Raw genomic sequence first — 57,671 nt, 5'->3', positions numbered from 1 at the left:
GCCCCTGCCAACCCGGCAGGACTTGGTTGACGCGGCCCTGGAACTCCAGCGGCTGGGAGCCAGAAACGTTTTGATTTCCCTGGGAGCTGGCGGTGCCCTCCTGGTGGATGCACAGGGCGTGGTGCATACCAGCGCCGCTCCCGCCGGCACTCCCGTAAACACCGTGGGGGCCGGGGACAGCATGGTAGCTGGTTTTTTGGCTGGCTACCAGAAGACCCAAGATTACACCTATGCCCTGCGCCTGGGGATTTGTGCAGGCTCGGCTACGGCTTTTGCCATGGGCCTTGCCACAGGCGACGCCATTGAACAACTGATGCAGGAATTGCAGTAACGAAAGGAAACCAGCATGCAAATTACTGATTTACTGAAACGGGAAAGTGTAGAATTAAACGGAAGCGCCGCTTCCAAAAAAGACGTATTGGAACAAGTGATCGCCCTAATGGTGAAACAGGGAAATATTGCCGACCCTGCCGAATACACCCGCAAGGTGTTCGCCCGGGAAGAAGAAGGAAGCACCGGCGTAGGGGAAGGGGTAGCCATTCCCCATGCCAAGACCCCGGCAGTGACCCGGCCCGGCCTGGCCTTCCTGCGCTGTCTGGACGGAGTGGAATTTGACTCTCTGGACGGCCAGCCGGCCAAACTGTTTTTCCTGATTGCTGCTCCGGATACCGAAGACAATGTGCATCTGGAAGTGCTGAGCCGGCTGTCCACCCTTTTAATGGACCCGGATTTTATTGACGCCCTGCTGGCAGTGCAGGATGTGGACGCGCTCTACGCCCTGATTGCCAAGGCAGAAGCTGAGAAATTCCCGGAAGAAAAGGCAGAGCCGGAAGCCCCTGCTGCCAGTCCTGAAGCTGCTCCAGACGAAAGCCCAGCCCCAGAAACCCCGGCACTCCAGATTCTGGCAGTGACTGCCTGTCCCACCGGCATTGCCCATACCTACATGGCTGCCGAAAGCCTGGAACAGCACGCCAAAAAACGGGGCATTTCCATTAAAGTAGAAACCAACGGCCAAAGCGGCGTCAAGCACGCCCTGACCGCCGAGGAAATTGCCGCTGCCCAGGGCATCATCGTAGCAGCGGACAAATACGTGCCCATGAACCGCTTCAAGGGCAAACGGGTGGTCATCGTGAAAGTAGCCGACGGCATCAACAAGGCTGACGAGCTGTTGGACCGGGCCCTGTCCGGCACTGCCCCTGTTTTTGAAGGGGAGACCGGCGGTCCCGAGGCCGAAGGCACCCAGGAAGAAAGCGGCGCCAGACGGGTGTACAAGCACCTGATGAACGGTGTTTCCCATATGCTGCCCTTCGTCATTGGCGGCGGCATCTTGATTGCCCTGGCTTTCTTGTTTGATATGGGCGCCGCAGGTACGGCCCAATTCGGCAGCAGCACGCCCCTGGCAGCCTTCTTCAAGCAAGTGGGCGGCCTGGCCTTCAGCTTTATGATGCCCATGCTGGCCGGTTTCATTGCCGCCAGTATTGCTGACCGTCCCGGCCTTTTGGTAGGCTTTGTGGCTGGCGCCATGGCTTCTACCGGGGGCAGCGGCTTCTTTGGCGCCCTGGCTGGCGGTTTCGTGGCCGGCTATCTGATTCTGGCCCTGAAAAAATGCCAGGGTTTCCTGCCGGAATCCCTGGAAAATATCAAACCCATTCTGCTGTACCCGGTGCTGGGCCTGATTATCATGGGCGGTCTTATGGTGCTGGCCATCAATCCTGTCATGGGTCTGGTAAACACCTGGGTCAACGGTACCCTAAGCGCCATGAGCGGCTCCAGCAAGATTCTTATGGGGCTGATTCTGGGCGGCATGATGTCCATCGACTTTGGCGGTCCCCTGAACAAGGCGGCCTACGTTTTTGGTACGGCTTCCCTGGCGGGTGCCAACGGCGCGGCTGTGTCTTCTCCCTTTATGGCTTCCGTCATGGTAGGGGGCATGGTGCCTCCTTTGGCCATTGCCGTGGCCTGCCTGCTGTTCCCTAAGAAATTTACAGAGAAGGAACGGAGCGGTGCTGTGTCGAACTTTATCATGGGACTTTCCTTCATTACCGAAGGGGCCATTCCCTTTGCTGCCGAAGACCCGGTGCGGGTAATTCCTGCCTGCGCCATCGGAGCAGCCCTGGCAGGTGCCCTGTCCATGTTCTTTGGCTGCACCCTGCCTGCACCCCACGGCGGCATTTTCGTTCTGGGGGTTGTACAGAACTGGCCCATGTACCTGGTTTCCCTGGCTGCTGGTACGGCAGCGGGCGCCGTTCTGTTAGGTTTCCTGAAGAAAAACGTCTAGTAATGGTATAATAGCAATAACAGAGAACGCAAAAGCTAATAATTATTTCCGGCCCAGCCGGAGCAAGGAGTGGAGATTATGGTTCAATTTACGTATACGATTCAAGATCCTCAGGGGATTCATGCAAGACCGGCAGGTCTTCTTGTGAAGGAAGCTGCTAAATTCCAGTCTAAGAGCACCATGACCGGCAACGGCAAAACCGGTGACCTGAAACGGATTTTCGCCGTTATGGGCCTTGGCATCAAAGCCGGCATGGAAGTGACCATCGCTGTGGAAGGTCCGGACGAAAAGGAAGCCGCCCACGCACTGGAAACCTGCATTCGTGCCAATCTCTAAGGGGGTGCAGCCCATGTTCTTAATCGAGGGAAAAGGCGCTTCGGAAGGTATTGCCGTAGGTCCTCTGCTGGTAAAACCCGCCAAGGCCCAAAGCTCCGCTTCTCCTATCAGCACCCTGGCGCCGGAGCAGGAAGTGGCCCGGTTTCAGGCCGCCCGGCAGCAGGTTCTGACCAATCTGGAAAAGCTGCGGGTGAAAGCCCAGGCGGAAGCCGGGGAAGAAGAAGCCGCCATTTTTGAAGTGCACCAACTGATGCTCCAGGATCCGGACCTGAACGATGCCTGCGAAGCCCTGATGGTCCAGGACCATCTGACTGCCGAAGCAGCCGCCCGGGAAGCCACGGCCCAATTTGCGGCCATGCTGGAATCCATGGACGACGAATATATGCAGGGACGGGCTGCGGACGTGCGGGATATCGGCGGCCAACTGGACGAACTGCTGACCAGTGGCAAGGATTGGACCAGCCTGCTGACCCGGCCGTCCATCATCTACGCCGATGACCTGACCCCCAGCGAAGGCAGCAGCAATTCCCATACCTCCATTTTGGCTCGGACTATGAAGATTCCGGCCATTGCCCACACCGGGCAGAACCTGACGGAGGAGCAGAATGGAATTTTGGCCGCCATGGACGGGGGCAGTGGCGCCCTGTTCCTGGAGCCTGACGAAGGCATTCTGAAAACCTTTAAGGAAAAGGCGGAAATCCTTTCCGGCAAGGCCCACGAGCTGGATCAGTTCCGGGGCCGGCCCACCATGACCGCCAGCGGCAAGGGCATCGCCCTGTACGCCAACGTAGGGGGACCGGAAGATATGCCCCTGGTCCGGGAAAACGATGCCGAAGGCGTTGGCCTGTTCCGCAGCGAATTCCTGTACCTGGGCCGGGATACCTTCCCCACGGAGGAAGAACTGTTCACTGCCTACCGGGATGCGGCGGTGGCCATGGAAGGCCGCCGGCTGATTATCCGTACCCTGGATATCGGCGCTGACAAGAAGGCGGGCTATTTTGACCTGCCGGAAGAAGCCAACCCTGCCCTGGGCTTCCGGGCCATCCGGATTTGCCTGAAACGGCCGGATATTTTCTACACCCAGCTGCGGGCCATTCTCCGGGCGTCTGCCTACGGCCAGGTAGCTGTCATGTTCCCCATGATTACCTCCGTGGACGAAGTCCAGGCCTCTAAGGAACTGCTGGAAGCAACGAAAATCAAACTGGCCCAGGAAGGGATTCCTTTTAACCCTGACCTGGAAGTGGGCGTCATGATTGGGCCCCCTGCTGCAGCCCTGATCAGTGAAGACCTGGCGCCCCTGGTGGATTTCTTCAGCATTGGCACCAACGACCTGGTGCAGTACACCCTGGCGGTGGACCGGCAGAACGCGGCCCTGGAAGACTTGGCCAATCCGGCCCATAAAGCCGTTTTAAAGCTGATCCAGGCCACCATCTACAACGGTCACAAAGCCGGCATCTGGGTGGGCATCTGCGGGGAAGCCGCAGCCAACCCCGACCTGATTCCGCTGTTTATCACCATGGGTGTGGACGAGCTGAGCATGGCTCCTGGCCGGATTCTTCCTGCCCGGAAACTGATCTGCTCCCTGACCGTTGAGTAGTGAGGCGCGGCATGATCAATCTGGATTTCAAGAAAGCCGTGGACCAGGCCATTGCCGCCCACAAGGATAAACGGGTGCTGTCCTTTTCTTATGAAGGACAGGACTACTTTATCAAACAAAAAATTTCCAACCACCGGAATGCCTTTGCCAAACAAAGTGTGGAAGGCGCCTTCTGGTGCGAGGTTTATAAAATTATGACGGTGAACCAGTATTTTCCCCTGGCACCGGAAATTGCCCTGCTGCAGGACGACTATTTCGTCATGAAGGCAGTGGGCAAGACCATGCAGGGCGTGGCCAAGGAAGCCCCCTGGCAGGACTGCCGGGACCGGGCCTACAAACTGGCCGGCATTTCCCTGGCAAAACTCCACGAAGTGGGGCTGCACCACGGCCGGCCGGCACTCCGGGACATTGCCTACAATAAAGAAACGGATACCATTACCTTTCTGGATTGGGAAAATGAAAAGCGCTTCATCGAAGCAGACCCCCGGGTGCTGGACCTGATTCTGTTCGTCCACAGCTGCCTGAGAGAACATTGGCCGGACAACCATTTGCTAGATGAAGCCCTCAAGGGCTATACGGCCAGTCCTACCGGCCGGGAAATGGTGCGGGGTGCCAAAGCCCTGATTAAAAGCCACCCCAAAGCTTTTTCCCTGTGCAAGAAACTCCGGGTCTTTGGCTGGCGGGACGTAACCAGCCTGGACGATACCCGGAAATACCTGGAAGAGATACCCCTGGCCTAGCCAGGAAAAGGAGAACCCTATGCATTTTGGTGCACGGCTGGAAACAGTCGCCCGCAATATCCCGCCCTGCAGCAGCTTTGCCGACATTGGTACGGATCATGCCTACCTGCCGGTGCTTCTGCTCCAGCAGTGCAAAATTGAAAAAGCCGTGGCCGGGGACGTGGTGCCCGGGCCCTGCGAGGCTGCCCGGAAAACCGTCCATAGCTTTGGCTTCACTGGCAAGCTTGACGTTCGCCTGGGCTCCGGCCTCACTGTGGTGCAGCCTGGGGAGTGCCAGGTGTTTGCCATCTGCGGCATGGGGGCGGGGACCATGGTCCAGATTTTGGACGAGTCCCCCCAGGTGTGGCAGCATCCCAGCTGCCAGGCTCTGGTACTCCAGCCCATGAGCGACAGCGCCCTTTTGCGGCACTGGTGCGAGCAGCATGGCTGGGCCATAGCGCACGAAGACCTGGCCCAGGAAGGGGAGCGTCTGTACGAGATTCTGGTACTGAAACCCCAGCCCGGCTGGAAGTATCCCGGCACCTGCTATCTGGTGGGTCAGGACCTGGTTGACCAGCACCATCCCCTGCTGGAGCCCTTTGTGACCCAGCTGCAGGACAAGTATCTCAAGCTGCTTGCCAGCATGGAAAAAAGCCCTCGGGCCATCCATACGCCCCAATACCGGGAATATCAAGAAACAGCAAAACAATTGGAGGAGATTTTACGTGGAAACAACGGTAACTGACATTTGTATTCTCATGAACGAATTGGCACCGGTCCATTATGCCGAAAGCTGGGATAACCCTGGCCTGCTCTTGGGTCACCTGCCTGCCCCTGTGCACAAGATTCTGGTTGCCCTGGACCTGATGCCCGAAGTGGCCGAACAAGCCATTGAAGAAGAAGTGGACCTGATTATCACCCACCATCCCTTCTACTTCCATCTGCCCAAAACCTTGGCGGTTACGGACACCAAAATGGAAGTACTGTACGAACTGATTAAACACGATATCGCTGTATACGCTGCCCATACCAACCTGGATGCAGCCAAAGGCGGGGTTAACGACGTGCTGGCTGCCAAGCTGGGCCTGGAAGATGTCCAGGAAATTCCCCGCAAGGACTGCCCCGAACAGGGCCTGGCCCGGATCGGCGTGCTGCCCCAGCCTATGGAACTGGCTGACTTTGTCGCCCTGGTGCGGGACAACCTGGGTGCCGAGCACCTGACCTTTGCCGGTGGGGACGAACCCGTCTTCAAGGTAGCCGTAGTAGGCGGCAGCGGCAGTGACTTCATGGAAGATGCCCTGGCAGCCGGCGCTGATACCCTGGTTACCGGCGATGTGAAGTACCACGTGGCCCAAAAGGCTGTAAACCTGGGCCTGAACATTGTCGACGGCACCCACCAGCTGACGGAAATGCCCGTAATCGATGCCCTGGAAGAACGGCTGAAAGCCTGGGGCGCTGAAAACGACCGCCATTTTGAAGTCATCCGGGCTCACGAAGACCGGCTGCTTCAGAACGTGTAAGGGGTGCGCCCATGATTAAGGATCTGCAATTGGGAAATGCCATGGAACAGCCTTGTCTGGTCCGCCTGCAAAAGATTGGCACTTCCTCCAATGGCAAGGCCTATGCCAAGGGCGTGCTGGAAGACAACAGCGGCTCTGTTCCCTTTATCTGTTTTGAAGCCGGTCCCATCAGCCGGCTGCGGAGTCTGACCGCTCCGTCCCCCTGCCAAATCTCAGGGAAGGTGGATATCAACAAATATTCCAACCAGATGGGTCTTCAGGTCATCGTCCACGAGGCAGCCTCCGTGAGCCCCGATATGGACCTGTCCGTGCTGCTGCCCAGCGGGAATATCGACCTGGACCAGCTCACCCTGGAGCTAAAGACCTGGATGCGACGGATTCAGCACCCGGGCCTGGAAAAACTGGTGCACACCATTCTTTCCGGGGATACCCTGACCCGTTTCCTGCGCAACCCAGCCGGTACCCGGCTGCACCACGCCTATGTGGGCGGTCTGCTGCACCACACGGTTTCCATGACCAAACTGGCTGCCGCCATGGGCAGCACCATTGGGGACGTGGATATGGACCTGATTATTGCCGGAGCCCTGCTCCACGACGTGGGCAAAATCCGGGAAATCTCTGGGGAAATTGGCTTCCCGTACACCACCGAAGGCCGCCTGATGGGGCACATCTCCATTGGCGCCATGGCCGTGGACCGGGCCGCCCGGAAGATTCCGGAAATCAGCCCGGAGCTGCGCCAGAAGCTGCTCCACATTCTGCTTTCCCACCATGGAGATCAGGAAAAAGGTTCCCCGGTGCCCTGCGCCACCAAGGAAGCCTTCATTGTTCACTACGCAGACGAAGTGGATTCTGTAATGAATCAATTTCACCAAAAAGAACGCCCGGACAGCTGGGAGTTCGACAAAATGTTACAGCGGTATCTGTACAAAGCTTGACGGAAATCGGTACCTATGGTACAGTGTTCTAATGTGAGTGTGAAAGATAATCGCGGCAGCGTAACAGCTGATGAGGAAAGTCCGAGCTCCGCAGGGCAGAATGCTGGATAACGTCCAGTGGGGGCGACCCTAAGGAAAGTGCCACAGAAAACAAACCGCCGGCTTGCCGGTAAGGATGAAACGGTGCGGTAAGAGCGCACCAGCAGTCAAGTGATTGGCTGGCTTGGTAAACCCCATTCGGAGCAAGACCAAATAGGGAAGGGATGAAGCGGCCCGCTGATCCTTCCGGGTGTGTCGCTTGAGCCTGCAGGCAACTGCAGGACTAGATAAATGATTATCACATACAGAACTCGGCTTAGTGAGCACTCACATCCTATTTTAAGGAGGTTATAACCATGGAATTACTGCATATTGGTGATAAAGCTGGTTTTGATGTGCTGATCCAAAAAAGCGAGAAACCCGTGATGGTGGACTTTTGGGCTACCTGGTGCGGTCCTTGCCGGATGCTGGCTCCTGTAATCGAAGAATTGGCCAACGACTATCCTGAGGTCCAGGTTGCCAAACTGGACGTGGATCAGGTGCCGGAAGTGGCCCAGAAATTTGGCGTTTCCGCCATTCCTACCGTCATCGTCTTTAAAGGCGGCCAAACGGTGCAGCGCTTTGTTGGCGTACAGCCCAAGGAAGTCTTTGAACAGACCCTGAGAACTTTATAATTTGCAATAACGCGGCTGCCAACGGCAGCTGCACAAGGTATTCTAAAGGAGAAAGACAAGAATGAAGAAGGTTTCCTTTGTAGTTCCGGTCTTTAACGAACAAGAGAATATCGGGGAATTCTACAGGCGCATTACGAAAGTAATGGCGCCTTTTCCTTATGACTACGAGCTTTTGTTCATTGACGATGGTTCCTCAGACCGGAGCCCCATTTTGCTCCAGGAACTGGTGGACAAGGACTCCCATGTCCAAGCCTACCTGTTTGCCCGGAACTTTGGCCACCAGCTGGCTCTTACCTGCGGCCTGGACCATGCCTCCGGAGATGCGGTGATTTCTATGGACGGAGATCTGCAGCACCCGCCGGAAATGATTCCCCAGCTTCTGAAGCTATGGGAAGAAGGCTGGGAAATTGTCCAGACCGTACGCCTCACCACCGAAGACGCCAGCTTTTTTAAGCGGTTTACCTCTAAGATGTACTACAAACTCATCAATACCATGTCCGAAGTCCGTATTACCCCCGGCGGCTCCGACTTCCGCCTGATGGACAAAAAGGCCGTACAGGCCTTCCGGCTCTACCGGGAGAGGGCCCGTTTTATTCGGGGCATGGTCAATAACCTGGGCTTTAAGGTCACCACCATTGATTTTGTGGCACCGCCCCGGTTTGCAGGACATTCCAAATTTAATCTGCGAAAAATGCTCCGCTTTGCCCTAGATGGTATCACTGGTTTCTCCCGTGTCCCTCTACGGTGGGCACTATATGCGGGACTGATTTTTGGCCTGGGTTCGCTGTTACTTTTGTTACACGTATTGTACGTAAAATACATTATTCAAGACGCTGTCCCTGGATGGACCACACTGGCCGCTGCAGAGTTCTTTTTAGGTGGTACAGAGCTCCTGGGCATCGGCATTGTAGGGGAATACGTGGGACGCATTTTTGATGAAGTTAAACAAAGACCTCTATATATAGTTCGTGAACATCTAGTGAAAAATAAGGACAAAGAATAGACAGTCCACGGCAGAATTGCTATAATGGAGTTCGGTGAAAACAACAGAATATACAAAACGCCGAATCGTAGTGATACGAGCGGGGGAACCAAAGTGGGGTTAATTTCTTCGGAATAGGGTATCTCGACCCGCACCCGGCAGCTAACCTCGTAGGCGAATCGAGAGGATGTGTTTATCATTTTTAGGAGGATGATGCTGGGAGTGATGCTCGCAGCCACAACAATGGCCGTGGCATTACCGGCGCAAAGCGTTTTTGCCAGTTACAATGTGGGTACATCAGGACCTGATGTAGCCGAGATTCAGAACGAGCTTTCCGACCTGGGCTATTATAATGGTATTCCCGACGGGGTGTATGGGGCCGATACGGCAGCCGCCGTTAAAAAATACCAGGCCAGCATGGGTTTGGAAGCTGACGGGGTGGTAGGCGATTACACCTACTCCAAGCTGATGGGAAAACGGATGCCCTCCAGACGGTCTGACTACGGTGTCAGCCGGGGCTATGGTTATGGGTATGGTGCCAATACGGGCATGGTGCGGTCTTTGATTTCCACCGCCTATGATTACGTTGGCGTACCCTATGTATTCGGTGGTACGACCCCTTGGGGGTTTGACTGCTCCGGGTACACCCAGTACGTGTTCCGCCAAATCGGGGTGGATATCCCCAGAACGGCTGATGCACAGTACTACAGCTATCCGAAAGTTTCTGCCAGCAACCTGCAGCCGGGCGACCTGGTCTTCTTTGAGACCTACGAACCGGGGCCTTCCCACTGCGGCATTTATATTGGCAACGGACAAATGCTCCAAGCCGGAAGCAGTACGGGCGTGACAGTGTCCAATGTATTTTCCGGGTATTTCGGTGCCCGCTATATCGGAGCCTGCCGAGTCCTCTAAAAGAACACAAAGCAGTGTTTATTCATGAGATTGATCATAAATCCCTGAACAAACACTGCTTTTTCCTTTATTTTCCATTGTTTATAGAATGTTTATGAACGCAGGTTTGCGTCCCGTGGATAAATAGGCTATAATATTGGTAATGCATAGAAGATTATCTATGTGCAATTCTTGACAAGAAATTAGGTGAAACCATGGAAGTACATGAAGCAGCAGAAATGTATCTGGAAACCATCCTTGTACTGAAGAATCGCCTGGGATTGGTGCGCTCCATTGACGTGGCCAACGAAATGGGCTATTCCAAACCTACCATCAGCATTGCTATGAAAAAATTTCGTCAAGAAGGTCTGGTTACGGTGGATGAATCCGGCTTTATCAATTTGACGGAAGCTGGACGTGATATTGCCGAGAGAATTTACGAAAGGCATCAGGTCCTGACCCACATTCTGGTGTCCCTGGGGGTATCCCAGGACCACGCAGAAGAAGATGCCTGTAAAATCGAACATGATATCAGCGATGAAACCTTTGCAGCCCTGAAGAAGGAATATTTACGGCTGAGGCAGAAAAAATAGGCACAAGGAATGCGGGCATCAGATTGGCAGAGGTAAAGCAGCTCTGCTGATCTGATGCCTTTTTACTTTTTGCTTATTGGTCTCCTTAGTGGTTCGCCGCTCTCCAATCAGCTGCGCCCTACGGGCTTGCTTCTTGGGCTGCTATCACATGGGTCGCATGTTCCAAATATCCCTGGTCAACTTGTAAGGATATTTGGATGCGACCGCAAAGCGTTGCGGGGCTGACTGAGGAGGTTCAACCAACTTTTTTCCAGCTGTTGACTGACGGAGTTTCACAAGCAGTTTCCAAAGCTGAAAACTTTTTCCCATATCTTCACACAATTTTCATCTTTTTGCAGTATCCTATGCAAAATGTATTTTGTATAAAAAATCCTGCTCCAGCAGGAAAAGGAATCCCATCTATTAGCTCGAATAATTACTACGGGAGTGCTGTTTAGCACGCTGCCCATTCGCAAAGGAGAGACTTACCCATATGGAATTTAAAACCTATGCTTTCCTTCCTCCAGAGGCCAAGGCCCTGCGGGAAGCCGTTTTCGTCAAAGAACAGGGCTTTCAGGTGGAATTCGATGATGTAGACAAGACCTGCACCCATGGAGTGCTTTTTGACGGAGACCAGCCTGTGGCCTGCAGCCGCTTCTTTCCTGGAGACGCACCTCAGAAGTATATTCTGGGCCGCATCTGTGTGGACAAAAGCCGCCGGGGAACCGGATTAGGCTCTGTCGTAGTGGAAGAAAGCGAAAAGGCCGTTGCTGCCCTGGGCGGTCAGTCCGTGATTCTCCACGCCCAATGCCGGGCCCAGCATTTTTACCATACCCTGGGTTACCAGGAGTACGGGCCCGTTGAAGACGAGGAAGGCGTACCTCATCAGTGGATGCGCAAAAAAATCTAAAGTATTTTTCTAAAAAACACGTCCCTTTTTGCTAAAAACAGGTATAATAAGGGGAATGTTCCGCCCTGAGGTTTTCCTTTAGGGCCCTTGGACAGCCGTAAAAGGCGGCCCATCAATCCGGCAGTTTTCTGCCAGAACAGAGGGGTATTAACTATGGAAAGACAACAAACCGTATTGATTGCCGATGATGAGGCTCAGATTCGTGAGATTTTGAGCCTGTATTTCAAAAAAGAAGGCTTTAAAGTCATTGAAGCAGCAGATGGAGCAGAAGCTCTGGTGCAGGTACAGGCCGGTAAACCCGACATTATCCTGCTGGATATTATGATGCCCGTGCTGGACGGCCTGGAAGTATGCAAACAGGTCCGGAAGATTTCTGATGTGCCTATTATCATGCTCACCGCCAAAGATTCCGACGATGACCGCATCCTGGGTCTGGAAATTGGTGCGGACGATTACATCTCCAAACCCTTCAATACCCGTGAGGTGGTGGCTCGGGTCAAGGCTGTGCTGCGGCGTACCAGCCAGTCCATCTCCAGCTCCAACAAGCAGGTCCTGGAGTATCCCAACCTGATGATCAACTTGAGTGAATACAGAGTCGTTGCTTTCGGTCGGGAAATTACCTTCACCGCCAAGGAAATGGAACTGCTGTGGTGCCTGGCCTCCAACCCCGGCATCGTGTTCTCCCGGAACCAGCTCCTGGAAAAGATTTGGGGCTACACCTACTATGGCGATACCCGTACCGTAGACACCCATATCAAACGGGTGCGTCACAAACTGGATATTCCCCCGGATTCTAGCTGGGATATCATGACCGTTTGGGGCGTTGGCTACAAGTTCGAGGTCAAAAAGTGAAAAAGTCATTATCAACCAGGCTCATGTACAGTTACATGGGCCTTATTGTGGTTATTATCGTGGGCATTTCCATTGGCCTGTCTTATCTGATTACCGACTATTTCTTCAGGGCCAAGGAAGCCGAACTGAACGACAAGGGCAGCCAGGTGGCCATGATGGTCCGGTATTTCAATGCCATGGACATGGACAAGACCAACCTGCGCCAGTACCTGACCTCTATGGACCAGCTGATTGGTGCCCGGATCTGGTTGTTCAATACCCAGTACGAGCTCATTGGTGCCTCCGAATCTTCGTCCGAAGATGGCGAAGCAGCCTCTCCCTCCAACCTGGAGCGGGAAGCCAAGCGCCGGGAAAAATGGCAGAAGTCCATTACCGCCATCGACCAGCAGCTCCGGGACGGCGGGCCTCTAAGCGACCAGGTGAAGGACATCATCACCCAGGTATACCATGGTGACCGGGTGAACGCCCGGATTTTCCACCCCTATTATAAGGAACAGGTGCTGATGGTGGGTTTGCCCCTTACCGATTCCCACGGCCTTCAGACCGGCGCCATTCTCTTGGCCTCTTCCATTGGGGGCCTGAATAAGGTTCTAAAGGATATTTACCTGTACACCATTGGCGTGGGGATTATCGCCCTGATTATCAGCATGGTTATCGTCCGCAGCCTGACCAAACGCATGGTCCAGCCCCTGATTTCCATGAAAAACAGCGCCAAGGCCATAGCTTCTGGGGATTATTCCCTGAAGGTCATTGTAGACGGGGACGACGAAATTGCTGACCTGGGCCGCTCCCTGAACTCTCTGAGCCGGGACCTGGAACAGTTCGTACTGAAAACGAAAAAAATGGAAAAGATGCGCCGGGACTTTGTGGCTAACGTATCCCACGAGCTTCGGACTCCCATTACCATTATCCAAGGCTATAATGAAGCCATTTCTGACGGAACCATTACGGATCCCGAAGACATCAAAAAATACCGCAAGCTGATCAACGATGAAACCCTGCGCCTGGAGCGGCTGATTAACGAACTGCTGGATATCAGCCGGCTGCAGAAGGGAGAAGGGGAAGAAATGGAACCCATTCCCTTGGCCCAGGTAGTGGAAGCCGTGGTAAATATGCTGGAAGGCCGAGCCCATCAGCGGGACATCCGCCTGGACCGGTACCTGGACGACAGCCTGTACGTCTATGGCAACGGAGACCGGCTGTACCAGCTGGTGATGATCCTGGGGGACAACGCCATGAAGTACTCTCCGGACAGCTCGGTGATTACCTTCAAGGTCACCCAAAATCCGGACCAAAGCACCGAGCTCACTGTCAGCGATCAGGGCTATGGCATCCCCGAGGAGGACATTCCCTACATTTGGGAACGGTTCTACAAGGCGGACAAATCCCATTCCCGGCATATTCCGGGTACCGGCCTGGGCCTTGCCATCGGCCGGGAAATCATCCGGATCCACAAGGCCAAGGTCCAAGTCCAAAGCCAGGTGGGGAAGGGAACCAGCTTTGTCATTACTTTCCCGCCCTGTGACCAGCATGCGCCCCAGCCCGGCACCACCCGGGAGGCAGAAGTGGTGGAAAATGTTCACCCTCTGCCGGACGACGATACCATCGAGAAGTAAAGGAGGAATCTCCATGAAGCATACGAAACTCACTGCCCTGGCTGGGGCCCTGTGCCTTAGCCTGAGCCTTTCCTGCACCGCCCTGGCTGCCGTCTGGCAGCCGGAAGAACTGCCCCAGGATGAAGCCGCCCTGATTGGCTTCTACCGTTCAGGCGGGGAATCTCTGGCGGTACGGGAGCGGGACGGCCACCTGGAAATCCTGTATCGGTTCCAGCAGGGAGATAAGGACTTCACCCAAAGCAACGAATTTGCCCTGACCAAGAACCATTACGATTCCTATGCCCTGCGGGAAGTGGGGCCCAATACCGATGCGGAAAACGACATACGCTTTGACCGGGACTCCCGGGGGCAGGGCATCAGCCTGGTCATTGGCCAAAGAAGCTACACCCGGTACTTTGCCGGCGGTGAAAACGGCAAGCCCATCCGGATTACCCCAGCGGCCCCTATGGACCAGCTGCGGCAGGAAGCCCAAAAGGCTGCGCCGCCCAACCTGCCCTACGACAAGACCGCTGACCTGGTGGAGCTGAGCTCCGTAGTTCCCGGTCTGCAGTACGACCTGCGCTATACCACGGACAACAACCTGTTTGGTACGCCGCTGGTCACCAGCACCCATGCCTATTTGGACCGGAATGCAGCCCAGGCCCTGGGACGGGTGCAGACGGCCCTGAAACCCTACGGCTATGGCTTGGTTATCTGGGAAGCCTACCGCTCCTGGAGCGACTTTAAGACCGCCACCCTTGCTCTTGGCACCAAAAATGCCGCCATGCTGCCCAAGGCCGAAGAAGGCTATTCCCACAATTCCGGCCGTTCGGTGGACGTGAGCCTGTACGACCTGAGCTCTGGCGCGGAAGTACCGATGATTTCCGACTTTGACGAGCTCTCCCCGGCCCAATACGCCCAGTTCCCCGGCGGCACCCAAAAGCAGCGCTGGCTCCGGGATCTTTTGCGGCAGCAGATGACCCTGGCCGGCTTTACCGGCAGCGATATGGAATGGTGGCATTTTGACTACGATGCCGGCAGCCGCTATCAAATTCTCAATGTACAGGTGCAATAAAAATACAGACGTGCTATAATAATTTGGCTGTTTGTGCGGTGTATGGTACAATACAAACAGAATATCTACTATATATTAGGAGGAAGACCCTATGAACGTATATGATGAAATGAATAACCTTTGCAAAGCCATCAAAGAATCCCACGAGTACAAAATGATGCAGGACGTGAAAGCCAAACTGAAGGGTGACAGCAGTGCCGAACCCTTGGTAAAAGACTTTCTGAAACAAAAATCTGAAATTGAACTGCTCCAATACCAAGGCAAAGAACCCCCAAAAGAACAAATCGAAAAGATGCAGAAGCTGTACGGCGTGTTGCAGCTCAATCCTGTAGCCAGCGAATACATCCAAAACTACATCCGTTTTCAAATGATGATTGGCGATTTGTCCAAAACTCTGGGCGACACCATTAAGGAAGCTGTTGAATAATGGGAATGCAGCCTTTCCTTTCCTACTTGGAAAGAAATTTTCCGGGGAAGTATCAATTGAATGCTCCTATGGCCCGGCACACCTCCTTTCGGGTGGGCGGACCGGCGGACGTACTCATTACCCCCGATACCATTGATGGCCTGCCGGAGCTGCTGAAGGCCATCCAGGCCGAAGCCCTGCCCCTGGTAGTGATGGGCAACGGGTCCAACCTGCTGGTGCGGGATAAAGGCATTCGCGGCGTGGTCATTAAATTGGGCAATAGCCTTCGGGAACTGTCCCGGGTGGATTCTTCCAACACCATCCGCTGCCAGGCAGGGGTTTCTTTAAGCACCCTGGCTGCCCGAGCTGCAGAATATGGTCTCAGCGGTTTGGAATTTGCCATTGGCATTCCCGGCTCTCTGGGCGGTGCTGTGGTGATGAACGCAGGTGCCTACGGCGGAGAAATCGGGGAGCTGGTGAATTCTGCCACCGTTATTGATGCGGCTGGTAATCTGAAGACCCTGTCCCACGAAGAATTGGCCTTCAGCTATCGTCATACGGCCCTCCAGGACAGCGGCGATATGCTGTTGGAAGCCGAATTGGCGCTGAAGCCGGGCAATACCCCGGAAATCTGCGCCGCCATGGATACTTTTACCCAGAAGCGCCTGACCAAGCAGCCTCTGAACTTCCCCAGTGCGGGAAGCACCTTCAAGCGTCCTCCGGGCCACTTTGCCGCCGCCCTGATTGATCAGGCCGGTCTCCGGGGCTACCGGGTAGGGGACGCACAAGTGTCTGAAAAACATACTGGATTTGTGATCAACTGTGGTCACGCTACCGCTTCCGAAATTTTGGAGCTGATGGCCCAGATCCGGGAGAAAGTGTTTGCGGTCAGCGGCGTATGGCTGGAGCCCGAAGTCCGCATTCTTGGAGAAGAATAATCCCAGCCAATACAAATAGAGGGGAATCTAACAAGTGAATAAGGGATATTTTTTCGTATTGGTAACGGCCGTATTGTTTGGAACCATGGAAACGGTTCTGAAATTCTATGCCGGAGTATTCCATCCTGTGCAGATCACCTTCTTACGCTTCCTGATTGGCGGCTTGGTGCTTTTGCCCATGGCCCTGAAGGCCCTGAAAAAACGCAATGTGACCCTGAATAAGCAGGATATGGGCTTTTTCTGCTTTACCGGCTTCTTGGGTGTTGTGGTCAGCATGATCCTCTACCAATTGGCCGTGGTCTATGGCAAAGCTTCCGTTGCCGGCGTTATTTTCAGCTGCAACCCGGTATTTGTGGTGCTGTTTGCCTACTTTCTGCTGGGAGAGCCCATTGACAAGCTTACCGTGTTGTCCCTGATTGCCAGTTTTGCCGGGATTGTCTGCATTGCTGATCCTACCAACCTGGCAGGCAACGAACTGAGCATTATCCTGATTCTGCTTTCTGCCGTATTTTTTGCTTTGTATGGTATTGCCGGCCGGAAAAAGAGCCAGCGGTTTGGCGGCATTGCCATGACCAGCTTCAGTTTCCTGTGCGGCAGCCTGGAAATGTTTGTGCTGATTTACCTGACGGAATTGCCCGCAGTGCGGGATTTGCTGCTGGATACCGGCCTGAAGGTCTTTACCCACATTCCCATTATTGCAGGCCTGACCTGGGCCCATATTCCGCCCCTGGCCTATATTGCCGTGATGGTAACCGGTGTAGGCTACGCCAGCTATTTCCTGGCCATGGAATATACCAACCCGGCTACGGCCTCCCTGGCCTTCTACATTAAACCCATTCTGACCTCTTTTATGGCCTGGCTGTTCATCGGTGAACCCATCACCCTGAATATGCAGGTGGGCATCGGTCTGATTCTGTTGGGCTCCTGCTTCTCCCTGGCTTCCAAGCGGAAACAAAGCCTGGCCGCTAAAAAGGCAGCGATGAATACGGAAAATGAGGTGTAACATGAACTTTAAATTTGTGCATAACAATCTGAATGTGCTGGATTTGCAAAAGAGCCTGGCCTTCTATAAGGAAGCCCTGGGCCTGGAAGAAGCCCGGCGGATTGAAGCCCCGGATTTCACCATCGTTTATCTGGGTGACCATACTACCAGCCACCTGCTGGAACTCACCTGGCTCAAAGACCGGAAAGAGCCCTATAATCTGGGAGATAACGAATTCCACCTGGCTTTTGAAACCGATGATTTTGCCGCTGCCCATGCCAAGCATGAGAAAATGGGGTGCATCTGCTTCGAAAACCCGGCTATGGGAATTTATTTTATTACGGACCCGGACAATTACTGGCTGGAAATCCTGCCGCCTAAGAAATAACCATAGGCAAACCTGACCTCCCCAGCCGGATTTGTCCGGCGGGGAGGCCTTTTACTAACCTGAGGAATTTATACATAGCCCTTTTACACTTTTTGGTTTTCCAGGCTTGAGAACGGAAAAAATGTATAGTATAATAACAGGTAAATAACAGATATTAATTTGTTATAACTCCGTGAATTGCCATGGAAAATTGAGAAAGAAGGGATACAATGGGAGAATTTTTAAAAGAGTTTAAAGCATTTGCATTAAGAGGCAACGTAGTTGACATGGCAGTCGGCGTTATCATCGGCGGCGCTTTCGGTAAGATTGTGGCTTCTGCCGTTTCTGATATCATTATGCCTCCTTTGGGTATGTTGATTGGCGGGGTGGATTTCAGCAATCTTTTTATTAATCTGTCCAGCAAGAAAGTGGACACCTTGGCCGAAGCAACTGCAGCCAAACTGCCGGTTATCGCCTATGGCAAATTCCTGACCAACGTCATCGACTTTGTCATTATGGCTTTCGTTATTTTCTGCCTGATCTCTGTACTGAACAAATTCAAGAAAGAAACACCCAAGGCACCCGAAACCCTGTGTCCTTTCTGCAAGATGCCAGTGGATCCCGCAGCAACCCGCTGCCCGCACTGCACCTCTGAAATCCCTCCTCAGGGAAAATAATTACCAAGCGCAATTGGCGCGAAACAATAAGGAGGAAGTTTGGTGAGCGTTTTAGACGTATTGAAGGAACGGGGATATCTGAAACAGATGTCCCATGAAGATGAAATCCGGGAACTGCTGGAAAAGGAAAAAATCACATTCTATATTGGTTTTGACCCCACCGCAGATAGCCTGCACGTAGGTCATTTTATTGCCTTGATGGTAATGGCACATATGCAGCGGGCTGGCCATCGTCCCATCGTCCTGTTGGGCGGCGGTACCGGAATGGTAGGGGACCCCAGCGGCAAGAACGAAATGCGTAAGATGCTGACCCCCGAATTCATTCAGCACAACATTGAATGTTTCAAAAAGCAAATTGCCCGGTTTATTGACCTGTCCGACGGTAAAGCCATTGTGGCCAATAATGCCGACTGGCTGCTGAAGTTAAACTACGTGGATATGCTGCGTTCCGTGGGCGTCCATTTCTCCGTAAACCGTATGCTGGCAGCTGACTGCTACAAGAACAGACTGGCCAGCGACACCGGACTGTCCTTCTTTGAAATGAACTACATGATTATGCAGGCCTATGACTTCTATACCCTGCACAAGAAATATAACTGTGTCATGGAACTGGGCGGCGACGACCAATGGTCCAACATGATTGCCGGCGTGGAACTGATCCGCCGGAAGGACCGTCAGCCGGCCTACTGCATGACCAACACCCTGCTGACCAACAGCCAGGGCCAGAAAATGGGTAAGACCGTAGGCGGCGCCGTATGGTTGGATCCGGAGAAATTCTCCCCCTACGATTTCTACCAATACTGGAGAAACATCGACGACGCCGATGTAGAGAAGTGCCTGAGCCTGCTTACCTTCCTGCCCATGGACGAAGTACGCCGCCTGAGCCACCTGGAAGGCTCCGCCATTAACGAAGCCAAAGTGGTCCTGGCCTACGAAGTGACCAAACTGGTCCACGGTGAAGAAGAAGCCAAGAAAGCCAAGAGTGCTGCAGAAGCCCTGTTCAGCAACGGCGGCAATATGGACAACGTACCCACCATCACCGTTACCGATGACCTCCTGGGCACCAAACTCCTGGACCTTTTGGCAGAACGCAAAGTCATCGCCACCAAGAGTGAAGGCCGCCGGCTGATGCAGCAAAACGGTCTGAGCATTGACGACGTGAAAATTACCGACGTAGAAACCCAGGTTACCCCTGAGCTCTTTGCCGGCAAAGACAGCGTCCTCCTGCGCAAAGGCAAGAAAAAATACTACAGACTCCAAAGAGAGTAGGAGCCAGTATATAAAAAGCGAAACGGGAAGTGCCTGGTGCACTTCCCGTTAAATTTATGCAAAAAAGCGGCTGCTGCATCTCTGCCTGTGGGGCCAAAGAACGCAGCAGGGGCGAAGCCTGGCACCCGGCCAGCGTTTGCAGCTTGGTCCGGCATTATACGGTAAACTATTTTGACCGCTTCCATTCACGTACTATACCTAAATGTGAATTTAACAAATGCTTGTTAAATTCACGACAAAAAGCAAAAATTAACCTTCAGCCATATACAACGTATAAAATATCCATTCTATAGAAGTTTTATATTAATTTACAAAATTTCCAGTAAATAATCTTGTAATTACAAAAATTCGATAACTTAAATTGCTGGTTTGTTCCCCAATTTGTCCATTTTCATCTACATATCGATTTGCAATGACCTGCCTAAGTTTTTCTCAAAACCAGTTAATTCACATATTTGACACATATTAAATCCTTTGCTTTTTCACTTCGAGAGCCCTAAAAACACACCATTTGTTAACCCGTATACGGAAAATGTATACATAACTTTACAACAAATTTTGCATTCTTCTGTTCCCCTTACGCCTTCTGAGAAGCTTTTGGCACCACAGTCAAGACTCTCAAGCTGACGATAATAAAACAAGGGAGTGTGAAAAACGGCTTGCGAACTTGTTTGAGTTCGCAAGCCGTTCTTAACGTTGTTTGTGTAGTAATATTCGAACCTCGGAACTTCCTCAGTCAGCACTATAGGCTGACAGCTCCTTGTTTCACTTTCTTCCTGTGTACTTCCAGATAGAGCAGGGGAGAGTACATTTCTCAGCTGCCAATTTTGCTATCCATTCAGCGCATAACAAACATAAAAACCCATGGAACTCTGAGCGGTACACAAAAACACCTTTCCACAGCCCCAAATTTGCGTTTAGAGCGTTGTTTCACAGAGTTATGTAAATTCCTATTCGTCCCAACGAAAACGCTTCATATCCACGCAGCCGTTGCTTTTGAACTCCACGCCTTCTGCTTCCAGCCGCGAGCGCTGCTCGGTAAAATGGGGAGCCGTGCGTCCTGCTGCATTGACCACCCGGTGGCAGGGATAATGGCCGTAGTACTCTGCCCGGGATAGCACTTTGCCTACCAGCCGGGCATTTTTCTCCCGGCCAATCAGGGCCGCTATCTGTCCATAGGTAGCCACCCGTCCCTCCGGAATTTCTGACACCACCGACAGGATTTCATAGATCAAAGCTTCGTCCAAAACCCGGGACATGGTATCCTTCCCTCCCTTTAGATGATAAAATAGACCATACAGATTACGAACCTTTGAAAGGTCCAAATAGAAGTAACAGGTTAAAATTTTTTTATGTTTTTCCCAATTTGGAAAGAGGGTGAACCTATGGATAAACTGCAAAGGGCCGCCCAGGCCATCAAAAACGCCGACGGCGTATTGGTGGGCATCTCCAGCGGCTTTGCCGAAGCAGAAGGTCTGCACCTGTACGCTGCGGACAAAGAATTTCAGCACCATTTTGGCGATTTCCAGAAGAAGTATGGCATTGGGAACCTTTCCCAGGGTATGAACTATCCCTGGCCCAATGAGCAGGCCAAGTGGCAGTTCTGGTGCCGTTTGATTGACCTGTACTACAACCAGTACAGCCCCAGTACCCTGATGAAGGATCTGAAAGACCTGGTGGGCTACCAAGACCACTTTATTATGACCACCAATGGGGACGGACACCTGGAAAAAGCCGGCTTTTTCCCCAAGAATCTTGACGAAATAGAAGGGAACTGGCTGACCATGCAGTGCTCCCGGGCCTGTCATGAGGAATTATACCCCACGCCGCCCCTGGTGGACAAGCTGCTGGCCGCCAGTTCTCCGGATGGTACCCTGCCCCAGGAACTGCTGCCTCGGTGTCCCCGGTGCGGCGCTCCTATGCAGGTACATATGAATAGGGACGAATACTTTATTCCCAACACCAGCGGGTCCCTGGGCCTCAGCCGCTTTATCCACAATTTCAGCGGCACCCGGCTGGTCATCTTAGAGCTGGGTATCGGCTGGCAGGATCAGCTGCTGAAAGGTCCCCTGATGCAGCTGGCCCAAAACGAGGACAAAGCCGTTTACATAGCAATAAATCAGGGAGAAATCTTCCTGCCCCCTGCCTTGGCCGATAAGTCTATCGGTCTGGATGGCGCGCTGGGTGACATTTTGTCCCAGCTCTGTTTCGCCCTATAATTGCAGGTGGGGAAGAACTTCTCCCTGATTGGTACAGTTTATTTGGTTACGGTGGGGTCAGTCTCAGGAAATCATTTCCTTGGATTCAGAATTGGTAGCATACATACTGTAGCTGTCCAAAATATCCTGCAAGGAAATGTTTTTCATCTTGGCTTCAGCTGCGTTTTGCACTTCATCGTAAGCATCTTGGAGAGCCATCTGAATCTTGGTACCCACTTGGCATTCTGCATTGATGTCCTTGTTCAGGTGGAGCAGGGGCTTTTCGCCTTCCACTGCTTTGTAAATGTCATGCAGGGTAATGTCTTGGGGAGCACGGGTCAATCTGGGGTTGGCAACCCCTTGTTCACCCAGCAGCAGGCCGCCGTGTTTCAATTTCATCATCAATTGCCGTACGAAGGATGGGTTAGTGTGAATGCTTGCCGCAATGTCGCTGCTGGCAAGGCGCATACCCATGTTGCCAGGTAATTGTTCTCTGTGGATTACGATAAAGGCTAAAATGTGGATTGCATCACTTAGACGAGTAGAGTATTTCATGGTAAGAACCCTTCTTTCTTAGAACTTGTATTGATTCCAATTCCTTATGTGTATCTTAGCACCAATTTAACCTTTTGTGTAAATTTTATCTGAGATAATAACAAGTTTGGCATAGTAAAATCGCTGATACAAGCCCGGAGAAGGGGATTCAGTCATTAAACATATATTAATTTGTATGCAAAACTTGAAAGGTGCTAAAAGATTAGACACACCTAAATGTTAGTGCTAAGTTAACATAAAATGGTGAAATACAGAATATCTAGTGGTACTGCCCCCTAAGCTTGCACTAGAATATTCCCTGCGGTACAATAAAAAAGTGCATAGCACGCAGCGGCTATGGTAAAATTTTACCGGAAAGACCGTTGATTCAATAGAATTTGAATGAAGGTGGATTTTGCATGGATAGAAAATGGGTAAGAAATCTGAAAGACTGGCCCGCCATTGAGCCAGAATTTACGGTTTGGGAAAAATATATGTGGGATCATGTAGACTTTGCCCTGACCACCAGCGTTATACATACCAAAGAGCATGCCGAAAGGGTGCTTCTCTTTGCCCTGCTTATGGCCCACAAACTGGGCCTGGATAAAAAGGACCGGGAAGCCCTGTGCCATGCTGCTATTTTTCATGATACCCGGCGTCACGATGATTCCTACGACGTAGGCCACGGTGGACGGGCAGCAGTTCATTATAAAGAATTCTGCCAGGAACATCACCTGGACTACGACCCTAGGACAGCTCTCGTAATGGCCTATCATGACCATCCCGATGCAGAAGGCATTGCCCAGGCGAAAAAAAGCGGCCTGAAAAATGCCGTGCTGCTGTACCAAATTTTCAAAGATGCCGATGGCTTGGATCGGTACCGGCTGGCTCCCCACGGCTTGGATGTCAAGTACCTCCGGACCACCGTATCTCCCAGCTTGGTCCCCTTGGCCAAGCGCATGAATGGGCGGGTATGAAAATAAAGTATATATAGATTAAATTATATTACAAAAGTTTCAGTGTTATGTCAAGACAGGTGATTATAATGAAAACATGTACATTAAATAATGGCGTTGAAATGCCTCTGTTGGGCTTTGGCACTTATCAAACCGCTGGGGACGAATGTGCCCGTTCCGTAGAAACTGCTCTCCAGTGCGGCTATCGGCTCATCGATACCGCTACCCTTTACGAAAATGAAGACCAGGTGGGAGAGGCCATCCGCAAAAGCGGGGTGAATCGGCAGGAGATTTTCCTGGTGACCAAAATCAGTTTCAAAGACTACGAACACACCGTGGACTCCGTAGCTGCTTCCCTGAAGAAATTGGGCACCGATTACCTGGACCTGGTGCTGCTGCACTGGCCCTTTGCCAACTACTACAAAGCCTGGCAGGATCTGGAAAAACTGTATCAGGTTGGCGTAATCCGGGCCATTGGCGTTTCCAATTTTAACCCTGACCGACTGGTGGACCTGATTTCCTACAACAAGGTAGTCCCCGCCGTGAACCAGATTGAAACCCACCTGTACTGCCAGCGCCAGGAGCACCATAAATGGGAAGACCAGTACGGTGTAGCCCATATGGCCTACGCACCCCTGGGCCAGCAGCGGGCCAAGGAAATGTTCACCGAGCCTGCTGTTGCAGCCCTGGCCGCCAAATACCATAAAAGCCCCGCCCAGATTGCCCTCCGGTACCTGATCCAAAATGACGTCATTGTTATCCCCAAATCCACCCACGCAGAGCGCATCCGGGAGAACTTTGCCCTCTTTGACTTTGCCCTTACCCCGGAAGAAATGGAAAGCCTGAGAGCTCTGGACAAAAACCATCCCATGATCGGCACCCCCGATGACCCCAATAAAGTCCTGCATTCCTGTAAGACCTGGGTAGCACACTTCAGTGAATAACTGTAGAGTAGACTTTTCCATAGAAATGAAAAGCTGCTGTAGGCAAGGCAGAAACTGTAGTTGTTAATGGGAATTGATGACTTCCTACACTTTCTACGAAAGTGTAGAGGTGTTTTTAAGAATATATGGGCGGCCAAGCCGCCAAAAGAGTCACTCTGCAAACTGGAGTTAGTACTGCGAAAGGCACAAGTGCACCCTACACTTTCTGCGAAAGACAGCGAATAATTGGGCTGGGAGAATTTCTCTAGAAATGAAAAGCTGCTGTAGGCGGGGCAGAAACTGTAGGTGCTAATGAAATTTGAGGACGTCCTACACTTTCTGCGAAAATGTGCGGTGCTTTTTTAGAATATACGAACCCTTTGGGCGACTTGGCAGGTGCAGCGTGACTTGGCGATTGTGCTGGGAAAGTTTGTTTGCGGGGGTATGAAAAAAATGAAACTTCTATCGTCGCCTGCGGCGACACTTCCTACACGCTTTACGGTCGCATCCAAATGTCAATGCAGTTCCCCGAGGACATTTGGTATATGCGACCTATGTGATAGCCGTCCGTGAGCCGAACCCGCAGGGTGAAGGGGAACGGGGTACGGCGAACCACTCAGGAAGCATTCTATGCCTCTACTGGTCAAAGTGACAGAGAAGGGTAATGCTAGTCTTTACATACCGTGATTTCATCTCAAAACCCGTTTTGCACATGACCAGTATAGGCCTAAGACCGGCCCATCCAAGCGTGGAGGGGCTGTCAGTCCGCAGGACTGACTGAGGAAGTTTTGAGCCTTGGATACGGCCATAACAATCAAAAACGGCTTGCGAACTCTTTTGAGCTCGCAAGCCGTTTTTTTACAGTTCCGTTTTTTAATTCGTTTTTATTTCACGTATTGCAGCACCACACTGGTCCAAAAGGCCGAAATGGGCATTACCACTACCATTGCCGGAATCATATCCGCAATGGGGAACTGTTTTACGTTGATCATTCTAAAGCCTGTTGCCAGTAGCAGCACTCCGCCGCAGGCGGTAAAATCCCCAATCATGGTAGGTGTACAGTAGGGGAAAATGGCGTTGGCCATAAAGAACAGGCAAAGAAAAATCAAGCACTGGGGAATGGCGATAAAGCTGACGATAATTCCCAGTTCACAGGCAAACAGCATGGACGTGGGCAGGTCCATAATGGATTTGGCAATGAGAATGCTGTGGTCCCCGGTCATCCCGGATACCATGCTGCCGTAGATGCCCGTTCCGCTGGCACAAAACAGTACAATCATGGTAATCAGCATACTTTCATAATCGCTGCGGCTCAGGTCACTGTCGCTGTCCTGGGTCCGAGGTCCCGTAATTTTCGTAATCATCTTCTCCAGCTGCCGGGCTCCTGCCGTAATTTTTCCGTCCAGCCGGATATTCAGGCCAATAATGGTTCCGGCAATTACCGCCAGGATTACCACCGGCATATTCTGCATCTTCATCATGGAACCGATGCCCATGGTCATGGCACAGGCACCAAAAATCGTGGTCAGCTTTTCCTTGAACGTGTCGCTGAGCCGCTGGCCCGCCACATTGCCCAAAAGGCCCCCGATGACCACCGCCAGCGCATTGATAATAACTCCAATTGGCATAACAACATTTCCCCTCTACCGTAAAATATAGATAAATCAATGCCTGTTCCTGCCGCTTTTTTACGGATACCGACTTGAAAACAGACAATACTTAATTTTACCATATTTAAGTTTATTTATGAATACAAATTAGCATACAAATACAGCAGTTTAGATATTTTCAGAAAGCTTTCTGGCAAAAAGGCAGCCCCCCAGTGCAAATTCTCCACTGGGGGACTGCCTTTTCCAATTTCTTTGCTTAAAACAAACTGATTTCTGTATCCAGCCAGCTTTTCTGTTCCGCCTGGTGCACCCGGTCCCCTTCCTCCTTGTGACCAATCAGCAGGGCAGAGTAGGGGTCGTGCCGCTTCCAATTTCGCAGCACGCCTTCCCGGTCGTAATTGGCATAACAATAGATGCAGCAATGGGGGCAGGTGTTGTACGCCCCAATATCGGCACCCAAAAGACAATTGCACCCTTCCCGGGCCGGCTTGCCCTTGGGTACATTTAACCGGCAGCCCAGGGCTCGCTCCAGCACTGCCTGGGACAAACAGCCAGTGGTGTCCACATTGTCTCCAGCCAGGGCAGGGGACTCCAGACACAGGTACAGCTTCATTCCATTATCCTTGGCAATGGCCGCCAGGGCCCGGGTCAGCTCTTGCTGCTGGGCCGCAGGCACTGCCTGGACCTGGGGAAAGTTCCGCTTGGTCTTTTCATATAGGTCGATAAAACTGATTACCACCTGGTGGGTATACCCCTTGAAACGCTCTGCCATAAACTTGAACGCCTTCAGATGGAACTCTGGGGTGTAACGCCCCAAAAGGAAAATCGGATCATACCGCCAGCCAATGCAGTCCGGTCCTACCCGCTTGGACAATTCCCGGAAGCTCAGCATAATCTGCTTCTTGTCCGGCAGCCGAGGCTCTATTTCCCGGCCATAGGGAGTCAGCGTCACGTGCCAAAAGGTCTTGTACGCTTCTAGCTCCTTCCAGCGCTCAAACATGGGCCGAGGATTCTTGGTGCAGAACACAATACAGTCAATCAGCTCCGGCCGCAGTTCGTACCGGGTAATCTGGCTGGGATTGTAGGGATTTCGGGCCAGCACATAGCCTGCTTCCAGCCGGTTGTAGAACCAATTGCTGTAGAATGCTGGAATATCAGTCCGGCTGCCCGTATTGAGAATCATACCTCCTCCTTAGGGGCAGCTGCGGCAGGGGAGGGGGCTTTCTCGCCGGTTCCAGGTCCTTTGCCCGGATTTTCCTTGTGACCGGACACTGTTACCAGCTGCGCCTCCGGAGGATTTTTCCGGTATTGCAGGGGCGTGATGCCAAACTGCTTCTTGAATATATCAATATAGTAGCTGGTGGAACTGAAACCGCAGCCATAGGCAATATCGCTGATGGGTTCATCCGTATTCAGCAGTCGGGGAATGCTTTGTTCCAGCCGGAAATTGCGCAGGTAGGAGAAAATCGATTCTCCGGTGAAGCGCTTGAAAATCCGGCAGCACTCACTTTCCGTATAGGATGCATAATCCGACAGCTCCGCCAGTGTCACCTTTTCCCCGTAGTGGGCTGCCATGTAGCTGAGCATCTTCTGGATGGCCCCATTGGCGTGGGTGCGGCGCAGCCCATTCTGTCGTGCCGTCCGGTGTGCCAAAATCCCCGCCACCAGAACGTACAGCCGGGACAAAATCAGCAGCTCATAGGCTTCGGGCTTTTCCTCGCTGAGCTGATACACCTGCTCAATCTGGTCCAGCAGTTCCCGTTCCCAGGGCACCTGCCGCTGCAGCACCTGGTAAACCAGTGTGGGGTCGGCCAGCGCAGGCAGCAGGTATTTCTGCTCCATCACCGAGCCGGCAAAACCGCTGAGCAGCTGGGGCGCAATATCCAGGCAAATGTAGGAACTGTCCGGGTCCTTCACCGGCCGGGCCATGTGCAGATAGCCCGAGTTGATGAAAAGGCCTTCCCCCTTGCTCAGTACAAACCGTTCTTCATTGACAAAAAACAATACCTGACCCCGTACCACCAGACAGAACTGAAGTTCCTCGTTCCAGTGGAGAGGCGTGTAGCCAAGCACATTCTGGCTCAGCACCGAATAGTAGATGGCCAGGGGAAAATCCGGAGTACCCGGCCGCGTTATCTCCCGCTGCCCGGCATCCAAAGGGATATCATAAATCTGCATGGGATCACCTCCAAGGCATTGCAGACTGTATATTTTGATAATTTATGAACCATTGCGCAGTACTTTACAGCATTAATTCGCTGTCTGCTTGCTTTCAGTATAACAAACCATCGCCTGCCTGTACAGGGCATAACGCAAAATAGCGATATTTTTCGCTGAAATCCGGGTATCTCTAACCCCGCCGAAAACCTATAATAAAGGCAACAAACAAGCTTGCAGTACAAGGAGGAAAATACTATGAATATCAATGGCAAACGGCTTTTAGACACAATTTTCACCCTGGGCAAGATCGGCATCGATGCGGAAGGCAAGCGTACCCGCCTGGCAGCCTCGGACACCAACAAAGCAGGCAGGGACTATGTGGTTTCCCTGATGAAGGAACTGGACCTGAAAGTAGTGGTGGACCACATCGGGAACATCTTTGGTATTTGGGAAACCCCCGAAAACAAAACAGAGCAGCCCTTTATGGTAGGCTCCCATATTGATACCGTCATCAACGCCGGCCAATATGACGGCTGCCTGGGCGTACTCTCCGGCCTGGAAGCCATCCGTACCCTGAAAGAAAATAATGTAAAGACCAAACGCCCCCTGATTGTAGGCGTCTTCACCAACGAAGAAGGTGTCCGCTATACCCCGGATATGATGGGATCTTTGGTGTACGCCGGTGGCATGAGCGCCAAAGAAGCCCTGGCTGCCGTAGGCACTGACGGCACCATCCTGGGGGACGAACTGAAACGCATTGGCTATGCCGGCACCGTTGAACCCGGTTTCGTTACCCCCTGTGCTTTTGTGGAACTCCACATTGAACAAGGACCCATTCTGGACGTAGAAGGCATCAACATTGGCGCCGTAGAAAACCTTCAGGGTATCCATTGGCAGCAGGTCACCATTGAAGGTGCTGCCAACCATGCCGGTACTACACCTACCAAACTGCGGAAGGATGCAGGCCTGGCAGCCGCCAAAGTCAACGTCTTTGCCCGGCAGCTGGTAGAGAAATCCGGTGGTGTGTGCACTGTAGGCACCATTGCCTTCAGCCCCAACGCCGTAAACGTCATTCCCTCCAAGGCTGTTTTCACCGTTGACCTGCGCAACCCCGATAAAGCCAAACTGGATCAGGATGAAATCACCCTGGCTAACTATCTGAAAGAACTGGAACAAACTGACGGCGTGAAAATTACCACCCGCCGCATGACCTGCTTTGACCCGGTGCCCTTCGATAAAGAAATCTGCAATACCATCGAAGCCGCAGCCAAAAAACGCGGCCTTACCGTTAAACGCATGACCTCCGGCGCTGGCCAAGACGCCCAAATGATGGCCAGAATCTGTCCTACCGCCATGATTTTCGTCCCCAGCATCAATGGTATTAGTCATAACCCCAAAGAATATACGCCGGACCAGGACGTGGAAAACGGTGCCAACGTCTTCCTGGACGTCATCGAACAGTATACCAAATAACCTGTCCTCCCAAACGCTGGAAAACCAGCAGCAAAAACGGCTGTGAAAAAATGGCTTGCGAATTCAAACTAGTTCGTAAGCCATTTTTATTGTTCGGTATAGCTGTATCTATGTCTCAAAACTTCCTCAGTCAGCCCTACGTGCTGACAGCCCCTTAGTGGTTCGCATTGTGCCAATCAGCTTCGCTCCTTGAGCTCGCTTCTTGGAATGCTATCACATGGCTCACATGAACCAAGAGCATTTTGAACCACGGACATGCTCTTGGATGTGAGCGCAACGCTTTGAAGGGGTCGGTCATGTCCAAGCGGTTTCACTTCTCCCCAATACTAATGCTACAGATTAGTTAGTAGCTGACCAGTAGCGGTTCGAAAGCCTTCTGCAAGCGTGGTGTGCTCCCCGTCAAGTAGACAGTTCCTAATAATATAAACCTCTACGCCGCCATTTGGTAGCTATTATGTTTTTGCATAGGGGTCAAACGGCCCAAATTCCGCTGCAAACGGCCACTGTTGTAATACTCCATGTAGTTATTAATCATCGTTACCAAAGCTTTACGGCTGTCGAAGTCACGAGTATAGTACCGTTCTCTTTTCAGCATGCCCCAGAAGCCTTCCATCGGGCCATTATCAATGCATTTTCCTATCCGTGACATACTCTGCGTCATACCAGCATCTAGAATCATCTTGCGGAAATCCCTGCAGGTGTATTGGAATCCCCGGTCAGAGTGAAACAGGGGATGCGCGCCAGGGTTTTTCAACAATGCCTTATTGAAGGTATTGAATACCAAATTTTTATCGTTCCGGTTGCTTATCACATAGGAAACAATTCGTCTGTCATACAGGTCAATAATCGCGCTCAGATATACCTTATGCACAACTACCCCCTCATAGTAGTGAAATTCTGAGACGTCAGTACACCATTTCTGGTTAGGGGCATCGGCTTTAAATTCCCTATTCAAGATATTTTCTGCAATGTATGCAGGATCTATTGCACGCTGGGTGCAGCCCTTAGGGGCATATTTAATCGTAGACTTTATATTTATCACTCGACAAAGATGAAGAACGCGACCGTCACCAATTGCTATTGGTTTCGTGTCAGGATAGATCTTCTTATTTGGGGCTCGTAAGTCATCAGCTATTCGTCTGTACCCTTTAGCTGGGTCAGCCTTGTATATCTCTTCTATTCTTTTAGCAATTTCCTTGTCGTCAATTTCGCGTGCTGAAGGCTCTCTATGAAGCCATTTGTAGTAGCCGGCCCGGGACACTTTTCCCAATTTGCACAGGCCAAGAATAGGGTAATTCTTTTCAGCGTGCAGTTCTTTAATGGCTTCATAAATGGCTCCATATCTTATTTGTGTGAATCCCGCCTCCTTTCCACAATATCGAGTTTTTTTAGGAAATCAATCTCCATATCCTTGGCTTTGAGTTTTGCATTAGCCAGTTTGAGTTCAGCTTTCATACACTCATATTCTGTAGGGGCTTCTTCAGGGACTTCTACTGGCTTCCTGTGTCCGCGCCCATCTATGAGTCCTTCGGTATTGTACTTATTATATTTTAAGACGTAATTTCTGACTTGCTGGTAGGAAACCTTAAACTTTTCAGCGGTTTCATGGTAAGCATTCCCGTTTTCAATGCAGTATTTTACGATTTCAACGCGCTCGTCAAAGGTCGTTTGTCTAGCTTTAGTCATGATCTTGGCACCTCCAGTACCCGAACTTTTTAGTTCCTCATGACTATTATACTTCTTTAACCAGTCTCTGATTTGACGAGAACTTTTTAATCCGTATTTTTGTACCAGCTGGGACATAGTCGTTTCGCCCTTAAGATATTCCTCTACGCATTGGATCTTAAGATCAGCAGAATAACTTTTAACCTGTCTTTTGTTAAATACCTCAGGACCATTTCCTATATATTCATCTACCCAATACTGTACTGCTTTCCAGTGAACCCCTAACCTTTTTGCAGAAACCATTGGTGATTCTTCATGAGCAAGAACAGCTTTGACAGCCTTTAATTTATCCTCTGCACTGACTTTCGATATAGACATTTTACATACTCTCCTTTCAACGAATCCAGGAGGTTTAACTATATGCCAGTCTACTTTATTCATAGCATACCAGCGTGGAGAAGGTGTCGCCGGAAGGCGACGGATGAGGTTTAAACCCCACATTTACGGCTACATTTTAACAAACTTCCTCAGTCAGGCCTGCGGACTGACAGCTCCTTCAACGCTTTGCGGCCGCATCCAAACAGCCCGACAAATTCTGCAAGTGGCTGTTTGGTCAATAAGGCCCATGCGATAGCTGCCCAGGAATTGAGCCTGCAAGGCGAAAATGACTGGCTAACAGCGAACCGCTCAGGAAGTGTCGCCAAAGGCGACGATAGAAGTTTTATTTTTTCACAACCTCGTTTTTTATATGCACCAAGTCTTCCGAAAAACTCCGCCTAAAATTGGTCACGAATTCCAACACGGGTCCGTATATGCTCCTTACGCTGCCCTAATTACACATTGACATTCATCAATCTATGCTGTATCCTACACATAGATAATCATCAATCTGTATAAGGAGACTATTATGAATTCCATAGACGTAGCACTAATCTGCAAAGCCCTGTCCGACAGCAACCGGCTCCAAATTGTCCAAATGCTGGCCGACGGCGAAAAATGCGGCTGCAAGCTGCTGGAAGCCTTTTCCATTACCCAGCCCACCCTGTCCCACCATATGCGCATCTTGTGCGAATGCGGCTTGGTCCAGGCCAGGAAAGAAGGGAAGTGGCAGCACTATTCCCTGAACTGCGCCACCCTGCGCAATTTCCAGGCCTTCATTGCCCAGTTATCCTGCTGTACTTGCGGCACTGAACCCACGGAGGGGTAGACCATGTGGGCTTTTCTGCAAAATCAAGTCCTGGGCATGGCTTGGCTCCAGGAGCTGTACAAACTCCTTTTGGTGCAGGCCGGCGTTCCGGTGGACAGTCGACTGGGCGGCAGCCTATTGTTCTTTCTGTTTGATGTAACCAAAATCACCCTTCTGCTGTGCGTACTGATTTTCAGTATTTCCTACATTCAGAGCTTCTTTCCCCCTGAACGCAGCCGGAACATCATGACCCGGTTCCACGGTGTCTGGGCCAACTGCGCCGCCGCTCTTTTGGGTACCGTCACACCCTTTTGTTCCTGCTCGTCCATTCCATTGTTCATGGGCTTTACCAGCGCAGGCTTGCCTCTGGGCGTGACCTTTTCCTTCCTGATTTCCTCTCCCATGGTGGATCTGGGCAGTCTGGTGCTTCTGATGAGCATCTTTGGTCCTAAAGTAGCCGTAATCTACGTGGGTCTGGGATTGGTGGTGGCCGTACTGGGCGGCAGCCTGATAGAACGGCTGCACCTGGAGGACCAGGTGGAAGACTTTATCCGTCAGGCCCAACTGGGCGTCGGTGCAGACGCACCCGCCTTGACCACCCGGGACCGTCTCCAGTACGCACAGGAACAGGTCAGCGGCACCTTTCGCAAAGTCTTTCCCTATATTCTAGTGGGCGTGGGCATCGGTGCAGTGATCCACAACTGGATTCCTGCCCACCTGGTGGCCGGCGTCCTGGGCAGCGACAACCCCTTTGGCGTGGTCCTGTCCACCCTGGTGGGCGTCCCCATGTATGCGGACATCTTTGGCACCATACCCATCGCTGAAGCCCTGCTGTCCAAAGGCGCCAGACTGGGGGCCGTCCTGAGTTTCATGATGGGCGTTACCACCTTGTCCGTGCCGTCCCTGATTCTCTTGCGCAAAGCCGTAAAGCCCAAGCTCCTGGGCGTCTTTACCGCCATCTGCACCACTGGCATCATCGCCGTAGGGTACATCTTCAACTTCCTGCACGGCTGGATTTTATAAATAAAGAAATTGGAGGAGGCAATACCATGGGATTATTTTCCAGAAAAAAGACTGAAACTAAGGCAGCTAGCCCCGCATCAGGGCGCATCAAGGTTCTGGGCAGCGGCTGCGCCAAATGCCATGAACTGGCAGACCATACCCAAGAAGCCCTGAACGCCCTGCATATCCAAGATGGGGTAGAGCACGTGACCGATTTTGCCAAGATTGCCAGCTACGGGGTAATGAGCACCCCCGCCCTGGTGGTGGATGAAAAAGTCGTCAGCAGCGGCCGGGTTCTTACCACTGATGAAGTGAAGAAACTTCTGCAAAAATAAAATTCAGGAAAATAGGTCATAAAATAAAGAAGACTTGCGAACTCACCTTTAGGAGCCCGTAAGTCTTCTTTTTGTTCTTCCTATACCGCTTTTTCCAATTCTTGAGGGCAGCCGTCCTTGCTGGCGCCCAGTTCCCAGTTTTTTCGGTACTGCAAAGGCGTCTGCCCCAGCAGACTTTTGAAGCACTTGATAAAATAGCTGGCCGAGCAGAACCCGGTTTCATAGGCCACCTGGCTGATGCTGTGGTTCCCTTGGCGCAGCAGTTCTGCTGCTCGTTCCAGCCGGTACACATTCAAATACTGGTAAATGGTTTCGTTCAGGGCACTTTTAAACATCCGGCAGCATTCCGCCCCGCTGTAGTTTACTGCTGCCCCAATATCGTCCATGGTGAAGTTTTCGCTATAATGCTTCGCAATATAATCCAGGATTTCCCGTACTACCAGCTGGTGCCGCTGCACGGACGTTTTTTGCACTGCCGGAGTTTGGGTATTTTCTACCAGCTGCGACCAGCACTGGAGCAGCAGGCTTACCACTGACAGCTCATAGCCCGAGCGTTGGTCCCGGTAGGCAGCATACAGCACCCGCAGTTTGTCCAAGATAGCCTTCTGCCAGGGTATTTCTGGCTCCAGGGGCAGAGCTGTAAAATCCGGATTCTCTAGCAGCGGCTTTACGTATTTTTTCTCCAGCTGCGAACCCCTAAATAGGCTCAACAGCCGGGGAGAGAAGTCAAAACAAAGATAAACCCCTTTTCCCGGGCGGCGGGATCTTGCCATATGCAGACGACGGGCGTTGATAAGAATGCCGCTGCCCGCTGCCAGAGTGTACTCACTGTGATCCACTGAAAAGGTCACTGGCCCCTCCAGCACCAGGCAGTACTGCAATTCGTTGTGCCAATGCCAGTTCACAAAGCCCAGGGTCTTTTTGTGCAGGATGTCATAGTAGGCTGCAAAAGGAAACGAAAAACTGCCGTGGGACGTCAGCTCCCGTTGGGAGTGATCCACTGCCACATCCACAATCTGCTGCTGAACCAACCAATCTTCTTCCATAGAGATGACCTCCTGCAAGTTATATTAACGAACGTTTAAATGATTATACTACATAATGTTCTAAAATTGAATAGCGGAAATGATATCTGCTTGAGCACAATACAATGATATTTTGCCACAATGGATTGGTATATCTTTTTCTGATAATTGGCTATAATCAAGCTGTAAGAAAACTTCCGGAAGAGTTTTGTGAAATACGGCATTAGTCAAGAATCGCTTTGTACCAAGCTAAACCTATTTAAAAGCAAGGGGAGAGAGCATTATGGAATTTATTCGTTTCTTGAACAGCATTTTCTGGGGCTGGCTGGTGGCCGGCATCCTGCTTTGCACCGGAGTATTTTTCACCTTGAAGCTTCACTTTCCACAAGTTCGTTATTTTACTAGATTGTTCGGAAATCTGAAGGAAAGCATGACCAGTGGGTCCAAAGAACCTGGCAGCGTCACCGGCTTCAGCGCCCTGTGCGCAGCGGTAGGCGGCCAGGTGGGCACCGGTTCCCTGGTAGGCGTAGCCACAGCCCTGGCTTCCGGCGGTCCCGGCGCCATTTTCTGGATGTGGATGACCGCCGTCCTGGGTATGCCCATCAGCTTTACCGAAGCGGTACTGGCTCAGCTGTTCCGGGAAAAGAATCCCGACGGCACCTACCGGGGCGGTCCCGCCTATTATATGGAAAAGGGTTTGCACAATCACCTGCTGTCCGTGCTGTTTTCCATCAGCATCCTGATAGGCATCGGCATTTTCTACTGCATGATCCAGAGCAACTCCATCTCCGCAGCCCTTACCGGCGTGGTGGACGTATCCCCGTTTTTTGCCGGCGTCTGCCTCCTGATTCTGGTAGCCTTGGTTATCTTTGGCGGCATCAAACGCCTGGCCGAAGTGGCTTCCCTGATTGTACCTTTTATGGCCCTGGGCTATTTGGCCATGGCCCTGTACGTAGTATTGACCCACTTTTCCATGCTGCCCGGCATGCTTGAAACTATATTTAAATCCGCCTTCAGCCTGCACTCTGCAGCAGGCGGCGTGGCCGGCTATACCATGAAAGAAGCCTTCCGCTATGGCGTAGCCCGGGGACTGTTCTCCAATGACGCCGGCAACGGCACCGCTCCCAGTATGCACGCCACCGCCGTGGTGCCCCATCCTGTGAACCAGGGCTTTGCCGCCATGCTGGGCACCTTTATCACCACCATCATCATTTGCAGCTGCACTGCTTTCTGCATTCTCCTGTCCGGGCAATTGGGCACCGGCGAAACCGGTATCGCCCTGACCCAGGTAGCCTTTGAAAGCAATCTGGGCACCGTGGGCCGCTGGATTGTGTTCCTGGCCATGTTCCTGTTTGGCTTTACCACCCTTTTGGCCGACATCTACTACGGTGAAGTGAACCTGATGCACCTGATCAAATCTCCCAAAGCCATCCAAGCCTACCGCCTCCTGTGCTGCGTTCTGATTATCGTAGGCGCCGTAGCTCCCGTGCCTGTAGTTTGGGAACTGGTGGACTTTGTCAGCGCCTTCCTGGTTTTCTTTAACGTCATCGCTCTGATTGGCTTGTCCAAGTACGTGGTTTATATCCTGAAGGACTACGCTGCCCAGTGGGCCAAGGGCAAGAAACCCTACTGGCAGCCAGACCGGGACATCTCCCAAATGGACCTGACCAGAAGTTCTGACGAGCAATAGCAGGAATAAAAAGCATTTTAGCCGAAGAGTGGAGGAGAATACACTGGTTATCCCAGTGGATCAACTAGCTAAACACCGCTGAGCCTCGCAGAAAAAATGAGGAAAATTGTGTCTTATAACGTGAATGAAAGGACTTGATTCTATGCCAAACAACAAGCTTTCTTTTCGTGATCAACTGATTGCCTGGCGGCATTACCTCCATCAGCATCCGGAAACCGCCTTTGAGGAAAAGACCGCCTCCAAACTGGTGGCCGAGGAAATGCGGGGAATGGGCATTGACGTAGCAGAGGGCATTGGCGGCACCGGCGTGGTAGGTACCCTGAAAGTAGGGGACGGCACCGGCTGCATCGGCATCCGGGCCGATATGGACGCCCTGAACATCCAGGAGTGCAGCCAGCACGACCACGTGTCCCAGAATCCTGGCAAAATGCACGGCTGCGGCCACGATGGCCACACCGTCACTCTCCTGGGAGCCGCCAAGCTCCTCAGTGAACGGAAAAATTTCAACGGCACCGTCCGTTTCATTTTCCAGCCTGCTGAAGAACCGGGGCACGGCGCCCAGGCCATGCTTGACGACGGGCTGTTCGAGCGTTTTCCCATCCAAGAAATCTACGGTCTCCACAACGCTCCGTTCCTGCCTGCCGGTACCCTGCATACCCGGGTAGGGGGTATGGCCGCCAGCGAAGATGATTTCACCTTCAAGATTACCGGCAAGGGCGGACACGCTTCCAGCCCCCACGAGGGCAATGACCCCCTGGCCTCCTTTGCAGAAATTTACCTGGCGCTTCAGACCATCGTGTCCCGGAATGCCACACCTGTGCGGCCCGTGGTGGTTTCCTGCACGGAAATCGAAACCGACGGTGCCCACAACGCCATTCCCACCCACGTTGAAGTCCGCGGTGATGCCCGGACCACCACGCCCGAGGACCAGGCCCTGGTGGAACGCCGGATGCGGGAAATCGTGGAAGGCGTCTGCGCCATGAACCACGCCGGCTGCGAATTTCTCTATACCCACGAATTCTACCCTGTGGTCAATGACCCGGCCTGCGTAGCTGCCGCCGTAAAGGCTGCTCAAGCTGCTGTAGGGGAGGACAAGGTCAACGGCAATTGCGACCCCTGGATGGCCAGTGAAGACTTTGCCGCTTTTTTGAAGAAGGTTCCCGGCTGCTTCCTGCTTCTGGGCAGCGGTAAAAATGCCGCGGGCAATGTATCCCTGCACCAAAACATCTTCGATTATAACGACGATATCCTGACCACCGGCGCCGAATTTTGGGCTGAACTGGTCAAGGAACGCCTGGCTAAATAAGGAGGACCACCCATGCAAGAAACCATCAAAGAAACAACCCTGCTCCATACTGGCAAGGAAACCGGTGCCTATGACGCCGCCTTCGCAGCTGACAAGGCCAGAATCTCCCGGCACTTTCACCAAAGCATTCCCGGCTACGCCCCCACGCCCCTGGTGGAGCTCAAGGCCGCAGCCCAGCATTTTGGCATCGCCGCCCTTTATGTCAAGGACGAAAGCAAACGCTTTGGCCTCAACGCCTTTAAGGGCCTGGGCGGCAGCTTCTGCATTGCCAGCTACCTGGCGGACAAACTGGGCCTGAATATTGAAGAACTTACCTTCGAGACCCTGCAGCAGCCTGCTATTCATGACAAAATCAAGGACTTAACCTTTGTGACCGCTACCGACGGCAACCACGGCCGGGGTATCGCTTGGACCGCCCACGCCCTGGGCGTCAAAAGCCTAGTCTTTATGCCCAAGGGCAGCGCTCCCGAACGCCTCCATAATATCCAGGCCCTGGGCAGCGATGCTTCCATTACCGATATGAATTACGACGATACAGTGCGCCACGCTTCCAAAGTGGCGGAAGAACATGGCTGGCCCCTGGTCCAGGACACCTCCTGGCCCGGCTACGAAACCATTCCCACCTGGATCATGCAGGGATACCTGACCATGGCTTTGGAAGCTGCCGAAGCCCTGCCCCAGGCACCTACCCATATCTTCCTGCAAGCAGGGGTAGGGGCCATGTCCGGCGCCCTGACCGGCTTCTTTGCCGACTACTACAAGGGCCAGAAACCCATCATCACCATCGTGGAGCCCAATAAAGCCGACTGCATCTATCGCACCGCTTTGGCCCACGACGGCAAGCTCCATAACGTGACCGGCAGTCTCAGCACCATTATGGCTGGCCTGGCCTGCGGAGAACCCTGCGGCATTGGCTGGGCCGAACTGGAAGCCCACGCCGAACACTTTATCTCCATGCCCGACTACGTGGCTGCCAAAGGCATGCGTATCCTGGGGAATCCTCTGCCCGGGGACGAAAAAGTCATCTCCGGCGAAAGCGGCGCTGCCACCAGCGGCTTCGTTTTTGAACTTTTGGATAACGCGTCTCTTAATGAACTTCGGGACAAATTGGGCATCACCAAAGACTCCCGCATCCTGTGCTTCTCCACAGAAGGGGATACCGACAAAGAAAACTATCGCCGCATTGTCTGGGACGGCACACACCCCAGCTTCTAAAAGCAATTCTTGTGTTGCCCCAGACGCAAATTTTATTAGCCAAACCGGGGGAAAGCCAGCCGGAACCCTGCCCGCAGCAGCTTCTCGTGACTTTCCCCCAAATACACCCTCATACAAAAGGCTATAAAGTCCAAAAAACGACTTGTTCACCCAGCCAGGCTGAACAAGCCGTTTTTTGTTGGGAGAAAAGAATTCTCTGGCCCCCAGGCCCTGCTGAACGCTGTCGAAAAGCCTGGCAGCAGGCCTTCCCAAGTTTCCCCGAAGGGCTCAGATATTCCTCCCCAAGACACCACTACAATTTATTCGAAGAGGGCCCGGATATTCCAAAAGCATCTCCATGGTTTCCCCCGAAGGGGCATATATTCCCCAAAACACCACTACAATTTATTCGAAGGGAGCCTGGATATTCCCAAAAGCACTTCACCGGTTTCCCCGCAGGGGCATATATTACCAAAAACACCTCCACACTTTTCAACGAAAAGTGTGGTAATTCTTCCTTATTCAGCAAATTCTCCCTTACTTTTTTAGCAAGCCTTCATTACCTGATCTAGTTTAAAGTTTTCACTTATTCTTATATTGACAAGATGTCAATATGGTATTATACTCATACTGACAAAACGTCAAATAAACTTCAAGGAGGCGAGTACCATGGCCAGGATGCCCCGCAGCATCTGTGAACAGCGGCCCCAGGAAATCGTAGCAGCCTGCCGGAAACTATACCAGCGGCTGAGCTTCCAAGAAATCACCCTGGGAGAAATCAGCAAGGAGACCAGCATCTCCCGGCCTTCTATCTACAACTATTTCCATTCCAAAGAAGAAATTTTCCTGGCCCTGCTCCAGGAAGAATATGAATTGTGGACCGCAGATCTTACCCAAAGCTTTGCCAAGCACCCTGCTTTGACAGCCCAGGAATACGCCGCACTGGTAGGCCAATCCCTGGAAAAGCGCATTACCCTGCTTAAAATCCAGTGCATGAATCTGTACGAAATCGAGGAGCACAGCCGGTTGGAATGCCTGGTGGAATTCAAAAAATCCTATCAGCATACCCTGAGCACGGTAGAGAAGAGCCTGGAAAAATTCTTTCCTGCCATGACTCCTCAGGACCGGGAGAACTTCCTGTATCTGTTCTTTCCGTTCTTATACGGCCTGTATCCCTATGTGTATCCTACAACCCAGCAGCAAGAAGCCATGGAACGCGCCCACATCCAGCTCTCTCCCCAGAAAGTATCGGATTTGGCTGCGCTGTGCCTGCTGAAACTGCTTCCCAATTAAGGAGGAACTTTCCATGAAAAAAGATTTAGGCAATCTCTTGGCCCTGTATCCCACTCCCGTGACCATTGTCGGCGCCCTGGTGGACGGCAAACCCAACTGGATGGAAGTGGCCCACGTGGGCATCATCGGCCACGACCGGGTAACCATTTCCTGCGTCACCAGCCACTATACCAACAAGGGTATCCATGCAGCTGGCCTTTGCACCCTGAACCTGGTAAACCAGGACCTGCTGCAAAAAGCTGACTACGTAGGCACCGTCAGCGGCAAAGATACGGATAAATCCCAGGTCTTTGCCTGGAGCAAGGGCCAGGCCGGTGCCCCCGTCATTGACGCTTCCCCCCTGGTGCTGGAATGTCAGGTGGACGACGTGTACAACACCCCCAATTTTGAAACCTTTATCCTGAAAATCCTCCACACCTACGTGGAAGAAGATATGCTGAACGAAAACGGCAAGCCTGATTACGCCAAAATCAGCCCCGTACTCTTTGAGTTCCCCAACTACCAGTACTTGTCCACCGGCAAAGTGGTGGGCCACTGCCGCAAAATGAATCAGTAGACCGCCTGGAGCGGGGGAGCCAGCCAGCGCCGGCTTCCCTTGAATCTATTTCTCAATTTGTGTCCTACATTCTTAGTCATTGGAAGGAGATTTTAGCATGAGTACTGTAGTAACCTATTTTTCTGCCAGCGGTGTTACCCGCAATAAGGCTCAGCAACTGGCCAAAGTGGCCAAAGCCGACCTGTATGAAATCAAGCCCGCCGTGGCCTACACCAGTGCCGACCTGAACTGGATGGACAAAAAGAGCAGAAGCACCCTGGAATCCCAGGACCCCAGCTCCCGTCCTGCACTGGCCGACAAGAAACCCAACCTGGACAAATACGATACTGTCTATATCGGCTTCCCCATCTGGTGGTACACCGCCCCGAAAATCATCAACACCTTTATCGAGGCAGCCAACCTGACCGGCAAGAAAATCTACCTGTTTGCCACCTCCGGCGGCAGCGGCATCGACAAATCCATTAAAGATTTGAAGGCCCAGTACAAAAACCTAAACATTGTGGGCGGCAAAATGCTCAACGGCAAAGTTACCGACCTGGCCTAAGGCAAATAGAAACGAAACACCCTGAACCAAGGAAAAACCTCGGTCCAGGGTCTTTTTGTATGGAGGAAAGGCCTTGCCAGGGAAGCGGCGGCAAAACAGGCACTGCACCATTTAACTGTATCATTAAATAGTGTATATAAACTGTTCTAATTAAACAATCCTAACATGATATAATACAATATATATGTTGTTTTCTGCCCTTTTCACCGGGCTTCAACGGGGAGTTCACTTACTGCAAGGGGCAGCGGAAGTGGGATCATACAGAGGAGGCTGCAATAATGAAAAGGAGAAACGTCGGCAAAAAACTGCGCTATGGCTGCGTCACCCTGTGGGGCCTGTCCGCCCTGCTGGCTCTGTGTCTGCCGGCCCAGCCGGCCAGGGCAGAAGAAGTGGTAAGCGATAAGACGAATACCACCGCTATCTATGTAGGGAATAAAACGAAAACTGCCAGCGGCAATACCCTGACTATCAATAACAGTGTCGCAGGCGGCGCCGTAGCAGGCTCTACCATTCCTGAGGAAATGCTCAGTGCGGGTACAGCCATTACCAGTTCAGATGCTGAAACCATCGAAACGGGTACGACAGGAACCGTGACAGGCAATACTCTGACCTTGAATAATACAAAGGAAGGAAGCAGTCCGCTTGTTTCAAATTGGCTTGCAGGCGGGTTAGCCATGACCAAAACAGTGAACCAAAACCAGGTGAATGTTAACCTGCCCAATGCTCAGAGGGTTTCCTATCCGGTAGGAATTACAAACGATGTTTTTGGCGGCTTTACCGTTACAGGGGATGCCACGAACAATATTGCTACCCTTACGGGAGTTTCGAGCCTTGGGGGAGACAATGATGACCATGTCGCACAAAATTTTTACGGCGGTTATTCCTATACGGGTACTGTCTCTGACAATACGGTAAATATAAATGGAGGCAAGTTTGGCGGTACCATTTATGGCGGAGCCCAAGGGGTGTTGAATAATCAATATAACTTACCGCAATCTATGAACGATTATTTCTCACAGTATGCAGAAGGCCTTTCGTTTACATCCACCGGCGATGTAAAGAATAATAAAGTCTTTATCACGGCTGGCGGCAATCAGTCACAATTTGGCAACAACGGCACGGTTTATGGCGGCCTCATTGAGGCAAATCTCCCCACTGCTGGAAATACTACAAAGTTTGGCAACGTGTATGATAACACCGTAACCATCTCCGGCACAGGCATGGCTAACAAGGTCTATGGCGGCGCGTTTATAACGTCCAGCAGCGAAAACGGTGATGCGCTCCAAATGGGTTCGGTAACCTATAACCATGTGGATATTTTAGATGGCGGCTATGGTGAGGTTGTCGCCGGCGGGTACTATGCCATAAACGGCACCACTGTCGCGGACCTGGAAAATAACAGCGTCACCGTAGATGGTGGGACTATAGGGGATTCTGTATATGGCGCGTACTTGAGTGTCTCATCAGGTACGTACACCGGCACAGGCACTGTAGCCAACAACAGCGTTACCCTGACGAAGGGTACCTTGAGTGGAAGCACCTATGCTGATGCGGTCCATGTCTATGGTGGCTATGCGAACGGGGGAGAAGGCAACAACGTTACCGTAAAAAATAATACCGTTACGATTGACGATAGTACATTAGGCAGTTCCATCGTGGATTATGTGGAACTGCTAGGGGGCCGTTCCGATTATTATGCCCTGCAAAATAATACCTTAACCGTATCGAATAGCGAAATCCCAACAGACGGGTCCGTCTCTACCATTGCGATGGCTGGGGCCAATGCCCTATATGATTACGTAGATGAATCACTTTCAGGAATTGTCTCTGGTAATACGGCGAATCTGCAGAATAACAAGATTGTGACGAACTATGGCGGGCAAATCATCCTGGCAGGCGGCATCAATGCGTCATACGGTAAGGCCTGGTATGGGACGAAAAACGCAGACAGCAACACCTTGACGATGACTGGAAATACAGTGGGCACAGTGGCAGATGCAGACGATGAAACAGGCTCCAAAAACTACATCGCCGGTGGCATTGCTGTAGGTCAGGCTGATGACAATGATAAGACCCTCGTCCCCGTCAAAGCTACCGGCAATACAGCCACCCTTACCAATAACACCATTGGCACCAACAAAGCTGACAATAACTATGTCGCCGGCGGTATGGTTACCGTGGACGGCGATGCGGAGTCCAATACCCTGACCATAACCGGCGGTACCATCGAGGGCAACAAATCCTACGTAACTGGCGGCATGTCTATAGAAAAAGGCAATGCCGATTCCAATACCCTGACCATTTCAGCTGTCACCATTGGCACCTTAGGCGGCAGCAAAACTTACGTTGCTGGTGGTTATGCTGTAACAGGCAATGCATCGCAAAATACCGCCACCATTACCGGGGCCACCCTTGGCACGGATGAGGGCGCCAAAGTCTACGTAGCCGGCGGGTACTCGGATAAAAAAGGCAATGCTGAGGGCAATACCCTGACACTCTCCGGTACGAAATTTGGCACCGGTAACAAGGCCTATGTGGCCGGCGGATTCGCCAGTCAGGGTAATGTTACGGACAATACGTTAACGTTCTCCGCCAACACTATGGCTGGAGCCAGCGGCGCCAAAGCTTACATAGCGGGCGGCTGGGCAGATAAGAGCGGAACTGCCAGCGGCAACACGCTGAATTTCCTCAGCGGCACTGTCGGCATGGTTGCTGACAGCCAGCCCTATGTGGCCGGCGGCTATACCAAAAAAGGCGATGCCACTGGCAATACGTTGAATCTTGCCGGAGGCAGTATTGCCACAGCTCCCGGTGATGAAGAAGATGAAGAAGAGCCCAGCGGCATTGCCTATATAACTGGCGGACATACGGAAAGCGGCAATGCCTCAGGCAACCGCGCCGCCATTTCCGGCGGCAGCCTGGGCAGCCTAACCGGCGGCACGACCTACGTGGCTGGCGGCTATACCGCCAAGGGCGGCGATGCCAATGAGAATACCCTGACCATCTCCGGGGGTGAAATCGCCGCCGTCAGCGGCACTACCGCCTATGTAGCCAGCGGGTATTCTGCGGCCGGCAATGCCAACGGCAACACCTTGATTCTTTCCGGCGGCAAATTTGGCGCGGCCTCTGCTGCAGCAAGTGCCCTGAGCCAAGGTACGGCCACGGATTTAACCACCCTGTCCAATTACCTTGCCGGCGGTTCTGCGGTAACGGGCGAGGCTTCCAATAATACGGTGAACCTGGAAGGCAGCCCCCTGCAAACTACCTACAGCCTGTTCGGCGGTCTGGGGCAGACCAGCACCGGAAATACCCTGAACGTTTCCAGCCTGGACAACCGCGTAGGAAATCTGGACTACTTCCAGGTCATGAACTACAACGTGCCAGAGGGCAGCGTGAAAGGGGATACTCTGCTGACGGTCACCGGCACGGCCAACCTGACCAACGTTCCCGTCACCGCCAAACTCCTGGCCCGTACCCCCTTTGAATCCAGGAGAATTCATCACCCTGGTTACCAATCCCAACGGCCTTCAGCTGAGTGGCACCACCTATGGTATGGCGGCTGACACTGCCCAGACCATTGATGCTGGCTTGGTTACCCGGCCAGCGGAAGTGAAGCAGCAAGGCACCACTTCTTTGGTGGTGACCCCTGTGGACGCCAAAATCGGTACCATTTCCCAGGATACCAAACTCATTCCCGAAGCCCGTGCTGCAGCCCTGAACTTTATTGCCGCAGGGGCCGACACCACCCTGGACGCCGGCTTTAGGGCTGCCACCCAGGCTGCTGCAGACAGCGAAAGCAAAAAGAGCTTTACTCCCTACGTGACCGTTGGCGGGCAGAATTTGCGCTTTGACACAGGTTCCTACGTAGACAGCAATGGCTGGGCAGGGAACCTGGGCTTAGTACGGAGAATCCCCAACGCCAATTCCATTGACACCATCATTCCCTTTTGCAGAATATGGCAAAGGCAACTACACCAGCCATCTGGAGAACGGCGCCAGAGGCGACGGCACCCAGCACTATGGCGGCGTGGGCCTGCTGCTGCGCAGAGACCTGAACAACGGCGTGTACTACCAGGCCAGCGCCAGAGTGGGTGTCCTGGACGGAGACTTCCGGGGTGTATTGGAAGGCTATCGCTCTACCTACGATACCAACGCCCGGTACGCCGGGGCCAGCCTGTGGCTGGGCCGGATCTACCAGCAAACCGATAAAGACAGCCTGGACGTGTACGGCCGCTTCAACTATACCCATTTAGCCAGCGATACCGTTACCCTGCACAACACCATCGGCGATGCCGTCTTTAATCTGGACGCCGCCGATTCCTACCGCACCAGATTGGGTGCCCGCTGGACCCATAATTACCAGGAGAACCAGTCCTACTACGCAGGCCTGGGCTGGGATTACGAGTTCGACAGCACCGCCAGGGCCACCTACCTGACCTTCAGCACCCCGTCGCCTGAGAGCAAAGGCTCCAGTGCCCTGCTGGAACTGGGCTGGAAGAGCGACTCCACTAAGGATAATCCCTGGGGCGCAGACCTGCGGCTCACCGGTTGGGCCGGCAAGCAGAGAGGCGTGGTATTTAACGCTACTGTTACCAGAAGACTGTAAAGAAAATACAGCAAATACAGCAAATACAGCAAAAGCAGTCCTCCAGGAGCCTGGAACCTCTGGAGGGCTGTTTTGTGTGTGGTTTTAGTTTTTCCAGTTGAATGCTATACTATAACCTAGCTGCACACGCAACAATTCCCTATGTGGAGGAACGATACAGATGCCCAAAGCAAAACCTACTCCTAAAGCCGCAGACACCCAGACTGCCGTTTTTTCTGAAGCGGTGACCTATTTCAAACACTGCCAATATGCCAAAGCCGAACCTCTGTTCCTTTCCGCTGCTGCTGTCAACCCCCGGGCTATGTACTTTCTGGGAGAAATCTATTCCCAGGGGACCAAGCCCCAGTGGCCCGACAAAACAAAAGGTGCCGCTTGGTACGAAAAAGGTGCCCAAGCCGGCGACCTGCTTTGCCAATTTAATCTGGTCCAAATCCAGGACCTGCCGCCCAAGACCCTGCAAAAAAAGCTGCGGAGTCTGTTTCCAGGCATGGCTAAATTGGCCCAAAAGGGAGATATTTTTGCTGCCTACGAACTGGGCTGCCTCTTTCTGTACAACTGGGAAGAAAACTAGGACCACCAGGCAGCGGAATACTGGCTCAGCAAAGCCCTGACCCCGGACTTTGCCCAGGCCCTGAATGCCCAGGGAAATCTTTATTACCGGGAGAAAAGGTATCCCTTGGCCAATCGCTGGTACCAAAAGGCCGGCGAAGCCGGCTGTGATTGGGGCTGGGACAACCTGGGAGATGACCTGGAAAACGGACGGGGAACCCCGGTGGATATTGACAAAGCCCTGGAGTGCTACACCAAATCCTACGCCCTGGCCGGTCCCGCCGCCGGTGGGTCTGCCAATGCCATCGGCCGGATTCAGGCCAAACGCGGCAATTACCAGGAGGCCGTCAAATGGAGCCGTCTGGCCGGCGAAGCCGGCTGTGATTGGGGCTGGCACAATCTGGGCGATGCCTATCGCCTGGGAGAAGGCGTTCCCGTGGACCTGAAGAAGGCCAAGAAATGCTACCTGAAAGCCTTTGCCCTCCAGGATTATGCAGCAGGAGAAGCTGCCAACCAATTGGGGCTCCTGTATGCCCGGCAGGGAGCTGTAAAAGAAGCCCGCAGCTGGTACCAAAAGTCCGGAGAAGCTGGCTTTGACTGGGGTTGGCACAACCTGGGCCAAACCTATTGGCTGGAAGAACACACGGTCCCCAATCTGAACAACGCCTTGACGTATTTCGTCAAAGCCTATAACTTGAACGGAGAGGCCGCAGGCCCCTCTGCCAATCAGCTTGGCCTTATCTATAACCTCCAGGAAGAATATAAAATGGCCAACCTTTGGCTGAAACGCTCCGGCAAAGCCGGGTACGACTGGGGCTGGTTCAACCTGGCCGTCAACCTTCAGGACGGCAAAGGCTGTAAGGCCAATCCTCAGGAAGCCTGCCGGATTTATAAAGACCTTTACAACCAAGGCGGCGAAGCAGCTGCCGATGCCGCATATTTTCTGGGTCTCTGCTATGCCCAGGAAGACCGCCTGTCCCAGGCCAATGGGTGGTTCCAAAAAGGCCAGGAGGCCGGAAGCCCCTGGGCAGCCCTGGCCCTGGCGAGAAACCTCCAAGAAGGCTGCGGCATCACGAAAGACCCAAAAAAAGCCCTAGCCATATGCCAGGAAATTTACGCCCAAGGGGGTGAAACCCAAGCCCAGGCTGCCGAACTCATCGGCAATTGGTATTGGAAAATGGGCCAACTGGAAGAAGCCGAAAAGTGGTATCAAAAAGGCGGCAAAGCCTAAAACCACTTTTCACTTAGGGAAAAATTGAAGAAAGAGCAAAAAGGCTGGTGGTAATCTCACAGAGATTGCCGCCGGCCTTTTGGTCTGCCCAACGCCAGGTCTCCAGCAGCGGGGCATTCATGCTTGTTCATTGTACAATGCGTTTATACAATGGAAATGTACATCTGTCCAAGCGAAAGAAATTTAGATTTACAAAATTAAAAAAACGATAGCGAAATATATTTCGTATTGTTTTTAACAGTATTCTGCATAAACAATTTTACGTTAGGTAAAGAACTCAATAACACTTAGACTTTTTTAATAACAATATTATAATGAAAATTGTAAAAAGTAATTATTACAGTTACAAGAACCTAACTTCTATTGATCCCATTGCTAAGATTCCAGGGGGAATCTATCTGCCGCCTTACGAAAGGGGGAATGCCGGTGCCTAGGGGGCACTGGCGCAAATTATGGGGAAACGCAATCATACGATGCAGAACAAAAACGGACAACAGAAACAGCTTTTAACGGTATTGGTGCTTAGCAGCATCTTGGGCATGGGACTGTACGCAGCACCTGTCCAGGCAAAGAGCATCACGGAAGGCACTGGTGATGCCTATGCGGTACAGACTACAGATGGAACTGCTGCAGAAGGCGGAATTTTGCAGATTTCGGGCACAGCAGCCTTGGAACATGCCTATGGCGGCTATGCGGTGAAGGGCGGCAACGCCCAAAACAATACCCTGTCCATTACCGGCGGCAGCACCATTTACGGTTATGGCGGCTATACAACATCTGGTAATGTTTCTAAAAATACGGTGATGATTGGTACAGAAGGCACTAAAGTAGTTGACAGTGGTCTGACCTTCGGACCGGGAGCTAAATCAGATGCGGTTAGCGTATACGGCGGCTATACGGGTAGCGGAGTGGCAAGCAATAACCAGGTAACAGTAACAGGAACTACCATAAATTCTGCCATTTACAGCGGCTATACCGGTTCTGGGGATGCCACTAACAACACAGTGAATTTAACAAACAGTGCCATTGTGAACGGTACTTATGAAAGCCGCAGTGATGTGTATGGTGGTTATTCTGCCGGTACAACTGGCACGGTCAGCGGTAACAGTATTATTGTAGATGGTACGACCAGTAAGGGCGGAAGCTACTATGGTGGCTATGCAGCGGGGGGCACGGTAACAACGAATACAGTGACAATGCAAAATGCCAGTAGCGTTACCCAATACAATTACGTTAACAAAGAGGGAAGTTCGTCCTATAAAGCAGGTAATACCTATGGGGGCTATAACGCCAAGGGTGACGCCACTTACAATGTAGTCAACTTGAAATCTGGTAGTGTTACAGACGGCAAGGTCTATGGGGGTTACGCCACTAAGGGTAATGCGAGCTACAATACCATTACTTTTGATGCCAGTACGCTGAAACATTACTACAGTGGAGAACCGTTCCGCTCCTTCGTGTATGGCGGTTATGGAGAAAATGGCGGGGCCGATCATAATACGGTAAAGATTCTCAATGGTTCCTCTATCGGTGAAAATGTGTATGGCGGTTATGCGAATGGCTGGGTTTCGAACCGTAGTGCCAATGCCAACTATAATACGATAACCATGGTGGATTCTACTTCTTCTGCTAATTTGTACGGCGCTCTGTCGGGAGCCGGCGTAACTACCAACCACAATCTGGTGACACTGAGTAATTCCCAAGTTACAGGCAGTGAAATTTACGGCAGCTATAACCGCAGTCCCAATGCGGAATATAATACAGTAATTCTGGAAAAAGGCAGCTCAGCTAAGAGCATTTACGGCAGCATGAACTACCAGGGCAGTGCCTCGTATAACACCCTTATCATTGCTTCGGGTGTTGCCAAGGATGAAAGCGGTAGCGCACTTCTTAGTGGCGAAGCTACTAGCAGCAAGTGGGACGGCACAACCCGCACTGCGGTAAATGGCTCAGTATATGGCGGCTATACCCAGATGAATTCTGGTAGTGCTAGTGGGAACAGCATCCATATTACGGATGCTGATATAAAGTATAGTGTTTACGGCGGATATACACTAAATGATGGTTCAACCAGCGGGAATAAGATTATCCTGGATGGTAGTACAGATGTAAAACAGACTGTTTACGGCGGTCTCGCAAAGAATAGAGAATCGGACGTTACTAGAGAAATGGCTTCTGGCAACAAAGTAACCGTAACGGGGGAAGCCAAGGTGGAAAATACCAACAAGGCATCTCTGGGAAATATTGTAGGGGGCTATACAAATCTGGGCAATGTAGACGGTAACACGGTGACAGTGGATAGTATGGCAGGGCAGAGCGGTCTTGTAATTGTTGGCGGTTATACTTATCAGGGCAATGCCGGGGCTTTGACCAATACCTGGGGTTTCCTAGGCAATGTTGTAACGTTGGCCGGGAATAGCAGCTACAGTAAGGTCACAGGCGGTTACACCAATAGCGGCGATGCAATAAATAACCAGGTTATCCTGGACGGTAAAGATAAGGCTACTTTTGCTTCGGTGTACGGCGGCTATACCGCTACGGGCAATGCCAATGAAAACACCATTACCGTGCAGAATAATGCGGATACCCGGGAACTTTTGTATGCAGGGTATTCTGAAACTGGCACGGCTAACAGCAACCAGCTGATTATTACAAAAGGTACCGGCATCCAAGGCTATGCGGGCTACACTAAGAAGGGTGAAGCTTCCGGCAACGGGGTTACCGTAACGGAAGGTACTCTGGGAGCAACAGTGATTGCCGGGTATACGGAAAGCGGCAATGCCAATGAGAATACCATTACCCTGAACGGGGGGACGGAAGCTTCCCAGGAGAATATCCTGTACGCTGGAAAAACGGCGGACGGAACCGCAGCGGGAAACAAGATTACCGTGAATAGCGCAGCCGCCGCAGTGGGAACCCTGATTGCTGGGGCAGCCAATGGCGCTGCCAACGAAAATACCATTACCCTGACCCAGGGCACCGTGCAAACGGCTATGGCTGGGCAGTCCACTGAGGCTGGGGCTTCGGGCAACAAACTGTACGTAAGCGGCGGGACGCTGACCGGAACCGGCTATGCCGGTTATGCAGAAGCTGGCGCGGCCAATACCAACCTGGTGGAAGTTACCAGCGGCTCGGCAAACACCCTGTACGCTGGCTATGCACCTGCCGGCGCAGCAGATGGCAACCAGCTGACCATTTCTGGCGGTACCGTTGCTGCGGCTGTTGCCGGCAGCGGCAGCACCAGTGCTTCCAGCAATGTTGTAGAAATGAACCAGGGCCAAGTGGGTACCTTGATCGGCGGCAACAGCACAGCAGGAGCTGCGGATAATAACATTCTTATCATTAACGCCGGCACCATTACCACCTCTGTGGCAGCTGGTAAAGCAGCTGCAGGAAGCGCTTCCGGCAACACCCTGGACATTAACGGCGGAACCCTTGGCACCACCGCAAATAGTGCCGCAGACAGCAACCTGATTGCTGGCGGCTATACGGATAACGGTGCGGCCAATGATAACACCGTCAACGTGTACGCAGGGCACCTGGGCTCCATGATGAGCCTGTACGGCGGCCGCAGTACCACCGAAAGCACGGGCAATACCCTGAACCTTTATGCCAAAGACAATACCGTTAAGAACCTGGGCTACTTCCAGACTTTGAATTTCTACGTCCCTGAAGGTACCGGGGCCGGCGAGACCATGCTGACCGTAACGGATCAGGCCGACGTCAGCGGCGCAGCCATCAACGCCGGGGTACAGGATACCACCAAGCTCTCCGCGGGGCAGGTCATCAACCTGATTTATGCCCCCAAAGGCGTTACTACCAACGCTGCTACCACCTATAGCGTCATGGACGGTTTGGACAAGGTTACCGATGCTGGCTTTGTACAGCGGACTGTCCTGATTAAAAAGCAGGATCCCAATACCATCGTATTGTACCTGCCGGGAGAGAGCAAACCCGATTTGAACCCGGGTACGGAAGTCATTGCAGATGGCCAGACCAATGCTGCCGCTGTAGTGTCCAACGGCTCCGATGCAGCTGTTACCGATGGCCTCCAGGCAGCCCTGACCGCCTGGGCTGAAAGCCACGAAGCTGCTCCGCTGCGGGAAGATGCCCATGGGGCTCTGAGTATGGTCGGCAGTCCCTACATTTCCAGCCCCGCAGGCATGAGCCTGAGACAGGGCCCTGTTATGGCGGCTTCTTCGCCCCTTGATGCAGCAGACGCCAAGAACGCCAACGTTACCCTGAGCCAGGAAGAAGACCTGGCAGCCCGGGAAGACCGAGACGTGGAAGCCAAATTTACCCCTTATGTCATGCTGGGCGGCCACAACCTCCGCTACAACAGCAGTTCCACTGTAGATACCAATGGCTTTAACGGCGAGCTGGGCTTTGTAAAGCGGGTCTTTAAGAACGACTATGCTGATACCATTATGCCCTTCATCGAATACGGCACCGGCAACTATACCAGCTATAAGAACGGCAGCCGGGGTGACGGCAGTCAGCGCTATGTAGGCGCAGGCGTTCTCCTGCGCAGAGATCACGACAACGGCATTCACTACGAAGGGCTGGTACGGGCTGGCCGCCTCATGGGCGACTATGCCGGACGCATTGGTGGTTACCGGACCACCTATAACTCTGGGGCTGGTTATATTGCCGCCCATGCCGGCCTGGGCAAGATTTTCCGCCAGGACAGCAACGATTACAATCTCTATGGGAAATTCTTCTATTCCCACCTGGGCGGCGACAGCGTTACCTTACGCAGCAGTTTGGGCAGCGCTGACTACAACCTGAGCAGTGTAAATTCCTACTGGACCCGGTTGGGCTTCCGGTGGACCAAACACCTGGACGAAGACACCACCACCTTCTATGCAGGTCTGGGCTGGGATTATGAGTTTGACGGCAAAGCCAAAGCACATTACAGAGACTACACCACCCCTGACGCCAGCATGAAAGGCTCCAGCGAATTCCTGGAACTGGGCTGGCAGAGCAAAGGTACGAAAGAGAACCCTTGGGGTGCGGACGTGAGAGTCACCGGCTGGCACGGTGTGAAGCAGGGCTTCACATATGGTGTAACGATTACACGGAGAATATAAATGTGAAATAAGGTAAAAAAAGCATTCCTACAGAAATACAGATTTTCTGTAGGAATGCTTTTTTGTGTGAAATCGGGGGATTGGGTGGGGGCTGACAGGTAGCACTGAAGAAAAATGACGACGTGCTACAGTTTTTTTGCAAAAACTGTAGAGGTGTTTTTGAGAATATATATCCGCTCCGCGGCAGCTAGGACCGGAACCCCATCCCGGTCCTAGTGAACTGAAAACTCTTTCCGTCCCGCCGTAGGGCAAAACGGAAGGTGTTTACGTTTAAAGCGCTGGCTCTGATGGGGGTTAAACCAGTGGACTCGGCGGGCCAAGTCCTCTCCAATAGTGTGCGGACCGCACGAAATAACCCTGTCAACCCGCCCTATAGTTAACCCATATCCATTTTACAAATATAGCAAATTATTCAAGACAACTTTCGTACATCTGTCTTTACATATCTAGTTTCGATATCCAAATCCCAAAACCTAAGACAGCAAGCCACTTTAACCTGCAATTTTATCAATAATAGCTTTCCAAAATAAGCTATTATTAACGGATTGTTTGAAAAATAACAACTACATTTAACAAAACGTGCTATAATGCAAGTAAAGAGAAGTAATAAATGTGATAACAAGATGTTTATGTAAAATAATTGCTGTAGGGAATCCCGGAAACCGGGAATAAACAACAGCATAAAGGTTCAGAAATTTCCTGCGAGTTAACAGCCGGTAAATCACCTGCACACCTTAAGGGGAAGGGGATTTACCTACCGTTTTCAGATGAATTTTAAGAATATTTCGGCAGCAAAGTTGAAGTTAAATTATTGGTCAGTTGTAAAATGAACTTGAACAGTTAATCAAAAAATAAAAATCCATAGTGAAGCCTCATGCTAAAATGGTTTTGCGAGAAATCATCAACAAAGGAGCAATCACGATGGATCACATCCATTCTAACACAATGGAGGACGTACGTATCCCCGGCCGCCATCTTTCTTTGGAAGAACGTGGTATGATTCAAGCTCTGCATCGTCAAGGGCTTTCCCTTCGCAACATTGCTGCTGCAGTAGGATGTGCTCATACGACTGTTTTCTATGAGCTTCGGCGTGGAACGCCGGAACGAAAAAGCAAGCACGGTCGTGCCCCACAGTATATGGCAAAGCGCGGTCAGAAGGCATACGCAAAGAATCGCAAGAACTCCAGGAAGACTTGCAAAATCGATCATGACGACTGCGAATCGTTCATCCAATGGATGGTAGAACAAGTCCGCCAGGAACGTTGGTCACTGGATGCCTGCGTTGGCTATGCTAGGCGGAACAAGCTATTTACGCCGGAACAGATTCCCTGTACCAAGACGCTTTACAACATGCTTTGGGCTAATAAGCTTCCGCTGTCGCTCTTCGAAGTCCCGCGAGCCTTAAAGCATAAACACCGTCGGAAATGGGTACGTAAGAACAAGCGTATGAAGGGTCGCTCCATTGAGGAACGTCCTGCCGTCGTCAATGAAGGTACCGAAATTGGCCACTGGGAAGTGGACACGGTCGTTGGTCAGCGTGCAGGCCGTGAGGCAGTAGTCTTCACTGCTGTTGAAAAGGTTACGCGCAACTACATCGCCATCCGCATTCCTGGACGTACCTGTGCCGGCGTTGAATCCGCTCTTGCACAGTTGCAGGAGCTATATGGCGCAGAGCGCTTCAGCCAGATTTTTAAGACGATGACGGCCGATAACGGTCCTGAGTTTGAGAACTTGTCACAGTTCGAGAGTCTCGGCACCAAGATGTACTTTACACATTCGTACAGCTCGTGGGAACGGGCTCAAAACGAACGCCACAATGGCTTGCTGAGGGATTTCATCCCAAAGGGCATGTCCGTAGAGCGGTTCTCTGATGAGGATATCCTGAACATGGCAGATACGCTGAACCAGCGCCCACGTCGTGTTTTGGGCTACCATACGCCGTCAGAGCTATTTGATGCATTCCTCGATGAAGTTTATGCTATTGAGTGTGTTTCTTGATTATAGTTGTTCAAATTCAACTTGCAATTTACCGTNACGCTGAACCAGCGCCCACGTCGTGTTTTGGGCTACCATACGCCGTCAGAGCTATTTGATGCATTCCTCGATGAAGTTTATGCTATTGAGTGTGTTTCTTGATTATAGTTGTTCAAATTCAACTTGCAATTTACCGTAATTTTTCTAGCTGTTGAGGAGATAATTTATTTCCCATCACTGCTTCAAAGAATTGCGGTTCTATTCCATATTTATGGAAGTTTTCTAAAATGGCATTTTTACGTTCAACAGCGACACTTGCATGAATTACATAATGAAAAAATGGTTTATTCATTTTGTCCCCCAATCGAATCAACAATTCTTAAACGTACGCTCATTTCCAATCCGATGCTTCCTAGTAGTTTCTAAAAAGAAGAAGATTCAAAGCAGTACGTTAAACTTCCTTTTAAAATAACCTTTCTTTGACTTCATTTAGTCAATATTTTCAAAGCAATAATTGTAAAGCCGTCTACACCCCTTTTTCTGGCTTTAGTGATGAGAAGTGTCTTTATCGTAATACAATTCCTGTACGTGGCGCCAGATTCGCTTACCTTGAATGTTCAACTTTTCTCCCCAGGAAAGCTGGTCATAATACCCCCCGATGCGCTGTCTGCGCATCTGCTTTTCATAAAGGGGATTCTTTTTAGCCCGGGAAGCAATGGCATCAATCTGGGAATCCTGAGAATGCTGCTTTTGAAGCTGCACCAAGGTTTCTTTAGTACAATAAATTTCTAGCAAATCTAATTTTAGGTATTGGGCCCAGGCATCAATTTCAATCCGGGGCGGTGTTTGAAACCGAAGAATATTTTCTGCTGCCTTGCGATTGATTACATACCCGTGTCCATAAGATCCCGCCAAAGCATGGAGAATAAAAGGCTTGCCGTCTTTTTTTACTGCTATCCGGGTATGGGCCCGAGCCTTATACAGCAGCAGCACCAGGGGTTCCGAATGGGTGTCCAGGAATTGCCGGAGAGCTGGCAGCGCCTGAAAAAAAGCGTCATTCAAATGCACATCATCCTCGAACACAAATACATAGGGTTCCTGGCTGTCCAATAGTTTCTGGTACACGCCCATATGGGACAGGGCGCAGCCCACTTCTCCCAGTCCCATGACCCCTGTATCCACGTTCAGTTCCTTCTGCTGTTCTGCCGTCAGGGCATTACCCATAATGGCATCAAAAAAACATGGTTCCAGACCATGGGAACGAAAGTTAGCCAAAATAGAGGCTCTTCTTTCCTGAGCGTCTTTGGCGCTGATTACATAATGAAAAAGTTTCCCCATAATTTCTCCTCTGCATCTGATTATAGTGGCAAGTTTGTCAAGACCAAAATCGATGAATTTCTAAATGTATCAGGCAGCAGACATTGCAGCATTGAGCAGCAGTGCCGGGAAGTAGCGCTCTGCTGGCGGGACGTTCCCGATGGCTGAGAGGCAGCGCTNTATAGTGGCACGTTTGTCAAGACCAAAATCGATGAATTTCTAAATGTATCAGGCAGCAGACATTGCAGCATTGAGCAGCAGTGCCGGGAAGTAGCGCTCTGCTGGCGGGACGTTCCCGATGGCTGAGTGGCAGCGCTGGAAGTTATACACGTTGATGTAGTTGCGGATGGCCTTGCGAGCCTCCCGGATGTTGCGGTACTGCGTGAGATAGGCTTCCTCATACTTGAATGTCCGGAACCACCGCTCAATCTTGATGTTGTCGGCCCAGCGGCTCTTGCCATCCATGCTCTGGCGGATCTTGTGTTCCTTGAGGAAAGCCTTGTACTCCTTGCTGGTGAACTGGCATCCTTGGTCGGAGTTGAGAATCTGCGGCTTTGCTATACGGAGCGCCTTCCTTACGGCGGCAATGACCATCCGGGTGTCCAGGGTATCGTCCACCTCCCAGCCAACAATGCAGCNGTACTCCTTGCTGGTGAACTGGCATCCTTGGTCGGAGTTGAGAATCTGCGGCTTTGCTATACGGAGCGCCTTCCTTACGGCGGCAATGACCATCCGGGTGTCCAGGGTATCGTCCACCTCCCAGCCAACAATGCAGCGGCTGTACCAGTCGATGATGGCTGTCAGATAAACGAAACCGTGCTCCAGGGGAATGTAGGTGATGTCGATGGACCATGCCTGGTTAGGCTGCTGAATATCCACATGCTTCAGCAGGTAGGGCATCACCTGCGCTTGTTGCTGCCGCTTGGAAAGGTTCATCTTCGGATAGATGACGTCGATGCCCATCTCGCGCATATAGCGAGCTGTCTTGCGTCGTCCGGCCTGATGCCCGAGGCGCTGCAGCTGCGAGGCCAGCTGCCTTGCGCCCCAGGCAGGATTGTCCGTGTGGAAACGATCGATGATGCGCTTGCATTCCAGCTCTTCATCTGATGGAGTGTTCTCTTTGGGGTGGTAGTATTGGCTTGTGCGGTTGACGCCGAGCAGCTTTGCTGCTTTCCGAAGGGAAAGCTCCTTGCACTCACTCCTCGAAAGGTTTTGGAGAATACTGTTTCTCGTAGTCCGGTCCAAGAATTTCCTCAGATTTTTTTTTCAACCAATCCACCTGCATGGTGAGTTGGCCAACTTTGCGGGCATAGGAGGCTTTCTCCTTCCGCTCGGTCTCGAGTTTTTGATTGAGGTTGTCCTCTCTGGAATCATCGAATATGATGCTTGCCTTGCTGAGAAACTCGTTCTTCCAGTTCCGCAAGAGGTTCGGCAGGATTTCGTTCTCAGCCGCCAGCGTGTTGAGGTCTTTCTCACCCTTGAGCAGCTCGATGACGAGATCGGATTTGAATTTCGACGTGAAATGACGGCGCGTGCGTGACATGATGATTATCTCCTTTTTCATTGATCGCCTCCAGTATACCACGAGATTCACATTAAGAAATAGTTTCGAAGTTGTCTTAATTCATAGTTCCATTATA

53 protein-coding genes, 1 other RNA gene and 1 riboswitch (1 of these 55 running past the window's edge) are annotated in these 57,671 nt (G+C 51.9%); of the genes, 42 read left to right on the top strand and 12 right to left on the bottom strand.

The annotated features are described in order from the left end of the window. The 23 genes from pfkB to tyrS form a co-directional block, all read left to right on the top strand. Positions 1-331: the final stretch of a 1-phosphofructokinase gene (gene pfkB, locus C7E10_RS01310; RefSeq protein WP_105325589.1), read on the top strand. 575 nt of this gene lie to the left of the window's left edge; 331 of the gene's 906 nt are visible here — the last part of the coding sequence; its start codon lies off the left edge, out of view; its stop codon occupies positions 329-331. 15 nt (positions 332-346) lie between these two features. Beyond that, entirely contained in the window at positions 347-2,278 is a 1,932-nt protein-coding gene (locus tag C7E10_RS01305; RefSeq protein WP_105325588.1) for a PTS fructose transporter subunit IIABC, read from the top strand. 78 nt (positions 2,279-2,356) lie between these two features. Continuing rightward, complete coding sequence (locus tag C7E10_RS01300; RefSeq protein WP_105325587.1) at positions 2,357-2,614, top strand: HPr family phosphocarrier protein; 258 nt, start codon at positions 2,357-2,359, stop codon at positions 2,612-2,614. A 13-nt stretch (positions 2,615-2,627) separates the two neighbouring features. Further along, complete coding sequence (gene ptsP, locus C7E10_RS01295) at positions 2,628-4,211, top strand: phosphoenolpyruvate--protein phosphotransferase (RefSeq protein ID WP_105325586.1); 1,584 nt, start codon at positions 2,628-2,630, stop codon at positions 4,209-4,211. An 11-nt stretch (positions 4,212-4,222) separates the two neighbouring features. Further along, positions 4,223-4,951, top strand: a complete 729-nt coding sequence (locus tag C7E10_RS01290) for a BUD32 family EKC/KEOPS complex subunit (protein WP_200820172.1) — start codon at positions 4,223-4,225, stop codon at positions 4,949-4,951. Positions 4,952-4,970: 19 nt separating this feature from the next. Then, the gene (locus C7E10_RS01285; protein WP_105325585.1) at positions 4,971-5,675 is read left to right on the top strand and encodes a tRNA (adenine(22)-N(1))-methyltransferase; all 705 of its coding nucleotides are present in this window, start codon (positions 4,971-4,973) and stop codon (positions 5,673-5,675) included. Continuing rightward, positions 5,656-6,450: a Nif3-like dinuclear metal center hexameric protein gene (locus tag C7E10_RS01280; protein ID WP_105325584.1), complete on the top strand. Its 795-nt coding sequence runs from the start codon at positions 5,656-5,658 to the stop codon at positions 6,448-6,450. The genes C7E10_RS01285 and C7E10_RS01280 overlap by 20 nt, the downstream gene beginning before the upstream one ends. A gap of 11 nt (positions 6,451-6,461) precedes the next feature. Continuing rightward, a complete protein-coding gene (locus C7E10_RS01275; RefSeq protein WP_105325583.1) occupies positions 6,462-7,385 on the top strand; it encodes a 3'-5' exoribonuclease YhaM family protein in 924 nt (307 codons plus the stop codon). A 34-nt stretch (positions 7,386-7,419) separates the two neighbouring features. Beyond that, positions 7,420-7,758: RNase P RNA component class A (gene rnpB / locus C7E10_RS01270), an RNA gene on the top strand. Positions 7,759-7,780: 22 nt separating this feature from the next. Then, positions 7,781-8,098, top strand: a complete 318-nt coding sequence (trxA, locus tag C7E10_RS01265) for a thioredoxin (protein ID WP_105325582.1) — start codon at positions 7,781-7,783, stop codon at positions 8,096-8,098. A gap of 61 nt (positions 8,099-8,159) precedes the next feature. Beyond that, on the top strand, positions 8,160-9,101 hold the full coding sequence (locus C7E10_RS01260) for a glycosyltransferase family 2 protein (RefSeq protein ID WP_105325581.1): 942 nt from the start codon (positions 8,160-8,162) through the stop codon (positions 9,099-9,101). A gap of 48 nt (positions 9,102-9,149) precedes the next feature. Beyond that, positions 9,150-9,271, top strand: a riboswitch (cyclic di-AMP (ydaO/yuaA leader). A 22-nt stretch (positions 9,272-9,293) separates the two neighbouring features. Then, a complete protein-coding gene (locus C7E10_RS12430) occupies positions 9,294-9,992 on the top strand; it encodes a C40 family peptidase (RefSeq protein ID WP_199614429.1) in 699 nt (232 codons plus the stop codon). Between the two features lie 194 nt (positions 9,993-10,186). Next, a complete protein-coding gene (locus C7E10_RS01250) occupies positions 10,187-10,564 on the top strand; it encodes a metal-dependent transcriptional regulator (RefSeq protein ID WP_105325579.1) in 378 nt (125 codons plus the stop codon). Between the two features lie 472 nt (positions 10,565-11,036). Further along, entirely contained in the window at positions 11,037-11,453 is a 417-nt protein-coding gene (locus C7E10_RS01245; RefSeq protein ID WP_105325578.1) for a GNAT family N-acetyltransferase, read from the top strand. A gap of 153 nt (positions 11,454-11,606) precedes the next feature. After that, entirely contained in the window at positions 11,607-12,305 is a 699-nt protein-coding gene (locus C7E10_RS01240) for a response regulator transcription factor (RefSeq protein ID WP_105325577.1), read from the top strand. After that, positions 12,302-13,921: a sensor histidine kinase gene (locus C7E10_RS01235; protein WP_105325576.1), complete on the top strand. Its 1,620-nt coding sequence runs from the start codon at positions 12,302-12,304 to the stop codon at positions 13,919-13,921. The genes C7E10_RS01240 and C7E10_RS01235 overlap by 4 nt, the downstream gene beginning before the upstream one ends. A gap of 13 nt (positions 13,922-13,934) precedes the next feature. Then, complete coding sequence (locus tag C7E10_RS01230; RefSeq protein ID WP_158572297.1) at positions 13,935-14,975, top strand: M15 family metallopeptidase; 1,041 nt, start codon at positions 13,935-13,937, stop codon at positions 14,973-14,975. A 91-nt stretch (positions 14,976-15,066) separates the two neighbouring features. Continuing rightward, on the top strand, positions 15,067-15,402 hold the full coding sequence (locus C7E10_RS01225) for a YlbF/YmcA family competence regulator (RefSeq protein ID WP_105325574.1): 336 nt from the start codon (positions 15,067-15,069) through the stop codon (positions 15,400-15,402). Continuing rightward, positions 15,402-16,319 (top strand): UDP-N-acetylmuramate dehydrogenase, encoded by a 918-nt coding sequence (murB, locus tag C7E10_RS01220; protein ID WP_200820171.1) that lies wholly within the window; start codon positions 15,402-15,404, stop codon positions 16,317-16,319. The genes C7E10_RS01225 and murB overlap by 1 nt, the downstream gene beginning before the upstream one ends. 34 nt (positions 16,320-16,353) lie before the next feature. Beyond that, positions 16,354-17,322, top strand: a complete 969-nt coding sequence (locus C7E10_RS01215) for a DMT family transporter (protein ID WP_105325572.1) — start codon at positions 16,354-16,356, stop codon at positions 17,320-17,322. Between the two features lies 1 nt (position 17,323). Beyond that, positions 17,324-17,689, top strand: a complete 366-nt coding sequence (locus C7E10_RS01210; RefSeq protein WP_105325571.1) for a VOC family protein — start codon at positions 17,324-17,326, stop codon at positions 17,687-17,689. Positions 17,690-17,898: 209 nt separating this feature from the next. After that, entirely contained in the window at positions 17,899-18,345 is a 447-nt protein-coding gene (mscL, locus tag C7E10_RS01205) for a large-conductance mechanosensitive channel protein MscL (RefSeq protein ID WP_105325570.1), read from the top strand. A 39-nt stretch (positions 18,346-18,384) separates the two neighbouring features. Beyond that, a complete protein-coding gene (gene tyrS, locus C7E10_RS01200) occupies positions 18,385-19,614 on the top strand; it encodes a tyrosine--tRNA ligase (protein ID WP_160101771.1) in 1,230 nt (409 codons plus the stop codon). Between the two features lie 950 nt (positions 19,615-20,564). Here tyrS and C7E10_RS01195 read toward each other — a convergent pair. After that, on the bottom strand, positions 20,565-20,873 hold the full coding sequence (locus C7E10_RS01195) for an MGMT family protein (RefSeq protein ID WP_105325568.1): 309 nt from the start codon (positions 20,871-20,873) through the stop codon (positions 20,565-20,567). Between the two features lie 126 nt (positions 20,874-20,999). Between C7E10_RS01195 and C7E10_RS01190 the strand changes: the two genes are divergently transcribed. After that, a complete protein-coding gene (locus tag C7E10_RS01190) occupies positions 21,000-21,833 on the top strand; it encodes an SIR2 family NAD-dependent protein deacylase (protein ID WP_105325567.1) in 834 nt (277 codons plus the stop codon). 63 nt (positions 21,834-21,896) lie between these two features. Here the strand turns inward: C7E10_RS01190 and C7E10_RS01185 are convergent, their stop codons facing one another. Beyond that, a complete protein-coding gene (locus C7E10_RS01185; protein WP_105325566.1) occupies positions 21,897-22,367 on the bottom strand; it encodes an Rrf2 family transcriptional regulator in 471 nt (156 codons plus the stop codon). A gap of 398 nt (positions 22,368-22,765) precedes the next feature. On the opposite strand from C7E10_RS01185, the gene C7E10_RS01180 reads away from it, so the two are divergent. Continuing rightward, a complete protein-coding gene (locus C7E10_RS01180) occupies positions 22,766-23,323 on the top strand; it encodes an HD domain-containing protein (protein ID WP_105325565.1) in 558 nt (185 codons plus the stop codon). Positions 23,324-23,391: 68 nt separating this feature from the next. Continuing rightward, the gene (locus C7E10_RS01175; RefSeq protein WP_105325564.1) at positions 23,392-24,246 is read left to right on the top strand and encodes an aldo/keto reductase; all 855 of its coding nucleotides are present in this window, start codon (positions 23,392-23,394) and stop codon (positions 24,244-24,246) included. Positions 24,247-25,109: 863 nt separating this feature from the next. Here the strand turns inward: C7E10_RS01175 and C7E10_RS01170 are convergent. The 3 genes from C7E10_RS01170 to C7E10_RS01160 form a co-directional block, all read right to left on the bottom strand. Continuing rightward, positions 25,110-25,853 carry a DUF554 domain-containing protein gene (locus tag C7E10_RS01170; protein ID WP_105325563.1) on the bottom strand — a complete coding sequence of 248 codons (744 nt, stop codon included), beginning with the start codon at positions 25,851-25,853 and terminating at the stop codon, positions 25,110-25,112. A 238-nt stretch (positions 25,854-26,091) separates the two neighbouring features. Then, the gene (locus C7E10_RS01165) at positions 26,092-27,018 is read right to left on the bottom strand and encodes a DUF1848 domain-containing protein (protein WP_105325562.1); all 927 of its coding nucleotides are present in this window, start codon (positions 27,016-27,018) and stop codon (positions 26,092-26,094) included. Then, on the bottom strand, positions 27,015-28,013 hold the full coding sequence (locus C7E10_RS01160) for an AraC family transcriptional regulator (RefSeq protein ID WP_105325561.1): 999 nt from the start codon (positions 28,011-28,013) through the stop codon (positions 27,015-27,017). The genes C7E10_RS01165 and C7E10_RS01160 overlap by 4 nt, the downstream gene beginning before the upstream one ends. Before the next feature lie 237 nt (positions 28,014-28,250). On the opposite strand from C7E10_RS01160, the gene C7E10_RS01155 reads away from it, so the two are divergent. After that, positions 28,251-29,468: a Zn-dependent hydrolase gene (locus C7E10_RS01155; protein WP_105325560.1), complete on the top strand. Its 1,218-nt coding sequence runs from the start codon at positions 28,251-28,253 to the stop codon at positions 29,466-29,468. A gap of 430 nt (positions 29,469-29,898) precedes the next feature. Here C7E10_RS01155 and C7E10_RS01150 read toward each other — a convergent pair whose 3' ends face one another. Further along, positions 29,899-30,789: an IS3 family transposase gene (locus tag C7E10_RS01150; protein WP_255419934.1), complete on the bottom strand. Its 891-nt coding sequence runs from the start codon at positions 30,787-30,789 to the stop codon at positions 29,899-29,901. A gap of 23 nt (positions 30,790-30,812) precedes the next feature. Further along, positions 30,813-31,574 carry a helix-turn-helix domain-containing protein gene (locus C7E10_RS01145; RefSeq protein WP_105325742.1) on the bottom strand — a complete coding sequence of 254 codons (762 nt, stop codon included), beginning with the start codon at positions 31,572-31,574 and terminating at the stop codon, positions 30,813-30,815. Between the two features lie 466 nt (positions 31,575-32,040). Between C7E10_RS01145 and C7E10_RS01140 the strand changes: the two genes are divergently transcribed. Genes C7E10_RS01140 through C7E10_RS01130 form a run of 3 tightly spaced genes read left to right on the top strand, consistent with a single transcriptional unit; the run spans position 32,041 to position 33,656 of the window. After that, positions 32,041-32,340: an ArsR/SmtB family transcription factor gene (locus C7E10_RS01140; protein ID WP_105325558.1), complete on the top strand. Its 300-nt coding sequence runs from the start codon at positions 32,041-32,043 to the stop codon at positions 32,338-32,340. Between the two features lie 3 nt (positions 32,341-32,343). After that, positions 32,344-33,342 carry a permease gene (locus tag C7E10_RS01135; protein ID WP_105325557.1) on the top strand — a complete coding sequence of 333 codons (999 nt, stop codon included), beginning with the start codon at positions 32,344-32,346 and terminating at the stop codon, positions 33,340-33,342. A gap of 26 nt (positions 33,343-33,368) precedes the next feature. Next, positions 33,369-33,656 carry a thioredoxin family protein gene (locus C7E10_RS01130; RefSeq protein ID WP_105325556.1) on the top strand — a complete coding sequence of 96 codons (288 nt, stop codon included), beginning with the start codon at positions 33,369-33,371 and terminating at the stop codon, positions 33,654-33,656. 80 nt (positions 33,657-33,736) lie between these two features. Here the strand turns inward: C7E10_RS01130 and C7E10_RS01125 are convergent, their stop codons facing one another. Continuing rightward, positions 33,737-34,702 (bottom strand): AraC family transcriptional regulator, encoded by a 966-nt coding sequence (locus C7E10_RS01125; protein WP_105325555.1) that lies wholly within the window; start codon positions 34,700-34,702, stop codon positions 33,737-33,739. 262 nt (positions 34,703-34,964) lie between these two features. On the opposite strand from C7E10_RS01125, the gene C7E10_RS01120 reads away from it, so the two are divergent. From C7E10_RS01120 to C7E10_RS01065, 12 genes are all read left to right on the top strand, one after another. Continuing rightward, positions 34,965-36,371 (top strand): alanine/glycine:cation symporter family protein, encoded by a 1,407-nt coding sequence (locus C7E10_RS01120; protein WP_105325554.1) that lies wholly within the window; start codon positions 34,965-34,967, stop codon positions 36,369-36,371. Positions 36,372-36,513: 142 nt separating this feature from the next. Further along, positions 36,514-37,677 (top strand): amidohydrolase, encoded by a 1,164-nt coding sequence (locus C7E10_RS01115; RefSeq protein ID WP_105325750.1) that lies wholly within the window; start codon positions 36,514-36,516, stop codon positions 37,675-37,677. Positions 37,678-37,689: 12 nt separating this feature from the next. Further along, on the top strand, positions 37,690-38,892 hold the full coding sequence (gene dpaL, locus C7E10_RS01110) for a diaminopropionate ammonia-lyase (protein ID WP_105325553.1): 1,203 nt from the start codon (positions 37,690-37,692) through the stop codon (positions 38,890-38,892). Positions 38,893-39,540: 648 nt separating this feature from the next. Then, positions 39,541-40,164, top strand: coding sequence for a TetR/AcrR family transcriptional regulator (locus C7E10_RS01105; RefSeq protein WP_105325552.1), 624 nt, complete (start codon positions 39,541-39,543; stop codon positions 40,162-40,164). Positions 40,165-40,177: 13 nt separating this feature from the next. Next, entirely contained in the window at positions 40,178-40,720 is a 543-nt protein-coding gene (locus tag C7E10_RS01100; RefSeq protein WP_105325551.1) for a flavin reductase family protein, read from the top strand. Positions 40,721-40,817: 97 nt separating this feature from the next. Next, positions 40,818-41,264, top strand: a complete 447-nt coding sequence (locus C7E10_RS01095; protein ID WP_105325550.1) for a flavodoxin — start codon at positions 40,818-40,820, stop codon at positions 41,262-41,264. Positions 41,265-41,542: 278 nt separating this feature from the next. Further along, positions 41,543-44,827: a beta strand repeat-containing protein gene (locus C7E10_RS01090; RefSeq protein WP_105325549.1), complete on the top strand. Its 3,285-nt coding sequence runs from the start codon at positions 41,543-41,545 to the stop codon at positions 44,825-44,827. A gap of 365 nt (positions 44,828-45,192) precedes the next feature. Continuing rightward, the gene (locus C7E10_RS01085; RefSeq protein WP_160101768.1) at positions 45,193-45,870 is read left to right on the top strand and encodes an autotransporter domain-containing protein; all 678 of its coding nucleotides are present in this window, start codon (positions 45,193-45,195) and stop codon (positions 45,868-45,870) included. A gap of 160 nt (positions 45,871-46,030) precedes the next feature. Further along, positions 46,031-46,441: an SEL1-like repeat protein gene (locus C7E10_RS01080; RefSeq protein WP_105325547.1), complete on the top strand. Its 411-nt coding sequence runs from the start codon at positions 46,031-46,033 to the stop codon at positions 46,439-46,441. 105 nt (positions 46,442-46,546) lie between these two features. Further along, the gene (locus tag C7E10_RS01075) at positions 46,547-47,650 is read left to right on the top strand and encodes a tetratricopeptide repeat protein (RefSeq protein WP_105325546.1); all 1,104 of its coding nucleotides are present in this window, start codon (positions 46,547-46,549) and stop codon (positions 47,648-47,650) included. 452 nt (positions 47,651-48,102) lie between these two features. Further along, on the top strand, positions 48,103-52,740 hold the full coding sequence (locus C7E10_RS01070) for a beta strand repeat-containing protein (RefSeq protein WP_105325545.1): 4,638 nt from the start codon (positions 48,103-48,105) through the stop codon (positions 52,738-52,740). A gap of 921 nt (positions 52,741-53,661) precedes the next feature. Further along, positions 53,662-54,738, top strand: coding sequence for an IS30 family transposase (locus tag C7E10_RS01065; RefSeq protein ID WP_105325528.1), 1,077 nt, complete (start codon positions 53,662-53,664; stop codon positions 54,736-54,738). Positions 54,739-54,904: 166 nt separating this feature from the next. Here the strand turns inward: C7E10_RS01065 and C7E10_RS11990 are convergent, their stop codons facing one another. From C7E10_RS11990 to C7E10_RS12115, 4 genes are all read right to left on the bottom strand, one after another. Next, positions 54,905-55,066, bottom strand: coding sequence for a hypothetical protein (locus C7E10_RS11990; RefSeq protein WP_160101765.1), 162 nt, complete (start codon positions 55,064-55,066; stop codon positions 54,905-54,907). Positions 55,067-55,260: 194 nt separating this feature from the next. Further along, positions 55,261-56,052, bottom strand: a complete 792-nt coding sequence (locus tag C7E10_RS01060; RefSeq protein ID WP_105325544.1) for a glycosyltransferase family 25 protein — start codon at positions 56,050-56,052, stop codon at positions 55,261-55,263. 207 nt (positions 56,053-56,259) lie between these two features. Beyond that, positions 56,260-57,276, bottom strand: a complete 1,017-nt coding sequence (locus C7E10_RS12120) for an IS3 family transposase (RefSeq protein ID WP_200820170.1) — start codon at positions 57,274-57,276, stop codon at positions 56,260-56,262. Continuing rightward, positions 57,227-57,595, bottom strand: a complete 369-nt coding sequence (locus tag C7E10_RS12115) for a transposase (RefSeq protein WP_105325519.1) — start codon at positions 57,593-57,595, stop codon at positions 57,227-57,229. The genes C7E10_RS12120 and C7E10_RS12115 overlap by 50 nt, the downstream gene beginning before the upstream one ends. Positions 57,596-57,671 lie beyond the last annotated feature (76 nt).

The organism is Acidaminococcus hominis, assembly GCF_900291475.1.
Taxonomy (GTDB): domain Bacteria; phylum Bacillota; class Negativicutes; order Acidaminococcales; family Acidaminococcaceae; genus Acidaminococcus; species Acidaminococcus hominis.
The sequence above is the reverse complement of the archived record's forward strand: the minus strand, read 5'-3'. Positions and strand labels throughout refer to the sequence as shown.

Bases quoted from the DNA above. Each gene is read 5' to 3' on its own strand.
- C7E10_RS01180 (WP_105325565.1), top strand. From the start codon at position 22,766: ATGGATAGAAAATGGGTAAGAAATCTGAAAGACTGGCCCGCCATTGAG.
- C7E10_RS01195 (WP_105325568.1), bottom strand. From the start codon at position 20,873: ATGTCCCGGGTTTTGGACGAAGCTTTGATCTATGAAATCCTGTCGGTG.
- C7E10_RS01175 (WP_105325564.1), top strand. From the start codon at position 23,392: ATGAAAACATGTACATTAAATAATGGCGTTGAAATGCCTCTGTTGGGC.
- murB (WP_200820171.1), top strand. From the start codon at position 15,402: ATGGGAATGCAGCCTTTCCTTTCCTACTTGGAAAGAAATTTTCCGGGG.
- C7E10_RS01230 (WP_158572297.1), top strand. From the start codon at position 13,935: ATGAAGCATACGAAACTCACTGCCCTGGCTGGGGCCCTGTGCCTTAGC.
- C7E10_RS01185 (WP_105325566.1), bottom strand. From the start codon at position 22,367: ATGAAATACTCTACTCGTCTAAGTGATGCAATCCACATTTTAGCCTTT.
- C7E10_RS01105 (WP_105325552.1), top strand. From the start codon at position 39,541: ATGGCCAGGATGCCCCGCAGCATCTGTGAACAGCGGCCCCAGGAAATC.
- C7E10_RS01260 (WP_105325581.1), top strand. From the start codon at position 8,160: ATGAAGAAGGTTTCCTTTGTAGTTCCGGTCTTTAACGAACAAGAGAAT.
- C7E10_RS01285 (WP_105325585.1), top strand. From the start codon at position 4,971: ATGCATTTTGGTGCACGGCTGGAAACAGTCGCCCGCAATATCCCGCCC.
- C7E10_RS01275 (WP_105325583.1), top strand. From the start codon at position 6,462: ATGATTAAGGATCTGCAATTGGGAAATGCCATGGAACAGCCTTGTCTG.
- C7E10_RS01125 (WP_105325555.1), bottom strand. From the start codon at position 34,702: ATGGAAGAAGATTGGTTGGTTCAGCAGCAGATTGTGGATGTGGCAGTG.
- C7E10_RS01250 (WP_105325579.1), top strand. From the start codon at position 10,187: ATGGAAGTACATGAAGCAGCAGAAATGTATCTGGAAACCATCCTTGTA.
- mscL (WP_105325570.1), top strand. From the start codon at position 17,899: ATGGGAGAATTTTTAAAAGAGTTTAAAGCATTTGCATTAAGAGGCAAC.
- C7E10_RS01300 (WP_105325587.1), top strand. From the start codon at position 2,357: ATGGTTCAATTTACGTATACGATTCAAGATCCTCAGGGGATTCATGCA.
- C7E10_RS01145 (WP_105325742.1), bottom strand. From the start codon at position 31,574: ATGAATAAAGTAGACTGGCATATAGTTAAACCTCCTGGATTCGTTGAA.
- C7E10_RS01080 (WP_105325547.1), top strand. From the start codon at position 46,031: ATGCCCAAAGCAAAACCTACTCCTAAAGCCGCAGACACCCAGACTGCC.
- trxA (WP_105325582.1), top strand. From the start codon at position 7,781: ATGGAATTACTGCATATTGGTGATAAAGCTGGTTTTGATGTGCTGATC.
- C7E10_RS01120 (WP_105325554.1), top strand. From the start codon at position 34,965: ATGGAATTTATTCGTTTCTTGAACAGCATTTTCTGGGGCTGGCTGGTG.
- C7E10_RS01135 (WP_105325557.1), top strand. From the start codon at position 32,344: ATGTGGGCTTTTCTGCAAAATCAAGTCCTGGGCATGGCTTGGCTCCAG.
- C7E10_RS11990 (WP_160101765.1), bottom strand. From the start codon at position 55,066: ATGAATAAACCATTTTTTCATTATGTAATTCATGCAAGTGTCGCTGTT.
- C7E10_RS01290 (WP_200820172.1), top strand. From the start codon at position 4,223: ATGATCAATCTGGATTTCAAGAAAGCCGTGGACCAGGCCATTGCCGCC.
- C7E10_RS01305 (WP_105325588.1), top strand. From the start codon at position 347: ATGCAAATTACTGATTTACTGAAACGGGAAAGTGTAGAATTAAACGGA.
- C7E10_RS01065 (WP_105325528.1), top strand. From the start codon at position 53,662: ATGGATCACATCCATTCTAACACAATGGAGGACGTACGTATCCCCGGC.
- ptsP (WP_105325586.1), top strand. From the start codon at position 2,628: ATGTTCTTAATCGAGGGAAAAGGCGCTTCGGAAGGTATTGCCGTAGGT.
- C7E10_RS01165 (WP_105325562.1), bottom strand. From the start codon at position 27,018: ATGATTCTCAATACGGGCAGCCGGACTGATATTCCAGCATTCTACAGC.
- C7E10_RS01160 (WP_105325561.1), bottom strand. From the start codon at position 28,013: ATGCAGATTTATGATATCCCTTTGGATGCCGGGCAGCGGGAGATAACG.
- C7E10_RS01070 (WP_105325545.1), top strand. From the start codon at position 48,103: ATGGGGAAACGCAATCATACGATGCAGAACAAAAACGGACAACAGAAA.
- C7E10_RS01060 (WP_105325544.1), bottom strand. From the start codon at position 56,052: ATGGGGAAACTTTTTCATTATGTAATCAGCGCCAAAGACGCTCAGGAA.
- C7E10_RS01115 (WP_105325750.1), top strand. From the start codon at position 36,514: ATGCCAAACAACAAGCTTTCTTTTCGTGATCAACTGATTGCCTGGCGG.
- C7E10_RS01240 (WP_105325577.1), top strand. From the start codon at position 11,607: ATGGAAAGACAACAAACCGTATTGATTGCCGATGATGAGGCTCAGATT.
- C7E10_RS01140 (WP_105325558.1), top strand. From the start codon at position 32,041: ATGAATTCCATAGACGTAGCACTAATCTGCAAAGCCCTGTCCGACAGC.
- C7E10_RS01225 (WP_105325574.1), top strand. From the start codon at position 15,067: ATGAACGTATATGATGAAATGAATAACCTTTGCAAAGCCATCAAAGAA.
- C7E10_RS01245 (WP_105325578.1), top strand. From the start codon at position 11,037: ATGGAATTTAAAACCTATGCTTTCCTTCCTCCAGAGGCCAAGGCCCTG.
- C7E10_RS01130 (WP_105325556.1), top strand. From the start codon at position 33,369: ATGGGATTATTTTCCAGAAAAAAGACTGAAACTAAGGCAGCTAGCCCC.
- dpaL (WP_105325553.1), top strand. From the start codon at position 37,690: ATGCAAGAAACCATCAAAGAAACAACCCTGCTCCATACTGGCAAGGAA.
- C7E10_RS01170 (WP_105325563.1), bottom strand. From the start codon at position 25,853: ATGCCAATTGGAGTTATTATCAATGCGCTGGCGGTGGTCATCGGGGGC.
- C7E10_RS01210 (WP_105325571.1), top strand. From the start codon at position 17,324: ATGAACTTTAAATTTGTGCATAACAATCTGAATGTGCTGGATTTGCAA.
- C7E10_RS01190 (WP_105325567.1), top strand. From the start codon at position 21,000: ATGGATAAACTGCAAAGGGCCGCCCAGGCCATCAAAAACGCCGACGGC.
- C7E10_RS01095 (WP_105325550.1), top strand. From the start codon at position 40,818: ATGAGTACTGTAGTAACCTATTTTTCTGCCAGCGGTGTTACCCGCAAT.
- C7E10_RS01090 (WP_105325549.1), top strand. From the start codon at position 41,543: ATGAAAAGGAGAAACGTCGGCAAAAAACTGCGCTATGGCTGCGTCACC.
- C7E10_RS12430 (WP_199614429.1), top strand. From the start codon at position 9,294: ATGCTGGGAGTGATGCTCGCAGCCACAACAATGGCCGTGGCATTACCG.
- C7E10_RS01155 (WP_105325560.1), top strand. From the start codon at position 28,251: ATGAATATCAATGGCAAACGGCTTTTAGACACAATTTTCACCCTGGGC.
- C7E10_RS01100 (WP_105325551.1), top strand. From the start codon at position 40,178: ATGAAAAAAGATTTAGGCAATCTCTTGGCCCTGTATCCCACTCCCGTG.
- C7E10_RS12115 (WP_105325519.1), bottom strand. From the start codon at position 57,595: ATGAAAAAGGAGATAATCATCATGTCACGCACGCGCCGTCATTTCACG.